The sequence below is a fragment of the Armatimonadota bacterium genome, from assembly GCA_029907255.1.
Lineage (GTDB): Bacteria > Armatimonadota > UBA5829 > DTJY01 > DTJY01 > JAIMAU01.
The window spans coordinates 288,358-346,028 of the sequence record JARYMF010000001.1 but is presented as its reverse complement, the minus strand read 5'-3'; the positions used below and the strand labels follow the sequence as shown (position 1 = coordinate 346,028).

Annotated in this window: 45 protein-coding genes (2 of these 45 only partly in view); 14 read left to right on the top strand and 31 right to left on the bottom strand. The window is 46.4% G+C overall.

The window, feature by feature from the left end:
* The 9 genes from QHH26_01345 to QHH26_01305 all read left to right on the top strand — a co-directional run.
* Positions 1-19 carry the 3' portion of an arylsulfatase gene (locus QHH26_01345; GenBank protein ID MDH7480604.1) on the top strand. Its footprint begins 1,490 nt before the window's first position, so only the last 19 of its 1,509 coding nucleotides appear in the window; the start codon falls outside the window, past its left edge; its stop codon occupies positions 17-19.
* Positions 20-43: 24 nt separating this feature from the next.
* Positions 44-1,501 (top strand): sulfatase-like hydrolase/transferase, encoded by a 1,458-nt coding sequence (locus tag QHH26_01340; GenBank protein ID MDH7480603.1) that lies wholly within the window; start codon positions 44-46, stop codon positions 1,499-1,501.
* A 62-nt stretch (positions 1,502-1,563) separates the two neighbouring features.
* Positions 1,564-2,958: a sulfatase-like hydrolase/transferase gene (locus tag QHH26_01335; GenBank protein MDH7480602.1), complete on the top strand. Its 1,395-nt coding sequence runs from the start codon at positions 1,564-1,566 to the stop codon at positions 2,956-2,958.
* A 75-nt stretch (positions 2,959-3,033) separates the two neighbouring features.
* Entirely contained in the window at positions 3,034-4,125 is a 1,092-nt protein-coding gene (locus tag QHH26_01330; GenBank protein ID MDH7480601.1) for a DUF2961 domain-containing protein, read from the top strand.
* Positions 4,126-4,212: 87 nt separating this feature from the next.
* Complete coding sequence (locus tag QHH26_01325; protein MDH7480600.1) at positions 4,213-5,619, top strand: sulfatase; 1,407 nt, start codon at positions 4,213-4,215, stop codon at positions 5,617-5,619.
* 55 nt (positions 5,620-5,674) lie between these two features.
* Complete coding sequence (locus QHH26_01320) at positions 5,675-7,129, top strand: sulfatase (protein MDH7480599.1); 1,455 nt, start codon at positions 5,675-5,677, stop codon at positions 7,127-7,129.
* Positions 7,130-7,671: 542 nt separating this feature from the next.
* Positions 7,672-9,741: a hypothetical protein gene (locus QHH26_01315; GenBank protein MDH7480598.1), complete on the top strand. Its 2,070-nt coding sequence runs from the start codon at positions 7,672-7,674 to the stop codon at positions 9,739-9,741.
* A 1-nt stretch (position 9,742) separates the two neighbouring features.
* The gene (locus QHH26_01310; GenBank protein ID MDH7480597.1) at positions 9,743-10,774 is read left to right on the top strand and encodes an alpha-L-fucosidase; all 1,032 of its coding nucleotides are present in this window, start codon (positions 9,743-9,745) and stop codon (positions 10,772-10,774) included.
* A gap of 33 nt (positions 10,775-10,807) precedes the next feature.
* Positions 10,808-12,838 (top strand): hypothetical protein, encoded by a 2,031-nt coding sequence (locus QHH26_01305; protein MDH7480596.1) that lies wholly within the window; start codon positions 10,808-10,810, stop codon positions 12,836-12,838.
* Positions 12,839-12,842: 4 nt separating this feature from the next.
* Here the strand turns inward: QHH26_01305 and QHH26_01300 are convergent, their stop codons facing one another.
* The 5 genes from QHH26_01300 to QHH26_01280 all read right to left on the bottom strand — a co-directional run bounded on the left by QHH26_01300 (position 12,843) and on the right by QHH26_01280 (position 19,467).
* The gene (locus QHH26_01300; protein ID MDH7480595.1) at positions 12,843-14,864 is read right to left on the bottom strand and encodes a hypothetical protein; all 2,022 of its coding nucleotides are present in this window, start codon (positions 14,862-14,864) and stop codon (positions 12,843-12,845) included.
* Positions 14,842-16,461 (bottom strand): sodium/solute symporter, encoded by a 1,620-nt coding sequence (locus QHH26_01295; GenBank protein ID MDH7480594.1) that lies wholly within the window; start codon positions 16,459-16,461, stop codon positions 14,842-14,844. The genes QHH26_01300 and QHH26_01295 overlap by 23 nt, the downstream gene beginning before the upstream one ends.
* Before the next feature lie 61 nt (positions 16,462-16,522).
* Positions 16,523-17,500, bottom strand: a complete 978-nt coding sequence (locus tag QHH26_01290) for a Gfo/Idh/MocA family oxidoreductase (GenBank protein MDH7480593.1) — start codon at positions 17,498-17,500, stop codon at positions 16,523-16,525.
* 50 nt (positions 17,501-17,550) lie between these two features.
* Complete coding sequence (locus QHH26_01285; protein ID MDH7480592.1) at positions 17,551-18,402, bottom strand: sugar phosphate isomerase/epimerase family protein; 852 nt, start codon at positions 18,400-18,402, stop codon at positions 17,551-17,553.
* A 42-nt stretch (positions 18,403-18,444) separates the two neighbouring features.
* Positions 18,445-19,467, bottom strand: a complete 1,023-nt coding sequence (locus QHH26_01280) for a Gfo/Idh/MocA family oxidoreductase (GenBank protein ID MDH7480591.1) — start codon at positions 19,465-19,467, stop codon at positions 18,445-18,447.
* 340 nt (positions 19,468-19,807) lie between these two features.
* On the opposite strand from QHH26_01280, the gene QHH26_01275 reads away from it, so the two are divergent.
* From QHH26_01275 to QHH26_01260, 4 genes are all read left to right on the top strand, one after another.
* A complete protein-coding gene (locus QHH26_01275; protein MDH7480590.1) occupies positions 19,808-20,887 on the top strand; it encodes a VCBS repeat-containing protein in 1,080 nt (359 codons plus the stop codon).
* Between the two features lie 40 nt (positions 20,888-20,927).
* Positions 20,928-22,328, top strand: a complete 1,401-nt coding sequence (locus QHH26_01270) for a hypothetical protein (protein MDH7480589.1) — start codon at positions 20,928-20,930, stop codon at positions 22,326-22,328.
* A 69-nt stretch (positions 22,329-22,397) separates the two neighbouring features.
* Entirely contained in the window at positions 22,398-23,816 is a 1,419-nt protein-coding gene (melA, locus tag QHH26_01265) for an alpha-galactosidase (GenBank protein MDH7480588.1), read from the top strand.
* A 68-nt stretch (positions 23,817-23,884) separates the two neighbouring features.
* Positions 23,885-24,937, top strand: a complete 1,053-nt coding sequence (locus tag QHH26_01260; GenBank protein MDH7480587.1) for a Gfo/Idh/MocA family oxidoreductase — start codon at positions 23,885-23,887, stop codon at positions 24,935-24,937.
* Positions 24,938-25,013: 76 nt separating this feature from the next.
* Here the strand turns inward: QHH26_01260 and QHH26_01255 are convergent, their stop codons facing one another.
* The 15 genes from QHH26_01255 to QHH26_01185 all read right to left on the bottom strand — a co-directional run bounded on the left by QHH26_01255 (position 25,014) and on the right by QHH26_01185 (position 41,817).
* Positions 25,014-26,792 carry an O-antigen ligase family protein gene (locus QHH26_01255; GenBank protein MDH7480586.1) on the bottom strand — a complete coding sequence of 593 codons (1,779 nt, stop codon included), beginning with the start codon at positions 26,790-26,792 and terminating at the stop codon, positions 25,014-25,016.
* Between the two features lie 96 nt (positions 26,793-26,888).
* Positions 26,889-27,524, bottom strand: coding sequence for a hydrogenase nickel incorporation protein HypB (gene hypB / locus QHH26_01250; GenBank protein ID MDH7480585.1), 636 nt, complete (start codon positions 27,522-27,524; stop codon positions 26,889-26,891).
* Positions 27,484-27,864, bottom strand: coding sequence for a hydrogenase maturation nickel metallochaperone HypA (gene hypA, locus QHH26_01245; GenBank protein MDH7480584.1), 381 nt, complete (start codon positions 27,862-27,864; stop codon positions 27,484-27,486). Before hypA ends, hypB begins: the two co-directional genes overlap by 41 nt.
* Positions 27,865-27,889: 25 nt before the next feature.
* Complete coding sequence (locus QHH26_01240) at positions 27,890-29,500, bottom strand: proton-conducting transporter membrane subunit (GenBank protein ID MDH7480583.1); 1,611 nt, start codon at positions 29,498-29,500, stop codon at positions 27,890-27,892.
* Positions 29,501-29,509: 9 nt separating this feature from the next.
* The gene (locus QHH26_01235) at positions 29,510-30,175 is read right to left on the bottom strand and encodes an NADH-quinone oxidoreductase subunit K (protein MDH7480582.1); all 666 of its coding nucleotides are present in this window, start codon (positions 30,173-30,175) and stop codon (positions 29,510-29,512) included.
* A 3-nt stretch (positions 30,176-30,178) separates the two neighbouring features.
* Entirely contained in the window at positions 30,179-31,081 is a 903-nt protein-coding gene (locus QHH26_01230; GenBank protein MDH7480581.1) for an NADH-quinone oxidoreductase subunit H, read from the bottom strand.
* 17 nt (positions 31,082-31,098) lie between these two features.
* Entirely contained in the window at positions 31,099-33,132 is a 2,034-nt protein-coding gene (locus tag QHH26_01225; protein MDH7480580.1) for a proton-conducting transporter membrane subunit, read from the bottom strand.
* 18 nt (positions 33,133-33,150) lie between these two features.
* Positions 33,151-34,647, bottom strand: a complete 1,497-nt coding sequence (locus tag QHH26_01220; GenBank protein ID MDH7480579.1) for a hydrogenase 4 subunit D — start codon at positions 34,645-34,647, stop codon at positions 33,151-33,153.
* A 27-nt stretch (positions 34,648-34,674) separates the two neighbouring features.
* Entirely contained in the window at positions 34,675-35,196 is a 522-nt protein-coding gene (locus QHH26_01215) for an NADH-quinone oxidoreductase subunit B family protein (protein MDH7480578.1), read from the bottom strand.
* Positions 35,193-35,723 carry a 4Fe-4S dicluster domain-containing protein gene (locus tag QHH26_01210; protein MDH7480577.1) on the bottom strand — a complete coding sequence of 177 codons (531 nt, stop codon included), beginning with the start codon at positions 35,721-35,723 and terminating at the stop codon, positions 35,193-35,195. Before QHH26_01210 ends, QHH26_01215 begins: the two co-directional genes overlap by 4 nt.
* Positions 35,724-35,729: 6 nt before the next feature.
* Positions 35,730-37,412: an NADH-quinone oxidoreductase subunit C gene (locus tag QHH26_01205; protein ID MDH7480576.1), complete on the bottom strand. Its 1,683-nt coding sequence runs from the start codon at positions 37,410-37,412 to the stop codon at positions 35,730-35,732.
* A 12-nt stretch (positions 37,413-37,424) separates the two neighbouring features.
* Positions 37,425-37,895, bottom strand: a complete 471-nt coding sequence (locus QHH26_01200; GenBank protein MDH7480575.1) for a hydrogenase maturation protease — start codon at positions 37,893-37,895, stop codon at positions 37,425-37,427.
* A 6-nt stretch (positions 37,896-37,901) separates the two neighbouring features.
* Entirely contained in the window at positions 37,902-38,786 is an 885-nt protein-coding gene (locus tag QHH26_01195; protein MDH7480574.1) for an FAD/NAD(P)-binding protein, read from the bottom strand.
* 2 nt (positions 38,787-38,788) lie between these two features.
* Complete coding sequence (locus tag QHH26_01190; protein MDH7480573.1) at positions 38,789-39,868, bottom strand: 4Fe-4S dicluster domain-containing protein; 1,080 nt, start codon at positions 39,866-39,868, stop codon at positions 38,789-38,791.
* Complete coding sequence (locus tag QHH26_01185) at positions 39,865-41,817, bottom strand: molybdopterin-dependent oxidoreductase (protein ID MDH7480572.1); 1,953 nt, start codon at positions 41,815-41,817, stop codon at positions 39,865-39,867. Before QHH26_01185 ends, QHH26_01190 begins: the two co-directional genes overlap by 4 nt.
* A 577-nt stretch (positions 41,818-42,394) precedes the next feature.
* Here QHH26_01185 and QHH26_01180 point away from each other — a divergent pair.
* The gene (locus QHH26_01180; GenBank protein MDH7480571.1) at positions 42,395-43,189 is read left to right on the top strand and encodes an AAC(3) family N-acetyltransferase; all 795 of its coding nucleotides are present in this window, start codon (positions 42,395-42,397) and stop codon (positions 43,187-43,189) included.
* A gap of 114 nt (positions 43,190-43,303) precedes the next feature.
* On the opposite strand, the gene QHH26_01175 is transcribed toward QHH26_01180, so the two are convergent.
* The 11 genes from QHH26_01175 to QHH26_01125 all read right to left on the bottom strand — a co-directional run.
* Positions 43,304-43,927, bottom strand: a complete 624-nt coding sequence (locus QHH26_01175; GenBank protein ID MDH7480570.1) for a DUF3786 domain-containing protein — start codon at positions 43,925-43,927, stop codon at positions 43,304-43,306.
* 3 nt (positions 43,928-43,930) lie between these two features.
* A complete protein-coding gene (locus tag QHH26_01170; GenBank protein ID MDH7480569.1) occupies positions 43,931-44,719 on the bottom strand; it encodes a dihydropteroate synthase in 789 nt (262 codons plus the stop codon).
* A 23-nt stretch (positions 44,720-44,742) separates the two neighbouring features.
* Positions 44,743-45,726 carry a CO dehydrogenase/acetyl-CoA synthase subunit delta gene (gene cdhD / locus QHH26_01165; GenBank protein MDH7480568.1) on the bottom strand — a complete coding sequence of 328 codons (984 nt, stop codon included), beginning with the start codon at positions 45,724-45,726 and terminating at the stop codon, positions 44,743-44,745.
* 44 nt (positions 45,727-45,770) lie between these two features.
* Complete coding sequence (locus QHH26_01160; GenBank protein ID MDH7480567.1) at positions 45,771-46,517, bottom strand: AAA family ATPase; 747 nt, start codon at positions 46,515-46,517, stop codon at positions 45,771-45,773.
* Between the two features lie 9 nt (positions 46,518-46,526).
* Positions 46,527-48,482 (bottom strand): ASKHA domain-containing protein, encoded by a 1,956-nt coding sequence (locus tag QHH26_01155; protein MDH7480566.1) that lies wholly within the window; start codon positions 48,480-48,482, stop codon positions 46,527-46,529.
* 59 nt (positions 48,483-48,541) lie between these two features.
* Entirely contained in the window at positions 48,542-49,882 is a 1,341-nt protein-coding gene (acsC, locus tag QHH26_01150) for an acetyl-CoA decarbonylase/synthase complex subunit gamma (protein ID MDH7480565.1), read from the bottom strand.
* 25 nt (positions 49,883-49,907) lie between these two features.
* Complete coding sequence (gene acsB, locus QHH26_01145; GenBank protein MDH7480564.1) at positions 49,908-52,085, bottom strand: acetyl-CoA decarbonylase/synthase complex subunit alpha/beta; 2,178 nt, start codon at positions 52,083-52,085, stop codon at positions 49,908-49,910.
* Between the two features lie 71 nt (positions 52,086-52,156).
* Positions 52,157-54,037 carry an anaerobic carbon-monoxide dehydrogenase catalytic subunit gene (gene cooS / locus QHH26_01140; protein ID MDH7480563.1) on the bottom strand — a complete coding sequence of 627 codons (1,881 nt, stop codon included), beginning with the start codon at positions 54,035-54,037 and terminating at the stop codon, positions 52,157-52,159.
* Positions 54,038-54,507: 470 nt separating this feature from the next.
* A complete protein-coding gene (locus tag QHH26_01135; protein MDH7480562.1) occupies positions 54,508-56,175 on the bottom strand; it encodes a formate--tetrahydrofolate ligase in 1,668 nt (555 codons plus the stop codon).
* A 90-nt stretch (positions 56,176-56,265) separates the two neighbouring features.
* Entirely contained in the window at positions 56,266-56,721 is a 456-nt protein-coding gene (locus tag QHH26_01130) for a methylenetetrahydrofolate reductase C-terminal domain-containing protein (protein MDH7480561.1), read from the bottom strand.
* A gap of 13 nt (positions 56,722-56,734) precedes the next feature.
* On the bottom strand, positions 56,735-57,671 hold the 3' portion of the coding sequence (locus QHH26_01125; GenBank protein ID MDH7480560.1) for a methylenetetrahydrofolate reductase. It continues 11 nt past the right edge of the window; 937 of the gene's 948 nt are visible here — the last part of the coding sequence; the start codon falls outside the window, past its right edge; its stop codon occupies positions 56,735-56,737.

Here is a 57,671-nt window from a genome sequence, read left to right as displayed (position 1 = left end):
CAAACCGCAAAATGAATAATCTTTGAAGCTGGACCTTTAAAAAATGGCAAAACAATCTAGAAAGCTTAATATCCTTATCCTTTGTCCAGACCAACTCCGTGCGGACTACCTGTCATGCTACGGACATCCAACGATTGGCACGGCGAACATTGACCGCCTAGCTATGGAAGGCGTCAGGCTAAATCGCGCTTACTGTGCCGCTCCTCTATGCGGGCCAAGTCGAATAAGCTTCGTAACATCAACCCGCATGTCCGAACACAACCATCGTAACTACGGTTCAACTATTGATTATGCTGTCCCAAACCTTGTTCGCTCACTTAAAGCCGCGGGTTACAAGACAGCAATGTTTGGCAAAAACCACTGCTTCAATGTTGAACAGCTCTCCGAGATTTGGGATGAGCTAGACCATGTGTGCGCAGGCAACTATGACGACCATCCCAAATACAAGCGTTCCTTCGATGCGTTCCCAATGGAAAATAATTACCATTTCAACCTAACCGCCCGACTTGGAAACGAAGCTGTCAACTTTATCAAGCAACAAAGGAACAGCGGTGAGCCTTATTTATTATGGGTCAACTGGCAGGACCCACACCCGGCGTACACCTGCCCAGAACCCTACTTTTCCATGTTCGACCGAAATTCCATTCCACTGCCGCCGAAGTACCGCGAAGGAGGTGGCTCAGGGAAGCCAAAGCGGCTCAAAAATTGGCAAATCAACTGCCAAGCCGCCGAAGCAAAAGATGACGAAATACGCAATGCACGCGCCGCCTATATGGGCCAGATAAGATACGTAGATGATTGGGTCGGCAATATACTCGACACCCTTGACGAAACAGGTCAGGCGAACAATACTCTCGTCATTTTCTTTTCAGACCATGGAGAGCTTCTCGGCAATCAAGGCGCATGGCATAAGATTGGCGTCTTCTATGAATGCTTGGTCCGCATTCCAGTAATTATTCGTCACCCGGAAGGTTTATATCATGGGGTATATGAGGGCTTAGTTGAAGAAGTTGACCTCGCTCCCACAATTCTAGATGCCTGCGGAATCCCCAAACCCCTCAGTTTCGTTGGAGATAGCATCCATGATCGACTCATTGAGGGAAAGCTTGGATTTGAATATGGAAGGCCTGATGCCCTAGTTGAAACAGGAATGCTCGCTCCTACATGGCCCGGACCGTTTGGCAAACCGCAAAAAGCGCCATTTTCTCCAAACCAATTTGGGCCCGGCGCCATGATTACCGATGGACGATTCAAGCTCTCCATATATTACGATGATACGCCTGAACTTTACAACCTTGAGAATGACCCCGAAGAATTGGAAAACCAATTTGAAAACCCAAAACTAAAGGAAGTTCGCGAACGTCTAACGCTCAACCTATGTCGGCGAATATTGGGAGCTGGTGTAAGAGATATTGGCGATATCCGCTGGCCCGAAGAATATGACGACCCGCGGGATTCACCGCTAGAAATTGCTTCGAAAAGGAAAAATCCTTCAAAATAAACAGTAGCTTAATTGAATGTGCTTCAATAAGACGCTAAATAAGTTGAGCTGGAGAAGAACTTATGCCAAATGATATTCTCGTACTAATGACAGACCAACACCGAGCGGATTGGATTGGTGCATTCGGCGGTAAACACGTCCGCACACCAAATCTAGATAGCCTTGCATCTGAAGGAGCAATACTCACACGGTGTCTAACAACTTCGCCAATCTGTATGCCTGCGCGGACCTCCTTTCTTACCGGCCAATACCCTCATAATTTCGGCATGTGGGACAATATAGGAAGGCTTCAAGATACATCTGAGAGCTGCCTCCATTCTCTAAAGAACGCCGGCTATCGAACATGCCACGTCGGAAAGAGTCATTTGTATCCCCATGGCGGCAAGGACCTCCGCGATGAAGAACCCTACATGCACGCACTTGGATGGGATGACGTCCTTGAGACCACAGGGCCTCTTTCAACTGTTACAACAAAGTCTATTTTGACAGACTGGATGGAGAAAAACGGTATATACCAGACTTTTCTCGATGACTATCGAAAGCGCCGTGAGGTTGGCAACAGCCGCGCACTTTGGCCCTCGCCGCTGCCCGATGGGATGCTTATGGACGATTTCATCGCCCAAACGGCTTTGGAGTATATCCAGCAGTCAGATACAAGCAAGCCCCTTTACCTTTTTGTTGGCTTAGGAGGACCCCACGACCCTTGGGACCCTCCGCAAAGCTGGGATACCTATCGCTTAGAAGATATGCCAATGCCTCTCGAACGCGATCCAACACCCAATTGGCTCACCGGCAAAGCTCTTGAATACCAAGAAAAACTCTTCAGCAGGAATAAAGACCTAAACCATGAGCATTGGGCAAGGATGCGAACCCTATATTCAGCGCGTGTCTCACATTTGGACTATTTAATTGGGAAAATCATTGATACTTGGCACAAAGTCAGAGGCAAAAACTCTTGGATAATCTTTTGGAGCGACCACGGCGAGATGTTGGGCGATAAAGGCAGAACAGGCAAATGCGTATTTTTCGGCCCTGTCGTGCGAGTTCCGGCGATAATTCGACCACCCAACGGGACTGCTGGTCCCGTCCAATGCAGCAAATTAGTTTCGCTTCCTGATTTAACAGCTACTATCCTTGATGTAGCAGGGTGTGAACCCGGTCGAAATGTTTTCGGAATGTCGCTAATCCCTGTGTTCGACGATTCCAACCAAGTGGGTCGCAACCTCGTTATCAGCGAACTTTTTGACCTAACTATGGTTTACGACGGCAGATGGAAGCTTGTATTAAATAGTCAAAACGAGGTAGTTCAACTATTTGACACCCTACAAGATCCTACTGAATCTCTCAATCTCGCGTGCCATGAGAAAAGCGCTGACATAATAAATCATCTTCGCCATGAACTCCTGCAATTTCTCCTTAGCACAAACGACCGCCAATATAGGGAGGTAAACGGCTAAAAGTTGCAGTAAAATTAAAATAAAGATAGCTTTTCCCTTTAGGCAATTGAAAAATTAATGAATGGAGGACGATTCATGAGTATAATTCCCTGCAACGCGCTCGCCTCGCTTACTCTTGCGAAGGATTTCCTTCCTGCAAGAATCAGCAGTTATGATACAAGCGGTGGCAACGCAGACTTCTGGGTTATACAACCTGGCGAAACAAAAACACTCGCCGACATCAAAGGTCCCGGCGTCATCAGCCACATTTGGTTCACTATCTCCTCGCCTGACCCGCTCTACCTCCGCAAACTCCTCCTCCGAATGTATTGGGATGAAGAAACCAATCCATCGGTAGACTCGCCGGTCGGCGACTTCTTCGGGCTTGGCCATGCTCGCGCCTACTCCTACCAGTGCGCCCCGTTCAACACAAGCAATTATGAGCGCGGCAAACTAGGCGGCGGCGTTGCTATGAATTGTTGGTTCCAAATGCCTTTCAATAAAAACGCACGCATCGAAATCGTAAACGAACAGCAGGAACCAGTTCATGCCTTCTACTTCTATATTGACTATCAGAAGCACCGCGCTCTCGGCGACGACGTCCTCTACTTCCACGCCAAATGGCGAAGAGAGAATCCTTGCGACGGTTGGACTGGGGACGGAAGCTGGTGGTTCTCCGAGGCATGGAAAAGGCGCCAAGCTGGTCCCGAAGGGAAAAACCTAACCGACGAAGGAAACTATCTCATCCTCGAAGCTGAAGGAAGGGGACACTATGTCGGCGTAAACTTCTCAATTGACCACCAAGCCAAGGGATGGTGGGGCGAAGGCGACGACATGATCTTTATTGACAGAGACGGTGAGCGCCTTTGGCCTCCTGATATGCACGGCACGGGAAGCGAAGACTACCTCGCTCACGCCTGGGGTATGCAGAACAACGCTCACCTCTACAATGGCCAAGCTTGGGCTGAGCTTGACCAAGGTTGGAATGAGTGGGGCAAAGTGTGCGTCTACCGCTACCACATCCTCGACCCCATTACGTTCACAAAAAATATTCGGGTCTCCATCGAACATGGGCATGCTAACGACCGAAGTGACGACTACAGTTCGGTTGCATATTGGTACCAAACCGAACCACATAAGGACTTTGCGCCAATGCTGCCTGTGGAATTGCGGCTGCCAAATCCGTAGAAACTCCGAAGAAAGCAGGCGGAGAAATTCCAAAAGTACTAGGCTTTTCATGACTTCTCCGCCAACAACAGAGCAAAGGAGATTCGTATGAATATCGTTCTCGTCGTTTTTGACTCGCTAAGGAAAGATTGTGTAGGCTGTTACGGCAAGCCTTTCTGGGGGGAGGTCCAAACTCCACACCTCAACAAACTCGCAGAGGAATCCCTCATAATGGACCGTGCATTCCCCGAATCGCTCCCCACCCTGCCTACCCGTCGTGCACTCTACACGGGCCAGCGTGTCTACCCATTCCACAACGGTGATTTCCGCCTAAAGGGAGATTTCGTTGGCGCGCCAGGCTGGGGTCCGATACCCGAAGACCAACCAACACTCGCCGAAATCTTAAGCGAGAATGGCTACAGAACGGCTCTCATCTCCGATGTCTATCATATGTTTAAGCCCTCCAAGAATTACTGGCGCGGCTTCGACCAATGGCTGTTCCTGCGCGGTCAAGAGCAAGACAAATACCGAAGCGGCCCCAAGCCATCAAAGGAAGACATTGACCACTGGCTGCCCAAAGAACTCCAAAACGAAAGAAAAATTGAGTTCATCACATACTGCCTCATGAACATGCATGACCGCGTTAAGGAAGAAGATTACTTCAATGCGCGCGTCATGATTGAATCTGCTCGATGGCTTGAACAAAATAGGGACGCCGATAAGTTCTTCCTAACCGTCGAAAGCTTCGACCCCCACGAGCCTTGGTTCGTGCCCGAACACTACCGAAGGATGTACGACCCGTCTGATGGACCAGAGCAGGTAATTTCAGGCTATGCGGATACCGATAAAATGAATCCCCAGCTTCTTCGCCGAACTCAGGCAAACTACAGCGGCCTTGTTACCATGTGCGACCGCTGGTTTGGCCACCTTTATGAGACTCTCCGCACCCTCAGCCTGCTCGACAACACTTTGCTCATCGTAACCGCCGACCATGGACACTCCATCGGCGACAAAAACTACATCGGTAAAAGAGGTTACCCCTCCGACAGGGCTGTTTACGATGTCCCGCTCATTATTCGCCACCCCGACGGCGTCGGTGCACGCAGGAGAAGCGACGTCCTCGTGAATCATACAGACATTTCTGCGTTCATCCTCGAAGCCGCCGGCGTCCCGGTGCCCGATGCATTCGACGGCATCTCCTTCTGGAAGGCGGCTCTCGGCGAGCAAGAGCCCGCCCGCAGCCATGTTACCGTCGCTTGGGGAACTGCTATCACTGTCATTGACGATAGGTGGTGGCTGAATATAAAGATAGATGGAACTGGCGGATTCCTTTATGATTTGAAAAACGACCAAAACCTTGAGAACAACGTCGCTGACCTTAACCACAGCGAAGTAAAGCGACTCTACCAGCTTGGCGTCAACGATGCGCGCGGCGGCTTCCCCGACTATCTCGTGGAGCTTTGCGCTAAACACGCTGATGCGCCGGGCTGCAGTTCCCTCGTCGCCAGGGAATAAGACCAACCTAAAACGTTTTAAATAAGCAAAAATACAATCGGCTTTGGAGGTAAAATTGAGAATTGTATACTTTGACCTAGATACTTTACGCCCAGATCATCTCGGATGCTACGGCTACCACAGAAATACATCGCCAAATATAGACAGCATCGCCGCCAGGGGCATCCGATTCGAGAACTACTACACTTCCGATGCCCCGTGCCTGCCTTCGAGGTCGGCTCTTTTTACGGGAAGATTCGGCATACATACCGGAGTAGTAGGCCACGGAGGAACAGCCGCCGACCCTTACATCGAAGGAGCAGAGCGCCGCTTCAAAAGCGCCGCCTCCGCAACGGCTTGGATGAGCATGCTAAGAAAAGCGGGCTTCCGAACAATCTCAATCAGCCCCTTTGCCGAACGCCACTCAGCTTGGTGGTTTTATACAGGCTTTTGTGAAATGATTAACACAGGCAAATCAGGCTTGGAGAGAGCCGATGAAATAACGCCGTTCGCATTGGATTGGATTAAGAGGAACGGAACAAAAGACAACTGGTTCCTCCAAATCAATTTCTGGGACCCACACACGCCGTACAGAACCCCACTGAACTACGGCAACCCTTTTGAAAACGAATCGCCACCCTCGTGGATGACCGAGGAGATTATACAAACACACCGCGCAAGCTATGGACCCCACAGCGCCTGCGAGCCAATTCACTTCGACGAGCCGCGAGACTACCCATTCCCGCGTGTGCCAACTTCCATACGCTCCCTTTCCGATTGGAAGCGCTGGATAGATGGCTACGACGTCGGCATAAAATATATGGACGACCATATAGGCCAAATCCTCGACTGTCTATCACACTTGGGAGTGCTTGACGAAACAATAGTAATCGTTAGCTCCGACCACGGAGAAAGTCTAGGAGAGTTGAACGTCTATGGCGATCATCAAACCGCTGATTTAACAACGTGCAGAATCCCGATGATTATCAAGTGGCCTGGCATGAAAGAAGGAGTTGTCGATCGCGAACTTCACTACAACCTAGACTTGCCGTCCACAATGATGGAAATACTTTCCGAGGACCCACCACCCATCTGGGATGGCCAAAGCTATGCGTCCACCCTCAAAACCGGAGCGCCCGCAGGCCGTCCATACCTCGTGTTAAGCCAATGCGCCTGGAGCTGCCAGCGCGCAGTAAGGTTCGGCCCATGGCTAATGATTCGCACATATCACGACGGAATGAAGAACTTTCCGCCAAGAATGTTGTTTAACGTTGAAAACGACCCGCACGAACTGCACAACTTGGCAGATAGGCGCCCCGAAATCGTAAACGAGGCACAAAAAATCTTAGACGAATGGCATGCGGAAATGATGACCTCGGCAACTCATCCCGTAGACCCTCTTTGGACTGTTATGAAAGAAGGCGGACCGTTCCACACGAGAGGAGAGCTTTCAAACTACTGTCGAAGACTTCGCGAGACCGGGAGGGAAATGCACGCGGAAAAGCTAGAAAAGCAGTATGGAAGCCAATAGCCTTAAGACAATCGGCGAACATATAACAGCAGTTAACGAGCGCAAAAAGCGAGCTTGCCAACTGCTTTGCAAGCATATACTTCAGAAGCCGAGGCACTGCCTAGCCAATTCGCTCTGCCAACAACCATGGTAGAAAATATACGATTGAGTTTCTTGATTCCATCAACAAGCAAGAAAGCCTTAACGAGGCCGTTGGAAGGCGGAACAAAAATGTTGCACGGTTGTGCAACAATGTTGTCCCGCGGTACAAAAGTTTTAGACCGAGGGACAAAAATGTTAGACCGCGGGACAAAAATGTTAGACCGAGGGACAAAAATGTTAGACCGAGGGACAAAAATGTTGTACCGAAGTACAAAAATGTTGTACGGCGGTACAAAAAGATTGCACAACTGTACAAAAGTTTTGTACCCAAGCCCAAAGATGTTTAAAAAATGCCAAAATGAATCAGCAAATCCTCGGAAAGCTTCCGCAAGCTGATATTGCGCGAAATCAGATTCGCATATAGAATGCAAACAACCACGAAGAAAGGAGACCCTTGGTAAATGTTTGAAAAGAAGTGGCTTACAACCATACTAACAATCGCTTTGGCATTAATTCTTTTCACTTCGATTGGTTACCCCGCTAAGACAACCCTACGCGTTACTGGAAGCGCCCTACACCTTGATAAGCACTTTCCTCAATTTGCGCATCTATGGCAAGAAGGATGGTCCCTCAAAGATGACAATGGGAACATTCTAATCTATGCCAAGCCAGACATGCCTCTCGGAGGGTATCTCTTCGTTTACTATCAGAACACTGGCGGCAAAGCTATCACGATAGAAGATCTTGCCATCGAGGGCGTCAAGCTCTCGGAGGGCATTGGAATAACGCATGCCACGAAAAATCCGGAGGAGAAATTTGGCGCAAGTATACTTTTGTCAAAGCTTCCGAAAGAAAAGCTGAACAGCCTTCAAGCCGCGGGCGCGCCTGTTTGGTGGAAGCCCGAACCTCGAGAAGTGCCCCCCGGAGGAATGGGTGAGATTGTCGTCCGTCTAAAGAAGAAGCCAACGATTCAACAAATCAAGGTTGACATCATAAGCGACGGGGGGAACGCAAGCACAATCGTTTCTACCGCCAAGGAATACCCCCGCTTCACGACAATCGCCTTCACTCCCGACCTTAGTAAGGTCTACCTTTATGTTAGACATCCCAAGGGAAACGTTAGACTTGGGAAGATATACCTTGACAAGGTTGACATAACCCCAAGGGCAAAAATCGCCCCGGGTCAAGCGGGGGAGATAACTCCAATCATTATTAACCTCGACAAACCACTTAAGTGGATGTCATATCACAACTTCACGGCAGTCTTCCAAGACGGCTCGGAAGCAATTGCTGGGATACGCGCATGGGGTCGTGAGATGGTGTACGGAATGTGGGGAGCGGGCTTCGTTGAAGGAGAACCCAAGGAAGCCGCTCGCAAGTTCTTGATGGATTGGAAAGAACACAACATCAACGTTCTAATGGGCCACATCTCAGGCAGTGCGGGCGACTACGTAAAAAGCGACGAAGGCTGGGAACTTGCGCAGTCCTTGGGCTTCGATAGAATGACTACTTGGGACACTGGTAAGTATAAGCCCGTTTTCTTCTTCCTGCAGGACGAACCTGATGCGCATGACGCGGCGAATGATGCGCTTAAACCAGCCGACCGCCTTGGGTCGCTGGGCCAATGGCTTGTCAAGTGGCAGGAGGTACTCAGGCGGCACGACCCTGATGTGCCGGTGCTTCTTAATATTGACAACACGTACAAGCCAGAGAACTGGTATATGTATCATCAGCTCTCCGACATCCCGTGCATAGACCCCTACTTCCCCGAACAGCAGGACTACTGCTTCAACAAACACCCTGGCGCATTTTTTGCCCACACTAAGCCAACTTATGTCTATGCCGTGAGCACCATTTCCCAGTCCTCCGCCCAACCAAAACCGCTCCACACGATTCTTTGCTCGACGAGGTACCGAGATGGAAAGGGCTATGAAGGACGTTTCCCCACGCCGGAGGAAAAGCGCATGGAAGTGTACTACACCATCTCGGCTGGCGCAAAAGGTATCTCTTATTGGTGGTTTAGTCCAGACGTGTACTGCATTGGTGTTGGAAAGGACGAACCGGCTGCACACGCCCTCTGGAAAGAAATAGGGCTTCTTGGCGCCGAAGTTCGGACTGCCGGCCCTGTTATAACGGTCAGCACGCCGGTTAGCCTGCCCACGAAATCTGATAGGTACCTTTGGGTTCGCTCGCTCCTATCGGGCATGAACACTGTAGCCGTCATAATCGTCAATGATGACGTTGCTTGCGACCGCCTCGGCACCGTGTTCAAGCCTGTCCAGAATGCGCACGTTTCCATCGAGCTCCCGAAATGGATTAAACCGACCGATGCATTCGAAGTTACTTATGAGGGAATCAAAGACATTGCGTGGAAGAAGGAAGGAAACAGGGTTGCCCTGGACCTAGGGACTGTGAACATCAGCCGATTCGTCATTATAACCGCGGATTCGACGTTGAAGGCGAACCTTAAGAAGCGCTACGAGACCATGTTTGCCGCCAACGTTGCTAAACTGCTTGCGCAGGAGAACTGACATGTCTTGCAGTGTGCCATCCTACCTAACAGGATACGAAGACCTTTACCGAAAAAACCCCAGGGAGGCGGCAATCCAGTGGTTTAGGGATGCAAAATATGGCTTATTCCTCCACTACGGATTGTACTCAATTCTCGGGCGGCACGAGTGGGTTCAATATTTTGAGAAGATTCCTGTCAGAGAATACGAGAAGCTGATTGAACGGTTCACGGCCGAGAGATTCGATGCGGAATATATAGCATCGTTCGCCGTAGATTGCGGGATGAAATACGTTAATATAACAACGCGGCATCATGAGTCATTTTGTCTTTGGGATACCAAGCAAACGTGGTTCAACAGCATGAATTCTCCGGCGCACCGTGATTTAATAGCGGAGTTAGCCGAAGCATGCAGGAAGGCAAGGCTGGGATTGTTTTTCTACTATTCACATGGCCGCGACTGGAGGCATCCACACGCGCCCAACAACGATCTATGGAAAGGAGCCCCAAGACCGCAGTATGATCCCCCTGAGCCAACATACGCCTACGGCGAACAACACAACTTGCAGATTTACATAGACTTTGTGGCGGCACAGATAACCGAGTTGTTAACGAATTACGGGCCGATTGCCGGCATATGGCTTGATGGCGTAGGCGTTCCATTATCTTACAACCGCGAAGCGTTCCGCTGTCAGGAGCTGTACGACATGATACACCGCCTACAACCGCAGGCGCTCGTGGCATACAAACAAGGTCTCCTTGGGACGGAAGACTTTCTCGCGCCTGAGTACAAGCCGGTAGAAAGCACGAAACCCGTAGAGATATGCGACACAATGATGCCCGACAAGGCTTGGGGTTATACAGCATCGCTTGAAGGAAAACACAAGACTGCGGACGAAGTTTGGGAGCTAATCCGAAACGCTAGAAAGCATGGATGCAACCTCCTCCTCAACACCGCTCCCTTGCCAGACGGGAGCATTGACCCTTATGACGATATGGTTCTTCGTAAGGTTGGGGAGCGCCTGCGCAGGGAAGGCTTTCCTGGCGAGCAGTGATTCTCAAACTTAGCTGGAGGGAAATTGAAAACAATGAGAAGAACAAACCACATTCTTGGGCTATTTTGCCTAATATTGCTTCTGGCTACCATTTTTGCTTGCAATGCTGCGCCCGAAATAATCGGAAGCTTTTATCGCGCTGACAAGCCGTTCCCGGAGTTTGCCTACTTCTGGAAAGAAAGTCCAAAGCCAGAAAACGAGACTGATTACCCTCCGCAAGCCCTTGGCGGCTCAATTCATGTATTTATTAGAAACGCTGAAAATGAAGCAATTGACATTAAAGATGTCATGCTCAACGACATCAGCCTAACTCGCGCAATTGCTTTTTCAGATAAGCGGAAGTTCAAAGGCGGCAAAATCTACGCCGCGCATGTATTCTTCTCCGACATCTCCGATGAGGAGCGCAAACAACTTGACAATGCTGGCGAACCGATATGGTGGCGGGCTGAGCCTCGTAGCGTCAAGCCGAGCGGAACCGCTGAGATTACGATTCGCCTTCGCAAGCCACCGCTGGCAAAGGAAGTCAAGGTTACTATTTTGACTAATAGCGACCAAATCCACACAGCGGTTTCTACCGAAAACAGCGTTCCAATGTTCGAAGGCATAGCGTTCTCGGATGACCTACGCAAAGCATATGCCTACGTTCGAAGCAATAACACACCGACAAAAATATTGTTGGACGGCAAAGACATCACAGCTTACTCGCAAATTGGGCAGGCGAACGCCTCAGGCATTATCCCGATTGTTTGCGCGTTCCATGCGCCCCTTGAGCGCGGCTCATTCCACACATTCCAAGCCATATTAGAAGACGGTTCAAAAGCCACCGCAGGAATTCGCGCTTGGGCGGACGAGTTTAGGTATGGCATTTGGGGCGGCAGACCTGGAAAGGAAACCGAACTAGAAATCGGCAAGGCGTGGGTTAATGAAATGGCCGCTCACAATATCAATCTCCAGATGGACATGATTGGCTCGGCCGCCGTTGCGCAGTTCATGAAAACCGATGAAGGCAAGCAATTGATGCAAACATTAGGGATAAAGCGAATTGTCGGCGATGTTGGAAAAGCGGTTTCGCCGGCGGCATATTATCTCGCCGATGAGCCCGACGCTGCTGACTCGAGGGTCCCCGATGTTCCAGCGGCGTTGAAAGTTGGAAGCCTCGCGCAAGGGTTAGTCAAGCTTGCCGAAGAAATACGTTCACTCGACCCAAACACTCCAAATATGGTGAACGTAGATATGACATTTAAGCCAAACAATTGGTATATCTACGGACAAATTGCCGACATATACGCAGCAGATCCATACTACCAAACACGTTTAGCGGAAGCATACTGGAAAAAACCCCACACAATCTGGATGTATAAGAAAGCTACGTTCGTCTATGCTGTCGGCGCTATTTGCCAATCTGCATGCGCCCCAAGACCTCTTCATTTGATACTAAACTGTACTCGCTTGCAGGAAGAAAATAGGAAGTTCAGATTCGGCACTCCACAAGAAAAACGAATTGAAGTATATTACGCCCTTGGAGCTGGCGCAAAAGCAATTTCTTATTGGTGGTTTCTTCCAATCGCCCCGAACGCAAAAGGCTCTTGTGGATGCGGCGCAGATGAACCCGAAGCAAAGGCACTTTGGCGAGAGATTGGCATCCTTGGCGCAGAAGTCCGAACTGCTGGACCTCTCATCGTTCGCAGTTGTCCTGCCAACCTACCGATAACATCCTCAAATAACATATGGTCGCGCTCGCTTCTTGTTGGGTTGGACACAGTCGTAATTCTCTGCGTGAACGATGACTACACAAACGATGACAAAGGAACGACTTACAAGCCAGTAGAAAATGTAGAACTTAATGTGACTTTACCTCCCTGGCTCAATCCCAAGATGGTATTTGAAATCAACTCAACGGGAACGGCGGAATTGAAGTGGGAACGGTCAGGTGGCAAACTTAACCTTCATCTTGGAACGGTGGACCTTACTCGGATGATAGTAGTAACGTCTGATGAGAGCCTTCGCAACCAACTTCAGCAACTCTATCAGACTAAATTCGCGGCGAACATAGAAAAATTGTAGCCTATCATGGCCAGGGGAACTCAGGCGTGGGAGCGCCGGTCAAGGCACCTATCAACGTCCACAATACAGCCATGCTAAACTCTCCCAGTACCATTCCAAGAAACCAAGGACGCGCGCGAACATAAAGCCGCATGCCTCCATATCTCAGCAAAAGAACCTTTATAATCCAGGCTACAAGCGCAGAGAACCAAAATACGCTTATAGTCCAAGAAACACACAACGCGTACCCTAACGGATGTAGAGGCCACCAATAGAACAATGATCTCATGTATGACAAGAATAAAGTAAAGATTACTCCCACACCAAAGAAAACTGGTGCCTGCCAATCCATGGGATTAGAACCAGCCATATGGCTTTCAAACTCGCGAAATGGTGCAAGATTTAGCCCTTGATAGACCGCTTGATAAAGCATGATGCCCCCACGTGAATATGGAATCACCATATGAAGAAATCCACCTACTATAAGCGCTGTGAGCGTACCAACTGCGAGCATGGGAAGTAGAGCTCTTCTTCTAATATAAACACCGTCAGACATTTTCAGGCTATCCAGAAACCCTGTGAAAAGCAATCCACGCTGGTCTCGAAGAAAAGCAACATCAAAAAAGGCAAGTAGCGTCATATTTGCCGCGCCAAGATTATGAACTGGAGCAAACATATGGTAAATGTCAACAGGCCTAAAGGACGTCTCGGTCATCAACATCCCAGCTTCTGCTGTACTTCTCGCCATGACAAGCGCAATGATAAAGAGAAAAACGCCAAATTCGAAAAATGCGACCCAGAGTGACATCCCGGCAAGCCATGACCAACCTGCAATTAGCGCAAAGCTGCCAAGCAATCCCCACACAGCTACACGATACGGCATCAACTCATTGCTATCATCCATCCGCTCTATACCCAAGGCAGTTCGAAATACGCGCTTAAGGTGGGGTAAAGAAACATAAATTAGGTATCCAACCAAAACAAAATATGCACCAGCTGTCTGATATGCCACAAAAAGATGCGTGCCATATACCGGCATGCGTTCCAGTTCCATTCCAAAGGATGCAGCTACTACGTCCTGGAAGCGCGCAAGAAGAGCAAAAAACCAAAGCGAAAAAATAAGTTCAGATGGCAGGAGGAAGAAGAACCCTATTGCCGCAAAAGAGACGTAAATCCACCAGCAGTAAATCTTGTCCCATGGCGGATTTACAAGATATGGATTGAGAAGTAGCTGGAGCGTTATTTCAGGAATGTTTGGAAACCAATTATGCAAGCCATTGAACGAAAATACAATAACAGGAAGCGCCATGCCGCCCCATAAGAGCTTATCCCTTAATATTGACCCGCCCTGCTCCTCTTTAACAAGTTCAAGCGGAGGCTGAACTAACGGAAATGATAGCTTCTCATTATCAACCCATTGACGTCGCAGGATAGTAGCCATGCATAGAAAAGCAAAAATTACTAATAGTACCAACACACCCCACGCTAAAAGAGGCACTGACCAGGCATGCCAAGGAATCGTTTCACCTGCCCGAAGTCCTTCAAAGAAACGGATTGCGGAAGATTGACTGGGGCCCGATTCTGGGTCGAAAGGCACAAGCCACTTTTTAATATGTGGGTAGAAAAGATCATGCCATCTGTTACTCGGATTGGCAAAGTAATTTGGTGTCACTAGCAAAGGAATAATCTTCTCAAGAATCCCGCGGGAGCAAACCATAGCGGCGACAATTATCATGCAGTAAATCATTATAAGCTCGGCTGCATTTAGGGCAAATCTAGCTGCTATCCTATGCAAGCATTTGTTCAATAAAACAACAAAGAAGAATATACCAATAGCAGCTGGGGGCATTTGGAGAAAACCAACTTGGATTCGCCCAATTACCAATTCAGCATATGATACGATGAAGCATACAACAACAACGAGAAAAATGCCTATAGAAAGCGCACGTACCGATATGCCTGACTTACCTTTTTCCAGCGCTGAAACCTTTAAACTTAGTTCTTTATCAGCTGATTTTTGAGAGCTAATTTGTGCTTTCCTGTTCATTACTTACAAATGGTGCTGGGAATAAAAGGCTAACAAGATAGGCAATCACAATTGCCCCAACTAGCGAGAAGGGTAAGATAAACATAAAAGATACCTTGACTTCGTTACCGGTCAAAGCCTTAGAAATTTCTCCATAGTACGAGACAACAGCGCCTATTACAAATCCTGAAAAGATGGCCGCCCACGCTCCCTGACGGTTTATTCTTTTAATAAAAAACGCCATGATAAATAGAGCTGCCATTGGAGCGATGAAGCAACCATTTATTTTTTGTGCAACCTCCATGAAATTCCCTTTTATAAAATGCTGCACAAAACTAACTAAGATAGCAATTGCTCCCACAATGATTCCTATTAACTTTGCCTTTCTCACCCGTTGGCGCTCGTCGTTTGAGCGAGAAAAGATTCTTGCAAAATCAACCATTATCACGGTCGTAATTGAGTTGACGCCAGATGATACGCTTGACATCGCAGCCGAGAAAAGTGCGGCAATCAAAACTCCCGAAAGGCCTGTTGGAAGCACATGCGCTATAAACCAAGGGAAGACATCATCAGCACCGCGTTTAAGCAGATAGAGCTTACCTTTAACTTCTCCCATCATCGCCATCTTATGAACAACTTCGTCGAGCACACCCGGCTTCGCATTCAACAAAAGTTCATTAGCAGCAGGTATGGTGCTAGGATTATGGATAAAGTAGCCCACTAAAGCTGCTCCACAAAAAGCCAGGACGCTAGCCACCATGGTATTTGCAAAAGCATTTGTGAGAAAACTTCTTCTTGCCATCCGGGCATCCCTAGTGCTTAGGTAACGTTGAATTGCAAGTTGGTCTGAGCTAGCTGTGCAAATCCACCAAACGATATACATGAAAATAATCCCTAAAACGGTAATTCGCTCTGTCAGGTCAAAGGAAAACAACTTTACGTTTGGCCATGATAGGCCGCCTGCAATTACAGGGTCATGAAAGTTTGGCCACCAACCGGTTAGACTTCCTGAACTGTATATAGCAAAAGCCACAACCGCCAGTGCACCACCAAAAAGAATGAACGCTTGAGTTACATCGGTAATGATAACAGCGCGTATTCCACCCATCGTCGTGTAAGAAATTGTAATTATACCCACAGCAAGAATAACGCTTTCGAGCGGCCATCTAGTCATCTGGGAAACAGCACGACTGCAAGTATAAACAACAAGGCCTGTCCACGTAATGCGAGTAAGAATGAACAAAACCGCTGCGGCTTGACGTATACCCATCCCAAATTGTTTCTCGAGAAGCTGATACCCTGAGGTTATCTTATGCTCCATTATCTTTGGAATAACAAGATACCCAATGAAGAAAAAGGAGATCCAAACTGAAAGTTGAGACCACAAAACGCCAAAGCCATTGGCAATTACTTCGCCTGGCATGGTCAAATAAGTAATAGTACTAATAAGCGTGGCCATTGTGGAAATGCCCACAATAAACCAATTCATGCTCCGACGGCCAAGGAAGTATTCATTTGTGTCGGTCTGCCGCGTGGAATAATATATCCCGATGCCCAGCATCCACAGCATGTAAATTGCGACAACCAGTGCATCCCAATAGCTCAGGCTCTTACTCATTAATAAAGCTCCAAGTCCTTAATAATAAAAATCAATTAAGACCAAAGTCTGTGGACATATTTTATGCTATATCAAGCTTTGCCATTAGGTTAAGACAAAGCTGCAAGGTGTGCGCCGCCTCAGCAAAGCTAGTTCGCATTGGCGCACCACCGTCAATTGCCGCCAGAAACGCCGTTGCCTGTCTTCTGAGCGCATCCGCATAGTCAGCTTGCTCGACTTGCAAATCTTCCCAGTTTTTGCGAAAAATTTTGCACGTGAATTCCGGCTCAACTACACGCAAAAATCCCTCTGCGCCTGCAAAATCAAGCATATTCTCATTAACTGGCTGGAATTGGTTGATATGCACCGTTCCCAGAGCGTCGTTTTCCTTAAACTTACAAGAAAGAGCTACTGTATCTTCAACCTCCACTCCCTCAAGCGCCAGATGTTTGACATACCCACACATTTCTTCAATTGGTCCCATATACCATTGGACAAGATCGAGAAAATGGGTTGCGCAGTCTAGCAGACAGCCTCCCCCTTGGTCACGCCGCGCATAGTATATCTCTCGGTAGTCGGGCCTGTATGTTGTGAAAGGCTGACCACCGTTGATGCGAGCGATAAGAACTTTTCCAAGCGCACCAGACTTTACCAGCTCACGTGCCCTCTCATGAGCCGGATGGTACCTGCGAACGTAAGCTACACCCGATGGGGGCGCTCCCGGTTTTTCTGCGAGCTTAAGAAGTTCCTCAACGCCAGCATAAGTATGAGAAAGAGGCTTTTCGGAAAGCACCGGCACTCCTTCAGTCAAACAACGAATCGAATAAGGGACGTGCGTAGGTGCAGGTGAACATATTACCACGCCGTCGAACTGTTTAATGTCAATCGAATCCCAATCATCATTGGAAATTTCTACATCAAACTCAGCGCGTGCCCGGGCCTTTGCCTCCTCTCGAGGGTCAATAACCGTTAAATGTGGTTTGGGGTTTTGGGTACTGAAAGCCCGCAATTGCTTCAAGCCAATGCTACCTGCTCCGACAATCAGTATGCGCTTCGCCAAATTTATTCTCCTCCTCAAATTTGAGAGTTTGACTGCCAACTTTTCGGCGCCTAGCGTCTCAAAATGGCATCCATTGCACGCGATGTATTTTCGATAAGAACTTCTGGGTAGTGTGCATACGGAGGAATCATCTCAGCCGTAAGCGGTCCATTATATCCAACTTCTTTCAGCGCCTTAATTACCGCTGGCCAATCCACATCACCGGAAAGAAGGTCTACAAACCCAGCAGCTGTTCCTACGCTTCTTCGGAAATCTTTAAGATGCACGCGTCTAATTCGCTTCCCGAGGATAAGAATCCAATCTTGAGGGTAGCCGATATAAACACAGTTGCCAACGTCAAAATAGACAGCTACCCAGGGATTTCTGAACTGGTCCACAAAGTTTGCCATTTCCATCGGACTAAGCAAGAACTTATTCCATACATTTTCGACACAGATAGTCACGCCTGCCGCTTCAGCATCGCCAATGAGCTTGCCTATCTCCTCTGAGGCACGTTTGTACGCATCTCCATATTTGACAACAGGTATGGAAGGGTCCCAAGGAACATCAACCGCACCAGGAACGACAAGCAAAGCATCCGTCCCAAGAGCATTGGCAGCAGCAATCGCTTTTTTATGAATCTCAACCGCTTTAGCCCGAATGGAAGTATCATCCGACGTGAAAGGCCATTGGAAACCAAGTGCACAGGCGAGACTGGCAATCTCAATTCCAGTATCTGCGATTGCCTCTTTTAATTGCCTAAGGTCATCCAATTTCGAATCGAGTGAAATTTCGCCGGTTACTGAGAAAGCTAGTTCTATAGCATCAAACCCAGCGACTTTTGCCTCTTTGCACGCTTGAACAACAGGTTTTGATGCCTCTAAGCCGCCCGGAAACGCCCAGTAACTTATGCTCTTAATCATAGCTTTACTCCTTCTCCTAAAATCTTGTTTGTTAAACTAAGGCTATACGCTAACTGCTTGCCCAGTCTCTGCTGATTGCCGCGCAGCAAGACAAAGGCGTACAGCATAAGCTGCTTCTTCTGGTGTAATTATCTGTGGCATTAGACCTTTCTCGATGCAATCAAGGAAGTACACAATTTCGTTATAGTATCCTCCGAGTGAGGAAACGTTGCCGCCTGCGTCAGCCGACCCTGCGGTTGGTTGAGGTACCTCAGGATACTCCGCAGGCTCACCTTCAGGCTGAAGAATTAGCGATGGAGAAGCAGTTGCATCGAAGAAAATGACACCTTTCTCACAAACAACCCTTATCTGGCTAGTAAATGGAAACCCTTCTGGCATTGCCAAACACCCAACTGCTTGGCTAGACATACCATTTTCGTGGCCTATTAGCATGGTAAGCGCCGTATCATAGGCGCCTCTAGCAGTTTTTATTCCATATGCAACAACCTGTTTTGGCCTTCCAAGAATCCAAGCAAGGAAGTCAAGGTCATGAATGTGAAGATCGAGTATTGCACCACCGCTTCTAACTGGATCGGCAAGCCATCCCTGCCATGCCCAAGTAGCTGGAGCACTCAACCTTTGAGCTGTAGCCCATAAAGGCCTCCCTAACCTGCTAGAATCAATTATTGACTTTAGCACTTGACACTCTGGCCAAAATCTTACTACATGACCTATCATTAATTTACTTCCGGCCGCTTCCGCTGCAGATACCATTCTTTCACAAGAACCCATACTCAAGGAAAGCGGCTTCTCGCAAAAAACGTCTTTTCCAGCATTTAGCGCTTTTAGAACATGTTCTTCATGCATATATGTGGGTGTACATACATCAATTGCATCTACATCCGACCCCTGAAGAAGTTCATCAATACTTTCAAATGCTTTACAATTAAGCTTGCTTGAAGCTTCAGCACGGCGATCTTCTTCAATGTCAGCAACAGCAACTACCTCAGCCTTTCCGCTAGCCTTATAGCATTCAGCGTGCATTTTGCCCATAAACCCATAGCCTATTAGACCTATTTTTACCATTGAAACCACCTCTTAAGAAGTGAACTTTCAGTCTTACTAGCTTATTTCGTTTTTTCGCCTCAGCCATCCTTCGTAGCAAATAAGATAAGAATTCACTAATTCGCAGAAGGTAGAAACCTCTGAGAGCTCGAAAATCATTGTGAATACAATTAACTGGAGGGCTAGGTCCGTGGGACTAAAACAAAGTCTAGCAGTTTGTTTTGCGCTGGTCTTTTTTCTTTTTTTTCAAGCAAATTTAAACGCAGAAGAAGGACAAAAAACAAACATTGATAAAGGAGTTAATAAGAAAAGCTCAGCCTCTGTGACTGGGCTACAAAAGAACCGAAAGGACGCGTTACAAGTGAGACGCCTTGAATGGGAAAAGATTAAAATTGACGATGGAGCTTATGAATCTGCTTGCGCGTTCGATGTAAACAATGACGGCAAGCTCGACATTGTATGTGGCGGCTTCTGGTATGAGGCGCCGAATTGGACAAAACATAAGATTCGCGATGTCATGTCCGCTGGTGAGTATTTCGATGATTTTTCGACCATTCCAATGGATGTGAATGGCGATGGGTTCATGGATTTCATCACCGGCGGATGGTGGGGCAAAACCCTCTCATGGATTGAAAATCCCAAGGGACAGACAGTTGAATGGAAAAAACACGACATAGCAGAAGTTGGCTCAATTGAAACTACGCGCGCCTGGGATGTTGATGGCGATGGACAACCTGAAATTGTGCCAAATACTCCTGGCAATCCTCTGAGGGTTTTCAAGCTGGAAAATGGCATATTCAAAGAATATGTTATAAGCAAGGAACCACAAGGGCATGGCTTGGGATTTGGAGACCTACTTGGCAATGGAAAAGGCTGCTTCATTACCCCAAATGGATGGCTTGAACCCATGGGTGACCCCCTCACCGGCGAATATGTTTTCCATCAGGAGTTCCAGCTTGGCAGCGCTAGTGTACCAATTATTGTAGCAGATGTTAACAGGGACGGCACGAATGAGTTGATTGTTGGTCAAGCACACGGTTATGGGCTCGATTACTACACACAAAAGATTGAAAATGGCAAACGTATATGGACCAAGCATCCCATTGACCCATGGTTCTCGCAGTATCACGAGATGCAATGGGTGGATATTGACGGTGATGGAGAATGCGAACTTGTAACTGGCAACCGTTTCCGCGCTCATTGCGGCAATGAGGCAGGTGAGACGGATATTGTCGGCATTTGGTACTTCAAATGGAATGGAGAATCGTTCACAAAATGCGTGATTGACTATGGAAAAAAAGGCGACCATTCTGGCACTGGCATCTTTATGTGGATAGGTGATATTGATGGCGATGGCAGACTCGACATAGTCGCACCCGGAAAAGAAGGATTGTTCCTCTTCAGAAACCTAGGGCCAGAAACTGCAGGAAGTCAAAAATGATTGGCAATTGGATTTTGTCCAACATAAAGGAATCTGGAAAATGAAAGGGCTCCTGTGTCTAATTGGGCTTCTAGCCATGATTACAAGAGCAGAAGCAGCCGATGGCTTAGCAATTCAAATATCGGAATCTGGGAAGCGCTATTTGGTTTACAATGGCAAGCCCCTTCTAGCCTTTGGACCCGGCGACGAAAAAATGCTAATTTCAATCAACAACCCCTCAGAAGTTCGCCGGTGGGCAAAATGGCAAAAAGATAATGGCATGTGTCTAATTCGAACCTACCCAACTTGTGTTCCCACGCCTGGCTGCCTTCACCCATTCAAATCAAAAAATGGCAAATGGGATATAGACGCCTGGAACGACGAATACTTCAAGAATATGGAGCGCTTTTTTTCCATTCTAGAGGAATATGGCATTGTGGTTCATTTACAGCTTTGGCAAATTGTGTGGTTCAAAGAGGATAAACCCGATAGATGGGCGATGAATTATATTAACCCTGCCAACAATATCAACGAGTGGACTCGCGCTTATCCGCGCGGCGCCGACTACATGAACGCCCCACCAGACAGCCCTGCTGGAAGACACCGCAAAGAATGGGTAATGCGAATCCTTAACACAGTTAAGGGTCACAAGAATGTTTGGATTGACGTAATTAATGAACTTGGCAACGGCGGAATTGGGGATATGAAATGGGCACACGACGTGGTATCTTGGATTCGCGAATGGGAAAGAACTAACGGCCAAAAGCTACTCGTCGGCGTAGATATGTGCAACTTCAATGCCAGTGCTTTTGAACCTTTTGAGAAAAACTATGACCTGCTAATATTCAATGAGCTCCACAGGGATGAGGCTCTCCAAGCAGCAAAGCGATATAACAAACCAATGGTAAGTGTACGCTCAAGCGATGGAAGCAACAATCGCGAAGACTACCTTTTCATTGATGCCGAAAGCACCAGTCCTGAGCACCAAACTCGATATCGAACGCTATGTTATAGAAGTATATTCTCTGGTCTGCAATCCATTGGTGCATATTGGAAGTCTGAAATTCAGGGAGTAAACTACACCGACATGAAAGATTGGGCACAATATGCCCGTGCGTTGAGAAGATTTTGGGGAAAGATTAGCCATGCCTGGCCAAATCTAAAAGTGGACGATTCAATTGTTTCCAAAGCAATAACTCCATTCGCTTACGGTATGAAATCCAATCAATTATATGCTGTATATCTCGAATGTGGTCCGCATACAGCAGGCAATCATTATCAATCCTCGCTTCTCGAAATTAAGTGCCCCTTTGTGAATTATCATGTTGAGCTGTTTGACACTAAGAAAGGTGTATCACAGCATGCGAGCAGCTCACGCAGTAAAGACAAAATTATAATCCAGCTTCCAGAATTCGTTGACGATATAGTGGTCCTGATATGGCAAACCAGAAGCAAAGGATAAAGATTAATAAATTGGGGCTGTTGTGTTTAAGATAATACACTTTTTAAACGCTGATAGGAGGTCTTTCAAATGCCAAAAATTGCAATGATTGGCGCGGGAAGCGTCATTTTCACAAAAACACTCATGAACGACATAATGGCAACGCCCTCACTTCAAGAAAGTGAGTTTGCGTTGATGAGTCCAACAGAGACCAAACTTCGCAAGATGGAGGCCTTTGCAAAGGATGTAATTCGAGAAAACAACCTTCCAACTAAAGTTTGGGCAACCACCGACCGAAGGAAAGCCTTGGATGGAGCCGACTATGTTGTCATTACAATCCAAATCGGCGGCATGGATGCCTTCCAAGCTGATTATGAGATTCCACTGAAATACGGAGTAGACCAATGTATCGGAGATTCACTTGGGCCAGGTGGTATTTTCCGAGCCCTAAGAACCATACCAGTGCTAATAGACATTGCCAATGATATGAAGGAACTTTGTCCCAATGCCCTCATGCTTAATTATGCTAACCCAATGGCAGCTAATTGCTGGGCTCTCGGTACTGTTCCCGGATTAAATTTCGTCGGCCTCTGCCATGGCGTCCAAACAACCATGGATCTAATTGCCGGATATGTTGGAATACCAAAGGAACGCATTGACTTCCTAGCCGCTGGAATTAATCATATGGCGTGGTTCCTCAAACTCGAAGTAGACGGCAAAGACATTTATCCAATCTTAAGAGAAAAATTCGAGAAGCCTGAATATTACATAAATGAAAAGGTTCGCGGCGAGGTATTCAGACATTTCGGATATTTTATGACGGAAAGCACAGGGCATCTTTCAGAATACGTACCATGGTTCCGCAAGAACAAAAAAGCGCTCGAACTTTACTGTGACCAGCCCGACTTTGGCGGCGCTTCTGGAGCATATTACAAATACGGACGTATGCTGGAAGAAAAATTCCGTACAACCGATCCACTCAGCATTGAAAGCAAAAAACTTGAGCCGCGAAGCGCAGAATACTGCTCGTACATAATTGAAGCAAAAGAAACGGGAAATATCTTCCGATTAAATGGAAATGTGAGAAATGATGGATATATAACCAATCTACCCAACGGATGCTGTGTTGAGGTACCAATCTACGTTGACAAAATGGGTTTGCATCCAACAGTTGTAGGAGAGCTTCCGCCACAGTTGGCGGCCCTGAATCTCACTAACATAATAGTGCAAGGCTTGACAGTTCAAGCGGCGCTTAAAGGTGACCCAGAGCTTGCGGCGCAGGCAGTGGCATTAGACCCACTCACCTCAGCCGTTTGCACTCTTCACGAAGCCCGCGAGATGACGCGTGAGATGTTTGCGGCAGAGGCAAAATGGTTGCCTCAGTTCGCTGGGAAGGAGCTTAAGCCGCTTCCAATAATTGAAATACCGCCCGATATTGTTCCGGCAGATGTCCCGCTAGACCCAGCATTGGCGATAGCAAATAGGTTTGGCAAGCTAGCGAGTGCATAATTAACAGCGAATAGGAACGCTTTTCACCAGGTGATATTTTCTAAAATTCATAGTATGGAGATGAATTTATGGAAAAAGTTCGCATAGGCTTTGTTGGTGTTGGCGGCATGGGGCAATGTGCACACCTGCGAAATTTTGTCACCGTGCCCGACTGCGAAGTTGTTGCAATAGCAGAAGTTAAAGAAAAACTCGGGAAGCTTGTGGGCGAGCGATATGGTATTCCCAAAGTGTATAGAAACCATGAAGATATGCTCGCATCAGAAAAGCTCGATGGTATTGTCGCATCACAACCGTTTAACCGTCATGGCACCCTAATCCCAGAACTAGCCAAGGCAGGTATCCCAATTTTTACTGAGAAACCTTTAGCTGGGTCAATTGAAAATGGAGAGAAAATAATCCAGGCTCTTGAAAAAGCAAAGACTTGGCAAATGGTGGGATACCACAAAAGAAGTGACCCTGCAACAATGTACGCCAAAGCTGAAATTGACCGGCTCAAAAATACCGAGGAATTAGGCAAGTTGAGGTATGTACGAATCCTCATGCCTGCAGGTGATTGGGTTGCAAATGGCTTTGTAGGCTTAATTACCTCTGACGACCCACCTCCAGCACTTGAATGGGATCCTCCTGCTAGCGACATGGACGAGGAAACTTTCAAAGAATATACAGCCTTCGTAAACTATTACATTCACCAAGTAAATCTCATGCGCCATCTTTTGGGTGAACCGTACAAAATAATTTTCGCTGACCCATCAGGTGTTGTCCTTGTAACCCAAAGTGAGAGCGGCGTTGCCGGCACAATTGAAATGTCGCCCTACCGAACAACAATTGACTGGCAGGAGTCAGCACTTATTGCATTTGAGAAGGGCTGGATAAAGCTGGAACTGCCTGCTCCAATGGCAACCCACCGTCCCGGCAAAGTAGAAATAATGCGCGATCCTGGAGGTGATGTTACACCAACGACAATGTGCCCTACCCTTCCATGGATTGGCGCCATGAGACAACAGGCGATGAACTTTGTGGCGGCAATTAAAGGTGAGATGAAGCCATTGTGCGAGGCACACGAGGCGCTGGAAGATTTAAAGGTTGCCAGAGAATACATTCGTTTACTAAGAGGCAAGTAAATAACAGTCATGTTATTAGTAATGACGCTCAAAGACAGCTAGGCTGGCATAGGTTTTCCATTTGGATGGAGTATACTTATGGATTTGTCATCTTGTTGGCTGCCTGGACTGCATTTCTAGCAGCTTCGGCTGCTTTGGATTCCTCACCAAGGGCATAGTAAACGCGAGAAAGGTACTCCCATGTATCAGGCAAGCCGTCAATTTTTGCGGCACGTTCTAATTCCTTTTTCGCAAGGGATAAATTGCCCATTGTTGCATAAATCGTTCCCTTGTTAAAATGAATCCTTCCAATATCCGGCCAAAGCTTTTCCAAACGGGCGTAAGTTGACAGAGCAGAATTATATTCCTTTACTGCAGTATAGCAGATTGCCAAATTATACATAGCACTTACATTGGTGGGGTTAATGAAAAGGACCTTGCGGTAGATAGGTATTGCCTCCTCCATTAGGTTCTGACCAAAGAGGCTATCCGCCCTTTTTTGTTCAATGGAACCAATAAATGAATAAACTGCACGTACCGAACTGCAAATAAAAAGCAAAAATACAAGTGCAAAGCACAAAATTAAAAACAGACGTATACCATTCCCTGTTCGAAAGTCTTTTGTGTGCGTTTTCCAACTTCCCAGTCCACTTAACAAGCCAAGAAATACCCAAAAGTAAACACCGCCAACGGAATAACGCATCGCGACACCAACGAGATTGCACACAAGAAAACCTAATATTGCACCAATCAGTACACCCGATGTATGCGTCTTTTCAAAAGACTTTCGAAGTGCAAAAACAACTGTCATCCCCAGCATCAACAAGAAAATTCCCAATCCTATGATGCCTGTTTCTGCTGCAACCTCTATAAATTCGTTATGCGCGTGTTCCGAAGCAGTCGCAATTCCGGTGTAAAAGAATGACGGCGTCAACTTTTCCGGCATATAAACTTTCAGCGCACCTGGGCCAACGCCAATTATTGGATGTTCAAGAAACACACGGTATCCCGCCCGCCATTGAAGAACCCTTTGAATGTTCGAAAGATCTTTTGTATCAAGCGAAGTCTTTGCTCGCTCGAAAATCCCACCATTAATTGATACTAACACTGTTATTCCAAGGAGGACTGCTACCCCAACCCCAACCTTCTTTGCATCTTTAAACGTGAAACCGCGCGTCCCAAGCAGTATTGGCAAGCCGAATCCGATCGCCAAAGCAAGCAGTAAACCAAACCATGGACCACGCGAGTAAGTCCATAAAAGACATGCGAGCTGCATTCCTGCCAAAACAAGGAGCCCCCATCTGCGCAAGGCGTTTTCTTCATCCAAATAAAGCAAAAGCGTAATCGGAATAACAAGCACAAGATATGCAGCGAAGTAGGTTGGGTTGCCAAAGCTAGCCAAAACACGCTCATATGATGGGTAAGCCCACATGATGGGGTCAAGGCCAAAGCGCTGGATGATTGCATAGATGCAAGGAATTACCGATGAAAGCGCAAGTATTGAAAATGTATTGCGGATTTTATCGGATTCTCCAAGATAACGCGAACATAGAAAATAAACGAATACATGTGAAAATATTCGAATTGCTTCGGGCCTAGTCGCCCACTGGTATTCAGCGTTGAGGGCAGAAACTATATTCCATACAAGAAAGGCAAGAATTACGAAGTCAAGCGGCGTCCACTTAATCTTCAAACTCTTCTTGCTAATTAATCCAACAAGGATAACCACAGCGATTGCAAGAAGACCTAAATTCAGTATAACGTTCTTAATCTCGGTAGGATCAGCAGTTATCGTTGTGAAAGCGGAAGGGAGAATTAAAAGCAGAATATATAGGATAAATCTAACGGCGTTCGATATCGGTTCACGCTTTTTCATTTTCAGCGATCCCGTTTCTAATTTTTGCGAACTCTAGCTTTACAGTCTTCTTAGTCGAAACATCAACCTCCCAGGTAAGCATTAAAATTTGTTATTTTATACTTGCCGTGCCCTCAGCCATTCCATCCAATTATCTAAACCATCGCCTGTGTTACAAGATACCTTTATTAATCTTCGGCCGATGTTTGCAATACTCTCCTCAAACTTGGCAAGGTCAAAAGGCACATAGGGAAGAAGGTCAATCTTGTTTAGAACCACTATCGAAGCTGAACTGAAGATCGCTGGATACTTGAGTACCTTATCATCGCCTTCAGGAATACTGCACACTACCACTCGTGCTGTTTCCCCTAGGTCGAAGCTTACAGGACAAACGAGATTACCTACGTTCTCAATTATCAAAACATCAAGCGAAGTAACATCAATTCTGTCCAATGCCTTTCGCACCATGCTTGCATCAAGGTGACACGCTCCTCCGGTGTTAATTTGCACAACTTGCGCACCGTGCCTTGCAATTCGTTCAGCATCGAGAGAAGTCGCAAGGTCTCCCTCAACGACGCCAATTTTCAAGTCTCCTGCCCGAGATAGGGTTTGCTCTATCAAACTTGTCTTTCCGGCGCCCGGTGAGCCCATTATGTTAACAACAAAAAGCCCAAATTTTTCGAATTCGGCGCGCATTTCACCAGCGAGCAGATCATTTGCAGCCAGAACTTTTTGCACTACCGGAATCTGCATTTTCTACCTCAATTGAATCAACAAACAATTCCCTTCCGGTGATTAGCTTTCCTTTGTTGCTGGAACAGCGAGGGCATGCGAACGCGCTTACAAGAGGAATATACTCATGACCACAATTTTCGCAAGCATATGCTACTGGCACTTGTTCAACGGCAACTTCTGCACCTTCCGCCAGCGTACCTTTTGCCAAAATTCCGAAGTAAAACTTCAAGCAGTCAGGCTCGACAGTTGACCATTCGCCTACCTTCAGGGAAACCTTAGTTACCCGAGATGCACCCGCTTTCGTAGCTTCTTTCAGCACAATGGAAAGTACGTTTTGGGTGATTCCTAATTCATGCATTAATAATATACTACCGCATAGGGGTTCAAAACTCAATCTTTAATATTTTTTTTGAACTTCTGTCATTTGGTTTCCCGACTTTCGGGTTTTCAGCAACCGCCACTTTTTTATTTGATGTGTTGATTGTTTGGACATAAGATGCGGCTTCTTTAATCGGCGGATAGACTGCCTTTGGGTAAAGCCCAACTCCCAAGCAAAGGATAGCAAGAATCAACATTGAAATCACAACAGTCAGAGGTGCTTCTCGGACAGATGTATTGGCGACTGCTTCGCTTTCTTTACCCCAGAATATGTTTTTAGCAGCTTTCAAAAGCACCACAAGCGTTACCAAGCTAGCAGCTATACCAAATCCAACAGCCCACCAGTTACCCGCATCTGCGCCAGCTACGAACAGCGCAAGTTTGCTATGAAAACCATTAAGAGGAGGCATACCCGAAACCGCCAGCGCTCCTATAAAGAAGCAAAAACTTGTAATAGGCATTTTCTTTGCGAGGCCACCTAGCTGGGAAATATTTCGCACTCCAGTAGAGTAGATTACCGCACCCGCAGCAAGGAAAAGCAGAGCCTTTGCAATAGCGTGATTTACCATGTGAAAGAGTCCGGCGTATATACCCAACTGCGTACCTATTCCAAATCCCATAAGTATATAGCCTATTTGGCTGACGGATGAATATGCAAGCATCCGTTTTAAGTCATCCTGTGCTAGAGCCATGAGATCTCCGATTACGAGCGTGAATACGCCAAGTCCAAGGGCAAACATCGCAACAGGCGAGAAAGTAGGGTAGAAAATTGTAACTGTTCTCACAAGAGCGTACATCGCCACCTTAATCATTACGCCCGAAAGAAGCGCCGAAACTGGTGTTGGCGCTTCTGCGTGAGCATCTGGCAACCATGGATGAAATGGCGCAACCCCGGCTTTCGTCCCGAACCCAATAATCAGAAAGGCCGAGGCAAGAATTATTGTTGTTATGGGAAAGCTACTAGCATGTAGCTTTAGCTCAGATATCAGCAATCCCTTAGCTCCCCCTACACCGGGCAGGTTTGAGCCAGTGGCATATAAAAGCACGCAACCAAAAAGCGAGAAAGTTATGCCTACGGTAAGCAGCATTAGATACTTGTAACCAGCTTCCAGCGCTCGCTTGTCCCAATAAAATGCAACAAGGAGGCCACTTGCAATAGTGCTTGCTTCAACTGCCACATACAGCATAATTATATTGTTAGAGAGGCATGCCCAGATCATGGTAGAAATAAAAAGCATTAGCCAGCCATAGAAAGCTGTTAACCTACCACTAGTGGTCGTATGCGGAAGCCCACCTTCTTTTACCTGATGCCACATGTATTTAAGGGAATAAACAACTGCAACAAAGCTGACAAGCGAGACCATATTTATTAGCAAAGCGCTCAAAGAATCAGCATATAGCTGTGTTTCAAATGAGGTTAAAATCTCGCCATGTAGTGTTTTATATCCGATTATTACAGACAATATCAAAGCGCAGGTAACACCTACAAAAGCCAGGGCCTCCCGCAGCCACGAAACAAATCTTCCGAAAGCAAATATTAGGACCGCCGTTGCAGTTGGAACAAAAATTACTAACGCTGGCAATACCGAAGCCGTTTCTACAGCCGAATGATTCATACCGCACCTCTACCAGTGTAACTCTGAGAGTTTGAATGTATCTGTCGTGCCGAATTTCGACCGGATTCCGCCGATGATGTAAAGCAATAAGTAGACTGTCACTACTACTTCGGTGGCGATACCGGCAAGCGCCGTTTCGCGAATCGTTGGCGCAAGGCTAACCAAGCTCAGATGCACGCCATTCTCCAAAAGACAAAGGCCAATAACCGTCTTTATGGCATCACGCCTGGTCAGGATGGCATATAATCCCAGCACAAATACAGTGAATGCTACAGCAAGGTTGGTGTTGGCAATCTCCGCCAATTCCTGGGTCTGCGCTACGAACAAACCTGCATGCATATGGGTGAGTTTGTACATGATGGCGAGCAGCGCAATCAGTATAACCGCTGAAGGGCCAAAGCCAATGAGTGGTTTTGTTTCCTGCTCATGACCGGCTGTTGCATTCCAAAGAAACCATGGCACTAGTACCGCCTTTGTGATAAGCGCAGTAACCGCCCAGTAAAGCAATGCTGAGTTCTGGGTAGAATATGCAAAAAGTAGTCCGCATATCAGCAATGCCTGTGCTAGATATGCAACGGTAGAATGGCGTAAATTCCTCGCTTCAACAGCCGCAAAGCTTGTTAGAATCATTAGCAAGCTTAGCGTATGAATTAATTCGGGACTAATGTGTGTCATTGTCTACACTCCAATTACTGCAAATGCTAGTGCTGCAAAAGCCACAAACAATACCCTAGCCATATAGTTCATTGATTGGTCAATCCTCAATCTAGGATTTACCACATCAATTACAGCAACCAGAATCAGAAGTATGAGGACTTTTACCAAGCCAATTAAGAAAGCAATGATATTTGACCCAACGACAGGCCAAGGGACAAACACTGATACAAAAAGAAACGAAAAAACAAGTTGTCGAACGTAAAAAACTAATTTATATAAAGCAAGTCTTGGACCGCTATATTCCATAAACGGACCTTCTACGATTTCCTGTTCGGCTTCAACTATGTCAAACGGTAATCTTCCAAGATTTGCCTGCAATGCTAGAAAGAAAGCAATTCCCGCAAATATAAGAGAAACAGTGGGACCATTTATCAAGTTCCATCCCACCATGTCAGATATTACAAGACTTTTGGCTTTGAAAGCTGCTGTTAGGAGCGATGCAATCACGATTGGCTCAACGGTAAGAAGCATCATCATTTCTCGGCTAGCGCCTTCATAGGAAAAAGGATTACCAGAGGCAAATGCTCCCAACATAATCGCTACGGCAGCTAGCGAGACTATATATACCCATACGATCATGTCACCCGCAACGCCGAGTGGGGGACCAAATCCCATGGGTGTTAAAGCTGCAACCGTAAGAAAAGCGCCTAGAGCTACCACGGGGGCAATGCGAAATAGCAATCCATCGTTAGGTCTTAAATCTTCCTTCCCCAATAGCTTAAAAATATCAATGTATGGCTGAGTAATTGGGGGTCCTTTTCTTGAGTGAACTACCGCCTTTAGTTTCCTCATTACCCCTTCAAACAAAGGCGCCAACAAAAGAACCAAAATAACATTAACTAAAACTCCACCGACAACTGTCATTCCTTACCTCCAGTGGGTTAGCTTCTTATTAGTATGAATAGTATTGCGAAAGCTACGACTGCCCCTATTAGCTGCCATATCATGTATACATGGGGCACTCCGCTGTGTGTCCGGCTGACACGTTCAGTAAAGCGTGCACCTACTTTCAGAATCGGACTGTAGAGCCAGCTATCAAGGTCAAGCACTTTTCTGAAACCCTGCAGCGCTGGGATTTTGGGTATGCGAATGCTTGGATATACTTTTGAAAATGCTGTTTTAAATGGTAAGCAAAAACCATGCGCCCGGAACCTAACTTCTTCAGGCTCGTGTTCCTCTCCACCATACCAATTTACTATCGAACGGGATTTGGCACCCCCCAAACGTAGAATAACCAATGATGCCAGGGAACAAAATATCAAGGCAATTAATGCGTAAACGGGGTTCCACAAACCCGCAACTCCCTTGCCAAAATTCAACGCAACTCCAGAAACATTCGTACCAAAAAGGGTGGCGAACACCGGTACGTAATTATTCCCCAAGATGTCCTGCGCAGCTCGGTACAGCACAATCAGCGGTAGTATTGGAGCTATACCCAAGATAACGCAAACCGCCGCTAAAGCAACTTGAGGGATTCGCATGGCAACTGGCACCTCTCCTTGGGCGCGGCGTGTGCATTCCGCAGGCTGGCCCAGGAAAATTGCGCCCAGCAACTTCATAAACGAAGCTAAAGTTGCAATTGAGATAAACATAGCAATAAGCCCAAGAGCAAGGAATAATGGCATGCGAATTCCGCCTTGGAAAGCAGACTGGTAAATTAACCATTTACTTGCAAAACCACTGAAAGGAGGAATTCCAGCTATCGAAAGCGAGGCAACGATAGCGGCCCCCATTGTTATAGGCATAATTGTGCCCAAACCACCCATTTTGTTTAAATCTCGCATTCCTGTGGCATATTCCGCCGCACCTACGTTCAAAAACAGAAGCGACTTATAGCATGCATGGTTTACAACGTGGTACAACCCAGCTATCAGGGCAAGAACAGCCAAAATTGATTTTGTTTGGATAAAATAGAAGCCTGTACCTATTCCAAGCAACATATAGCCAATTTGACCAATTATATGGAAAGAAAGAATTCTCTTTGAATCATCCTCCCTCAATGCTGTAAGCGTTCCAACAAATATAGAGATTGCCCCAAATATAGCAATCACTCCACCCCAAACTGTTAGCAATCCAGAGGTGTTAAAGAATTCTAGAGAAGCTCTAACTATGCCGTAAATTCCTATTTTGGTCATACTGCCAGCAAACGCCGCCGATGCAGGACTTGGCGCAGCAGGATAAGCCTGCGGCAACCAACCGCCTAGCGGGAACATGCCTGCTTTTGTTGCAAACCCAAGCATGAAAAGTACAATAAGGACATGTACCAAGGTTCGGTTATTTTCAGCCATTACCCCAATTGCTCTACTTATGTCTTCGAAAGCAAACGAACCAGACTCTCTGTAGATGACCAACATTGCAACCAAAATACACGCAGCCGCAACGTGTGTAACAACAAAGTACGTCCAGGCAGCTTTGACCTTTTCTTCATTCTCCCGTTCAAACCACACCAGAGCCCAGGAAGCCAGGGTCATTATTTCCCAGAAGATAAAGAAGAAAAAGAGATCAGAGATTGTTACTACTCCAACAATCGCCAGAGCCAACAATAGCGCAAAAGGATAGTATCTAGCAGGGCTTCGCTCGCTGTAAACTTTTGCCATAAACTCTACTGCGTATAGCAATGTTAGCAAACCAACAAATGGAACCACCAACAGAAACACCGCACTAAGACTATCAATGTGGAAGGACAGCGAAGCACCAATAAGGTTGAGGCTCAAAATAGGTTGAATATCCTTTTGCCCAGATGCAAGGCAACGCAATGCCAAAACCCAAAGTGCTAGCGTCGCCACGCTCATAAAAAACACTGCCATGTAGCCCGACTTACGCCAATTTCCGCGATAAGCAATCAAAACAAGGAATCCAATAAAAAGCGAGCCACTGGCTATAAACAAAAGATTTCTTGACACCAAATCCATCATTAACTCTGACCTCCGGTGCTATTTCGGCATAATGCCCTGAACCAATGGGATGCCTACAATCGGTGCAGCAATACAAGCAAGAATTAATAAAATGAGAACCAAAGACATTGTATATGGCAAATTAACGTTACTCGCTGAAACCACTTGAACATTTTCAGGCTCGTGTTCGGTTTCTGATTTCAACCTAACACCTAGCCGCATCGGCTTTCCAAAGAAGATTTTTTGCCCAACCCATAAGAACCAAGCGAATGTTACTAAGCTTTCCGCAAGAACTAAAATCAATACAATTGGCCCAAAGACTCCTTGTACTTGCAAAGCACCTGCAAGAACATAAAATTTACTCCAAAAGCATGCAAGCGGTGGGAAGCCTGTTAAAGCTAGAGCGCCCACAAAAAATGCAACCGCAACCAACGGCATTGCTTGAGATAACCCCGACAACCTAGCTAGGCTTCGAGTTCCAACAGCATAGGCTATTGCGCCTACCGTTAAAAACAAGGTCGTCTTCGCTACTGAGTGCATTAGGATATGAAGCGCTGCCCCTTGGAATGCAATAGTTGCACCTAACGAACCAAGGCCCAGACCAAGCAAAATATAACCTAATTGGGCTATTGTCGAATATGCGAGGAGTCGCTTTAGGTCATCTTGGAAGAAATACATATACAAAGCCGCAAACATTGTCACAAGTGCAGCTATCGAAACAAGGAGCCCCATACCCACCGGCAGCCCCCAGCCTGCAGAAAGAAGTCTAGCGATTAGGAAAACCCCCGCCTTAACCATCGCGGCTGCATGCAAATATGCGCTAATCGGTGTTGGGGCTGCCATTGCGTCAGGTAGCCACGTATGAAACGGTAACTGTGCGCTTTTTGCCCATGCTGCTATCAAGAAAAATGCAAACACTCCGGCACGCACACCTATAGGCATTTCTCCTAAGGCAGAGAATTTCATTGACCCTGTTGCGCTGAAGACCCAAACCAACCCTGTAATAAAAAAGAGGCCGCCGATTGATGTCATTACCAGCGCCTTCATTCCTGCTTTTAAGCTTTCAGTATTGTCATAAAATGATATCAAAGCCCATGAGGTAAGAGTCGTCATTTCCCAAAAAATTAGTAATTGAAGTAGCGTAGGCGAAACGGCAATCCCTACCATTGAGCCAACGAATACCAGTAGCCAAAAATAATACCTAGCATACCCGCCACCTAAGGGATGATCTGCATTTACTGGTGACAAATATCCCGCAGAATAAATTGCTATAATTGCCCCAATTATCGTCGAGGCTAACAACATAATTAATGCCAGCGGGTCAAACTGGTAGCCAAAAAGCCCCTTTGCCGACTCTCCAAGCCAGGGCATGCTACCAAATTGATATGTTTCATTCGGCATATATACCGCTACCAAAACCGCAGCAATAGCCGTGAGCGCGGTCGCTAAGATTGCAGTTGGTTTGGATGCCCGGTCCCTTACAGCAAGACATGCTACCGCGCCTAAAAATGGAATTGCGACTACCGCAACTGCCAAGGGTTGCATCTCCAGTCCTCACTTCCTCTACTTGCGGGTTATGACAGGTGTATCCTTCCAAGCTTCAAGATACTCGTCTAGGTTAAATCCTGGCGGAAGATGGCTCTCATGCTGTGCACTCACTTTCTTGGGCACAAGACCCAAAGCCAACGCTGCGCCATAAACTATTGCTTCTGGCCTTGGAGGACATCCTGGGATGTACATGTGCACTGGCACAACCTTGTCCGCCCCACCGAGAACGTTATATGTATCAAACCAAATGTTTCCTCCCACAGCGCATGAGCCAACGGCTATTATGACCTTTGGATCTGGTGTTGCGTCATAGAGGCGGCGCAGTGCAGGTGCTACTTGCCTGCTAACCGAACCCGAAATCACCAAAGCATCTGCATGACGAGGGCTTCCAACTAACTTCATACCAAAACGTTCAACGTCATAGTATGGCGTTAGGACATCAATGACCTCAATATCGCAGCCGTTGCATGCACCACAGTTGGTATGGAACAACCAGAGTGATTTGGGAAACATCTTCTTGCAAAGTCCTGCGATCATATTTTTTCCTCGCTTTCACGCACAAGCGACATCCGCTGGACGAACTCAATCGGCGGTTTGACAGGAAAGATGCCGTGCTTGTTTTCCTCACCGGGGCCTCTTCCTCGCCATCGCTTGCTTGGAAACTTATCAATTGCGTTCTCGGTCTCAAAGCACCGCCCACACCGCTGACAGGTTGACATCCATATTGTCATATCAGACCTCAGGTCGCTTTTATCCGGTGTAGCTGTTTCAAATTCGCCAGTTGGCCAAATTGCTTTTTCGGGACAAACCTCATAACATCTTGCGCATTGAATGCACCTGTCGAGATAGAACGTAATCTTTGCAATCTCTCCTATATCCTCTATAACAATGCATCTTGGCGGACAAACATTTGCACATCCGCCACATCCAATGCATTTTCGCGCATCAAATTCGATCTTCCCGCGGAACTTTGGCGGTACTTTTACCGGCTCAAAAGGATATTTAAGCGTGACCCGGCCTGCCCCAAAGCATATCACAGCTTCCTTTAGTTTGGCTTTGAACATTTGCCGTTACTCCTTTTCCCAGGTCTTTCGCTTGCACATTTCCTCAAGCTCTTCCCTGGTGTAAATGCGAATTTCTTTTGTATTTACATCAAGGGTCTCTACGCGCTCAGTGCACGAGAAACAAGGGTCATAGCTTCCAATGCTTATTGGCACATCCGCCAACTCTAAGCCCATGATCATAACACCAACTGCCTGTAGATTCGGATATGTAGGCGCCCTCACTCGCCACCTATAGGGTCTGTTTTCATCACCTGTAAGAACATAGTGATGAGATTCGCCTCTTGCAGCCTCAACCGAGCAAAGCCCTATTCGTCCAGACGGAAGCTCATGGTCAACTTTTGCCATCACCGGACCGCCTGGCATATCGTCTAAAATCTTGCGCACCAGGCGGATTGATTCGAAGAGCTCAAGGACCCTTACCATGGTTCTTGCCCACGAATCGCATCCATCCTGAACTTGTATCTGCACGTCTAAGTACTCATATGCCGCATAAGGATGGTCGACCCTACAATCTATAGGAACGTTTGATCCCCTAGCTACTGGGCCTACTACCCCAATGGCACGAGCATCTTCTTCGGTGAGTATCCCAACGCCTTTGAGACGAGCCATCAGGGTTGTATCGATTGAAATTGCGTCAACAACGGCTTTTAATTCTTGCTCAACTTTATCCATAACTCGTCTGATGTCCTCAGCCGCTGTCTCATCAATGTCAAAGCGCACACCGCCAATCAAATTAGATGAGTAATGCTTGCGATTACCAGTTACGCGCTCCATCAGCCACATAACAGGCTCACGGATTCGCCAAGCCTGCATTAATATCGTATCGAAGCCAATAATATGACCAGCAAGCCCAACCCACAGCAAATGACTATGTATGCGCTCTAGTTCTAGAAGAAGCGAGCGTATATATTTCGCCCTTATCGGAGTTTCAATCCCGCATGCATCCTCAACCGCCTGGGCATATGCACACGAATGGACTTGCCCACAGATACCGCATATTTGCTGCGCAACAAATGGGATTTGATTGTAATTGAGCTCACTATCACCTAGCTTCTCTACCGCCCGGTGGTTGTAGAAACCACGATAATCAGACCCAACTACACGCTCGCCATCAAGAAATAGCCTGAAGTATGCTGGCTCTTCCAATGTTGGGTAGAACGGGCCAAGGGGCACAACGGTTGTTCCTTCAGGTGCCGGCTTCCTTGGCGGCATATTTGGCTCTTGAGGGAAAATCTCATTATATGCAAATTCTCGCCTTAATGGATGAACTCCCTGTGGGAAGTCGTCAGGTAGAATAAGCCTTCGCGGATCGGGATGCCCAACAGGCACTATGCCCATTACATCAAATGCTTCGCGTTCAGCCCAGCCTGCTGCAGGAATATCAGGGGTTACGGAAGTTATCTTCATGTCATCGGGAGGAACAGCCGACTGGAGCACAAGAAATTTCTTTTGCTTATCAAAAGCAAGAATGTAGGATATCCGGTAATCTCCGGTCTTTTGCCGCATATCAGTCGCAACAGTAATAACAAACCTAGCGCCAAGTTGCTTGACAGCATGTTTCACTACCGCTGGCAAAACTTCGCGAGGAATCGTTGCCACATATTGATTCCTGACATGCTCTTGAAGATCTTGAAGCATGTCAGGAAAATGTGTCCATAGTTCCATTAGAAATTCTTGCTCTTTTACCATCGTTCTCTCCCGTCAGCACTTGCATGCCAATATGCACTGAGAAAGCATATTGAAAATATTAATTGCAGAGCGTTTCACATCTTCGCTCATTGGTGCTCCATATCGAACGCTAAGGGGTTGGATTGCGAGCAGACGGCATTTACAACCCAGCTCACTTTCTAAATATTCCATTGTGAGTTTCAACGGCGCCCGATGAGTATCTAATCCTGAAGCATTCAGCTCAGAAGATTGCAAAAGCGCAATCTCACCAGGAGAACCGTTGAAATCAACCGCGTCAATAAATAGCACATAATCAGGCGCCATCTCGCGGATACGCCACGTATCGAGTTCCGGCGCATTGCCACTTTCTATAACTTGCACAATGCCGCTTTCAGCAAGCATTCTTGCAACTAATATGCCTGCGCCGTCATCACCATGACCTAATTGTCCAACGCCTACTACAACAGCTTTTCCAGATAATCCCGCCGCCAGCTCTTCAATCATTTTTGCTTATAATTTGAGCTCAAATAGTTCTTTCATCTGAGCATAAGTAAAAACAGGGCCCTCGGTGCAGAGATAAACATGGTTTATACAACAGTGACCGCACTTCCCAACTCCGCACTTCATATAGCGCTCTTGACTGGTAACAATTCTGTCTGCCGAGAATCCCATTTTTAGAAGCTCTAAAGTCACAAACTTAATCATTATAGGTGGGCCGCAGGTCAAGGCAACGGTATTTTCGCCATCAACTTTCACTTTATCAAAAAGGGTTGTAACAACGCCCACATTGCCCTTCCAGCTTTCATCTCCTACGTCCACCGTCTCAAGGACTTGCATATCATCCCTTTTCGCCCATGCATCCAGGTCATATTTATAATTTCTATCTGCCGGGGTCCGAGCGCCGTATAGCAACAAGAAATTGCCGTATTCTTTCCTATTAGCTAGTATTTGCAAAATTGCAGGTCGAAGTGGTGCAAGACCACAGCCACCACTAACAATCAGGACATTCTTTCCTTTCATATCCTCAAGTGGCCAGCAATTGCCAAATGGCCCACGAATTCCAACTTTGTCGCCTTTCTTAAGAGCATGCATTGCCCTAGTGACTTTTCCGCGCTCGACCACTGTAATTTCGAAAAATGACCTCTCGTTAGGGTCGGAAGCAAATCCAATTGGGGCTTCGCCTGCACCAAAAACAGTTACTTCGACAAATTGGCCTGGCTCCCACTCAAAAGATTTGGCATATTCTTTATCTTCAAAAGCTAGGCGAAAAGTTTTTGTGTCGGGCGTCTCATCAATGATTTCTTGTACTATTGCAATCATTGGCACATATAGATTGGCGCTTGGTTGATCTGTTACGCCCCACATTCTCCTAGGCCTTGCTGGAGTTAGAACCATTTTTACACCTCGGCAGCCTTTTCTTTGGGCGGCAAGAATTCATGCATTTCTCGCCTGATGCGCTTCACTACATCCGGCAATCCAAGCTTCGTCAAGCATGCGGTTATACAACGGCCGCAACCAACACAACCATGCCGTCCATCGCGAATTATATATTGGTATGACGTCTTATGGTAAAACCTTCGAGCCACTCGACTTCCAAATGTTGGCCTGGGATTGTGTCCACTTGCTTCTCTAGTAAAACCAGCGTACTGGCAGGAATCCCAAGACCGACACCTAGTAAAGGTCCCGTCGGATTCTTCGCGGTCATCCACTGTAAAGCAAGTACACACGGGACAAAGGTTCGTACAAGCACCACACCTAAAACAAGTTGAACCCAAATCCTCCCAGATTTTTGCCGGCACCTCATCAGCAGAAATGAAGTTTATTGCCTTTGCAACATAAGACACTGTTTGGAAGCGAGAGTCGGCTTGAAGTTCAATTTGACGCCGTGCTTCGATATCAGCGGGCGTTGCCGGCAAAAGCATATATGCCCTTGGCTCCGTTGCCTTTTCTCCTTTGTCGGATCCTACCTCATAAAGAAAACGATCACCAAGGTCAGTCAATTGGACATCAAAACCTGATTCGAGCCATGGACCGGAATCACAACATATACAGAAGCATTCCTTTTTAGGCGGCGTATTGCACACAAGATTGAAGAGGACTGTGTTATTCAGATGTTCCTTATAGTATGGGTCCACTATCGGATAGGAAAAAAAGTTCTCTTGAAACCTAATTGCGGCTACATCGCATGACCTGATTCCTACGATTGCCTGGGGCTGTGGATTACATGTAGGCTCAATTTTAATCTCCTGGTCACAAGTATAGCGGAACATGTCCTCAAAGTGTGGCAGTAAAAAGCGCTTTGGAGGATAAACTACATGGCCATAGTCCCAATAAATGTCCTTATGTGATTGGATGACGTCGAAAGTTACATCACCTGAAAATAACTGCTTGGGACCAATGAGCTGCATTTCATTAGCCAAGCTTGCAAAAAAAGCTGGCACGTCAGATTTTTTTAAAATCGAGTAATCCTTTTTCATCTCACCGCCTCAATCTTCACGGCATAAGCTTTGTATATCGGAACGCCCGAAACTGGATCGGTTTCATAAGAAGCCAACGCATTCGGCGAATTGCCTCCAAAAAAGTGAGGCACATGGACACAACCCTTGGGCACCGATTCACTTACCGACAATACCCTTGTTAGGCTGTTCGTTTCGGAAATGATTCTAATCGAACTTCCAGGTCTGATTCCAAGCCGTTCTGCATCAGCCTCGTTCATTTCGGCAAATGTCTCAGGGTATTCACGCGCCAGAACACTACTCTTTGCTGTCATTGTGCCGGTCTGCTGATGGAAGTTGATTCGGCTGGCAATTAAATAGAATGGATATTCTCCCTCCGAATCCTTAGTAACAGCTTCTATTGGCGCCAACTTTGCTTCGCTTCCCACAGGAACCCACGGCTGTCCCCATTCTTCATCTAGCTGGCGGAATGATTGCCCTTTGTAGATAGGAGCAGATGAAGAAATTTCGGTCATTACTTTCTCTGGGTCCGCTGACATTTTTGCACCAAACGCGGCACCCAACATGGCGATTATTTCAAGGTCAGACTTTGATTCTCCTATTGGCTCAAGAACCTTACGAACACGTTGGAGGCGGCGCTCAATGTTTGTAAACGTGCCATCTTTCTCCAAGAACGAGCATGCAGGGAATACCACATCAGCAATTTTCGCCGTTTCTGTTAAGTAAAGATCGGAAACAGCAAGAAACCCTACCTTATCTAACGCTGAGAGTGTCGCCTGCGTGTTCGGCGCCGAGAGTGCAACGTTTTCGCCAAAGATCAACAATGCCTTCAGTGTACCTGACTCGCACGCTTTTAGCATCTCCACGGCCGTCATCCCAGGTTCTGCAGGTAGCTGGCAATTCCACACTAGTTCCCATACTTTTCTTGCAACAGGATCAGCTAGCTTCAGATAGCCCGGAAGTAAATCATTCGTTAAGCCAACATCACATGCCCCTTGGGCGTTGTTTTGGCCTCGGAGAGTCATAACTGACCCTCCCAAGAGTATGGCTATATTTGCAAGCCCTTTCACAATTTCCGTAGAGTGAGGTTGCTGTAATGCACCAAGTCCAAACATTACGATAGTGGGAGGATTGCTTGCGATAAGTTCAACGGCCTTGTGTACCTCTGCCGGCTCAAGCCAGCACGAATATTTAAGCTGGCTTATTTCTATGCCTTCAAGAGAAGCACGGAGCTCTTCAAAGCCCGGCATCTCTGGAGCATTCTTCGTATAAAGCCTTTCGGCAATAATAATCTTTAAAAATGCTCTAATCCAAGCAAGATCAGACCCTGGCTTTGGATGGAGCCATAAACTAGTGTGTGGGGCAAGTCTGGTTTCCCTTGGGTCTATTGCCACTACCTTGCACCCGTTGTCGGCTGCATCCTCAATCCGCGAACCGACATGTGCAAGTTGTTCCATAACGTTTGACCCGACGATTAGAATGGAGCCAGCCTTTGGAATGGCACTTAACTCTACTTGTGAACCAGGCGTTCCAGTCGTTTCAAGGAGTGCTGGTATTAAGGAGGCATCATAAAAACGACATGCACCATCAATATTAGGGGTTCCTATTACACTTCGGGCAAACTTAACCAGCGAATAGCATTCCTCATTTGTGGTCTTCGCTGAGCCTATAATCCCAATGCTTTTAGGTCCGGACTCAAAGATAATTTTCTTTAACGCTGAAGCGGCGTAATTAATAGCATCGTCCCATGAAGTAGCCTCAAGATGTTCACCGCGGCGAACCAAGGGTTTTCTTAGGCGATCAGCCCCTAGGATTGCGGGAGTTGCATTCCACCCTTTTATGCAAAGCCTGCCATTGCTAACAGGGTGATTCTCGCTAGGAAAAAGTCCGGTAACTTTTCCATTTTCTTGTTGCACATACATCGCACAGCCGCAACTGCAAAACCCGCATGTTGTGAGAACATAGCTCATGAGGCGACCTCCTTAATCCTCATTTCTGCAACCCAAACACCGTTCTCAAGAAAACACTTAACATAACATTAAGATTGCTTAAATATTTCCAAGAACCAAAAATACCTCTTAGTTGGCGAAATTCCTACGCTCTTCTAGAGCAAAATGTGCTATTCAGTCAATAATTCACTTCACCTAGAAACGTTACCAGGCATAGTCTAATGAAAGCAGTTTAAGAGCAGGCTAAATAGTGGTTAAATGGCTGTTAATTTTGCCTTAACTTTTCTTGAACTTTTCAATTATTTTTAAACAAGACGTAAGGAAGGCTTTAAAAAGCAACAGTTTCAAGGAAAACAAAGCATTATAAATCAAACACTAATTCAAATCACCTAATTCACGGCGCAATCATTGTTAACCTTTGTTATGTTAATATTAAGCGATTATAGAATGTTAACTTACATACCATATTGGCAATTTCTCAGCACGCGATGGCACTTAATTTCGGATATATATTTGCAGGATTTTGGCTTGCCAGAAAACACCTTGAGTATTAAAATTATGAATACAGCATTTAAACAAATTAGGATGCGGAGATCCCATGGCTCTAACAAAGAAAGAAATCGTCGAATCTCTCAGGGAAGCTGGACTATCACCAGGCGATAGTCTGATTGTACACAGCTCGTTTCGAAGCTTAGGTCCTGTTGAAGGAGGACCGGAAACTGTTATTGATGCGTTGATTGAAGCTATAAGTCCCGGTGGAAATCTGATGCTTCCTACGTTCAACTATACCGGAAACATTGCTCAACCATATTTCAACCCAGCGGAGACTCCGTGTTTGACCGGCATAATTCCCGAGTTAGGACGAAAAAGGCCAAACGCTATTCGGAGTCTTCACCCAACTCATTCTGTTGCAGTAATTGGACCCGATGCAGTTGAATTAACCAAAGATCATTTATCTTACCGTGCTGTTGGAATAGGCAGCCCAATAGATCGGCTTGCCAAAATGGGTGGGAAGGTGCTACTTCTTGGCGTTTCAAACACAAGCAATACAACAGTTCACCTAGGTGAGGAATACGCCGGTGTCCCAAAGGTGGGTTGGACTGAAAACCTACCCTATGCCAAAGTACTTATGCCAGACGGTTCGATATACGAACACCAAATTGATACCTCAACGTCATGCAGTAATGCCTTTGATGCGGTGGAATATATGCTTAGACGGTATGGAGAAATACGCGATTATCGTATAGGCCCGTCCCGCATTAAGCTGATGTTTGGGAGAGATGTGGTAAAACGTGTGCAAGAGATGATCTCAGAAAAGCCAGATATTTTGCTCTGTACAAATCCCACATGCCGACCATGCACAGGAGCAAGAGCAAATCTCGGAATCCTATAAAAACTTAACAGCTTTCATTCAGACAATTGTGTAATATCTATAGCGACGCCACAAAGAAACATAACAACATTTTGGACTGAGCTGTGTCGGCACTTTTGTTCCATGAAGGTTATTTTAGCTTGGCTCCATCATATCTACACCCGAAAGTGCATCTAATAAGAGTTCTGCACTTACTACCCTATCTTCAGCTGGCAAAAGATGCTCGACATCTGCTTGGTAAATAACATTTGCACCTGGGCCAATTTCCTCATCGCCCTCATATCTAACTAGGATAACCGGCACACGGGGTAAAATAAAAAATCTATAACGAACCCCTGGCTCAGGAAGGCGCTCCCCACCTAGCTCCTCGCTCAACTTGATAAACTGTTCAGCCGTTCTTCCCGAAGTCGCTAAAAAACGCCCAATAATTCGCTTTTGGTAAACAATCCCATAGCTTTGAGCATCTAAAAATCTATTGAATGTCATTTCCCTTGAGTCGACAGATACATCCTTTGAGGCAAGGTAATGAACACACAGGACAGCCCATTTGCGTTTTGCCTTCCCATTGCCCTCTACAAATACATCTCGGCGCAGTAAATCAACAAGCAATACCCTATTCAGCGCCGGGACAAAGATTACGTTATCTTTTCTACGCGCGCCAAGTGCCTCAAGTGTTGCCTTTGACGGTGGGCTTTCGACTAACGCATCCAGTCCTATCTGCAATGCCAAGTCGTATGGTTTTTGACCAGGAGGCAACATCCTTTACCTCTGCCGATACGCTTTTAGGAAGGAATCGCTGTATATTGTTCGATTCATTAACATCTCTGCGGTAATTAGAGTATCCATTAGTTCAGTGTCTAGGGGATCCAAAATTGCTGTGTCGAGCCCCATTCCAATAGCCATTGCTAAAAATACTCGATTAATCAACTTCCGCTCAACAGCACCTTGGGAAAGGTTACTTAATCCAATAACAATGTGCGGCGCTGGCTCCGAAAGCATTGTGAACTGCTTGATAGACTCAAGCACCTTCCCAGGACCTGTCTGGTCGGCCTTTACAGGTAGAACAATAGGATCTATGTAAAGCTTATCAATAGGAACGTCAAACTCCATAGCCTTTGCTATCACGCGCATGGCAATTTCCACGCGCCCGTCAACGTCAACCGGCACACCCTTCTCATCCATGCACAAAGCCACAATGGATGCATCGTACTCTTTGGCGAGGCTAAGGAAATTATTGAGCACCTCATCCTGGCCCGTAGTCGAGTTAATCATTTTTGGCCCTGAGCAAGCCTCCAATCCAGCTTTTACTGTTGCTAGATTGGGACTGTCAATCGAAAGAGGAACTTCAGTTACTTCACGAACCGTCTGAACAAGCCACCGCATGGTTCCAACTGGGTCCTCCGTGGCCGTTCCCACATTTATGTCAAGCATGTCTGCCCCTTCTGCCACCTGCTTTAATGCAAGATCCTGGATTGTAGCTTTATCTCTTTCTTGAATTGCCGCATTTACAGCCTTAAACATTCCATTGATGCGCTCGCCGATTATAATCACGTGAAAAATCTCCTTTCAATAAATTATTTTTCAGTAGCTTGTTGTTTACCCATAAGCATATCAATAATCTGCTTGACCATCGCTACAGCTTTTGGATGGCGCATGATAAGCAGGTCACTACCAGCCTGCAACAGCATAACAGCTGTCATAGCTTCCCACATTATGCCTCTATCTTCGGCTGGTCCCCAATGAGGTGCCTCCTCAGTGGTTGCCTTTGCCTCTTTTGCATTCCACGCTTCCTGCCCTATCTGGCAAACGACGGGAGGTGACATCATCTTATCACCCATTAGTGCCGCAAGCCGTCCCCGTTCTTGGATTGAGTAAGCATATTCGATGCCATAGCCAAGCCCGCCCGTAGTTGGATACATTACAACTCGATTGAGGGGGAAGCCCATTTCGGAAATCAACACATTAAGCTGTTTGGCGATATTAATGTCAAGCGGAGACTCCGCGATTAGTGCATGTCCATCTGCCATACATGACGCGACAAGTGTCTTGTAGTTGTCTTCCTTAGCTGTGCCAATCAAGCATCTCTCACCTGCCGCCGCCTGACTGCACGCAGGGAGAACAACGTTGTCTTTTTCATCAACATCACAACCCCAAATCACCAATGGAACATCTACCGCTTTTAACACTTCCTCAACAACCTTTACCGCTTCATCTGGGCTCTTGTCTTCTGAATCAGGATGAATGCCTTCAAGCTTGAGGCATATCATCTCAGCGCCATATTGGCTTACGCACTTCGCTGCCCACTCACCTGGTTTACCTATAACGTCAGCAAACGGCTTGATCAAAGTTTCGGGCCAATCGGAAGGCATGCAATCAAGCACTTCCATCGCAATTACGGGTTTATTTGGCGTTATACCCTCAAACGTTAAAAATGGAAGAGTTGTAGCACCACCAATGTCTATTTTTCTACAGCGAGTTCCACCCTCTGAAGCTGTGGCGCCTATGGTAACCGTAGCAACTCCAGATGACCACTTTTCTATAGGATCCTCAAAAGTCATACTTTTTGTTCTCCTTTTGGTATCTCCAAATTATCAATGAAGAATCACATTCCAATGCGCTCGAATGCTTGAGCCAATGCTGTCACCGCCTTTGAATCATTCGGCAGGTCCAGAATTGACTTGCACTCAAGCTCATATTTCTGAATTAGGGAATCTTCAGGAATGCAACCAAGTAGTTCTAGCCCCACGTATTCCCTCGCAGAACGTTCGACTTCCCCACAATTGGTAACACGATTGAGCAACAGCCACATTTGCCCACGAACTACCTCCAGTTCACAAGCAAGCTCTGCAATTCGCTTTGCGGACCGCATGCACGTAGGAGTTTGGTCGCTTACAATGAGCATGAGATCAACCTTGTCATTCGTGCGCCGGCTGAGGTGCTCCATCCCAGCCTCATTGTCAATTACAACATGTTTATATCTTGAAGACAATCCTTGTAGGAAGGTTCGAAGCATGTTGTTCACCGAGCAATAGCACCCAGGGCCTTCTCCACGCCCCATAACCATCAGGTCAAAACCTTTTCCCTCAGCAACAGCGTCTTGAACACCATACTCGATTAAGTTTTGCTTTGGTATCCCCGCAGGACCAGCATATTTAGATTTGAGTACATCTTCCCTCAAACTGCCTATTGTTATATCAGCCATGAGTCCTAGCTTATCGCCGAAGTTGCTGTTTGGGTCAGCATCGACCGCAAGAATAGGCTTTTCATTTTTCCCTAACAGATGCCTAACAATAAGTGCCGCCAGCGTTGACTTGCCAGCTCCACCTTTTCCTGATACAGCAATAACCACGATTTACCTCTAACCTAATCTGAACTTTTGGTTGTTTTGTCCAATCTCTGCAACCACGGACGGAAATTTTTCTATGTCAGTATGTGGCAGAAAAAGCGCTGCCGTGTAATCATTCATGAACCTAGCGTCGGTACTCAGCTCTATATATGTCATCCTAGATGCAACAGCCTTGGCTTCTTCAAACGCCTGCCTTGACAATAGAACGGTTTTCGCTCCCTGAACTGATCCATTTCCGATGAAGCAGAACCGATTCTCCTGGATGTCGGGTAGCAACCCTATCGTTATTGCCTCCCTCACATTTAAGTAGTTCCCAAAACCCCCTGAAATGTAGAAACACTCAATATCTTGGAAAGACATACCGACTCGCTCGAGCAAGCACTCTGCCGCATGATAAATAGCACCCTTCGAGCGAATAAAGTTTTCCACATCAGCTTGGGTTATGACTATGTCTCTACCAGTGGCAGTTTCATCGCCATCTACGAGAACAAATTCCAAACCTTCCTCGCCCTCACGTATTCGCTTTGAATTTTTGTTGGCAACAAAAGCACCACTACGGTCAAGGCAACCACAGCGAAGCATTTCGGCAATTGCGTCTATCATTCCAGAACCGCAAATTCCCAGTGGCCTTCCACCACCAATCACGTTATAAGAAACTGTTTCGCGATTTTCCATTGAAATTCTATCAATCGCCCCGATGGTTGCCCGCATTCCACAAGAGATACCACCACCTTCAAAAGCCGGCCCTGCCGAAGCCGAGCAACAAGCCAACCATTCCTTGTTGCCAACAACAATCTCTCCATTAGTACCTAAATCAATTAACATTGAAGGTGACTCAGACTGGAGCATTCCGGACACCAAAACGGCGGCGACAATATCACCTCCAACATAAGAGGCAACTGACGGCAGACAACCCAGCAATCCGCATGGATTAATATTTATTCCTACTTCAGCCGCTAAAAACACCGGAGGTGCAACTGCTACCGGGACATACGGGTCTACACGAATATTGCTTGGTTCGAGACCCAACAAAAAGTGAATCATTGTCGTATTACCAGCGCACATTACAAAGTTCACATCATGTGGAGCAATGCCAGCGGTTTTAGCCAACCTCTGAATCAGGTTGTTTATGTCGGCTACAACACAAGCAGACAATTGATTGCGCTTTTCTTCTGTATTTGCGAACATTATTCGAGAAATTACGTCCTCGCCATATTGTATCTGAGAGTTATATTTCGAATCGCCTGCAATAGTCTTGCATGTATTCAATTCTACGAGGTAAGCTACAATAGTAGTAGTGCCAACATCCACCGCCACACCGTAATTGCTGCCAGACGTATCGCCACTCTGTATTTGAACTATGTCAGCCGCACTGCCGCACTGACTCAACATAGCTGTTACTTTCCAGTCTTGTTCCCGCAATAGCTTTGGCAATTGCCTCAACTGCTCTAAATCAATCTGAAATTGCGTTAAACCGCATTCTTTCCTAAGTTCCCTAAACAAACGCTCCATGTCGCTGAGGCTATCTTGCAATGTTGGCGGTGGCATTTTAATATAAACTTTTTTTACCAGCGGATCATGAGGGTAAAGCTTGCCTACTCCTACCAGCGCTGGCCTAGAATCGGACTCGAAATCATCACTCCCTCTTGGGTAAAGCATATCATCAAATCGCGCCTTGGCTGGCACCTCAACAACCATATCTCCAACCACATGGCACTTGCATGCAAGAACATATCCTTGCTTGATTTCCTCGCTCGTTAGATTAAACGTTGGCTCAGCATCTACTTCTCCAGACTTGACAATGACCTTGCATTGCCCGCACACTCCTTTGCCACCACAGTTCGCGTTGATTGGGATACCTGCTAGTATGCTGGCTTCTAAAATGCTCTTCCCGCAGTCAACCAAGACCGTTTTTTCGTCTGGCAAAAACGTAACTGTTAACTTGTTTTTCGATGCAGGCTTATCCATTGGTGTTGCCTTTGAGTAAAAAGAAACTGGCAGGAAAACTCAATAGCCGAAAGATTATCCTAATCTGCTTTCCACATCGTTTTGAGGTATTTCGGAATGCCTGAAGACTCCCGCGGGCCAACCAATACCTTCCATCCTGATTCGTCCTCAAGCTTGCCGCTCATAACTGATACATAACCTGGGATTATTACTTTTCTATGTGAAACCTTACTCTGAACTTCTTGGGAATTTAAGAGTCTAGCTACTTTGTCGACTGTCAACTTCTCGGATGCCCAAGCAGTTAGCACCGATGTACCCTCGGTATCCACTACTGCTATATATGCCGGGACACGACTTGCCTCCACGTCGCTCTCGACAGTGTAGTATGTTAGCGAGAAGTTGGTTGTAACCAATAGCGGGGACTTATCATTAACTGCCCCAACTTCATATACCTTTGGCTCGACCTGCACAGGCTTCCTTGGGTCTGTGAAGATATTTTGCCGCACGGTTAGTATCGGTAAGATTCTCCACGGCTCTTTCGAATCAACAATCGTGATAGCTGCATACTTAGTTACATAGGTAGCAGCCTCGAGTGCCGCTAGGTCGGGATCTAAACTGCTTGGAATTGCCATGCAAGGGTAACCAAGCGGACGGAAACCTTTTCGTAGTGCTAGACGGCGAACTTTTGTTAGAGCTGACAACGTCTCAGCTAATCCATTCGCTGTAACGTCAAGCACAATGTCGTGCACCCCAACCTTGTTCAGCTTTGGCGTCAAATCAGCCGCTTCAGCAAGGTTTGACGCATCCAAAACAATAGGAACCCCGTATTTCAGCGCAAGCTCTGCCATCTGTTCCCAATTTCCAGCATCAGCCTTGTATAGCAATGGTCGCCTTGCTCCACAAACGTCCAGAGCCGCTGCCAGAGTGTCAATATCTTTAGACATCAAAATTAGTGCAAGACCGGTTTCCCCAACTGCCTCAACTACTTCCACAAAGTTCGCCTTGCTACCCGAAGTGTTATGCACAGCAACCATGTCTACGGCAATTCTCTGTCCTACCCTTTCGAACGAAAGAGCTTTTACTGCCTTAATCTCAGCTTCAAGTTTTCCGTCTTTCTCGTCGTCAGAAATCCTTACAGCAATTCCGGTTGGATGATAAAACGTTTCGTCATGACGAAACAGGACAGTTTCATTGCCAATTTGGATTGCTTTATCACCTACACCGATAGTTACAAGGCGAATTGGGGGAGACGAAGCACCCTCAAGAGCGGCGCGTGCTTCCTCGGTAACTTCCGGGCAGTCTGCGAGGTTCGCTTTTTTTGCCGCCATTTGCATAGAAAATGCAAGGCATGTAGGATAGCCACACTTACCACAGTTTGTTTTTGGTAAATATTTATAGATATCAAGAGCCTTCAAAGCCATTTTTATTTCTCCTAAATTGAACGAATTAGAACAGCGGAGGCATTTCCAAAGCTGGATGACCCACCTCTTGCATGAATGACAAAAGCTCCTCAGCAGTAGTAGCTACCGTCTCATCTGCAATCTTATCAATCATATCTGGAATACCAATCTCTTTACCACGCTCGATTAGCCTATCATGCAGAAAATCCTTGAGCTCTTTTGGCATCCATACAAGCCGCTTTAGTCCACCATCAGCGGAGACAAATTTGCGACTGACAACATAAAGACGTCCTACTCCTAAAAAGCCGGGCGTTACATTACCTCCGCCAACCGAACCCGCCAGGGTTGAGAACGACATACCTGAGGGAGTCATCCCTGAGTATTCGCGATTCACAATCATAAAACCATTTGCCTCTGGCACGATTGCCAAAATGCATTCAAAGCAGCCGCACGAAGTCATTGGATCAACCATTACAGAATATAGGCTCACAGCAGAAACAGCCTGCTTGCTGTGTTCGTAGACAAACTGATTTATTTCTTCCCACTGTCCAAGAATAGGGTCAATACAACGGCTTTTACTAATTGGCTGGTTACAACCTGCAGGGTTCATTTCGTATGCAGCCTTTGCGTCCAGCCAGTTATATGCGCCACAGAGACCCAACCTCTCAGGAGTGATGATGCAAACATGATTCGGCGCGTACGACTGACACAATGTGCAAGAGTAGAATGTGTCTACACTTTCGTCTGTCATGCCGGCAACACGCTCGTCGCGCTCATTGTATGCCGCTATCGCTTCAGGAAGTATCCTCTGGATTTCTTGCTCATCGGTATAGATGGTTACCGCTACCTTATCAATGATTTTGCCATAGTTTTTGTGCATCTGTGCGTACAAAATAGTGCCGAAATGCTTGAGCCGAAATCCCTTCTCATATGCCTCTTTACTAATTCGCACCCAAATAATGTTTCGCTGCCCCATGTGGAAGATGCCCATCGCTTCGTTAAGAAACATATGAATTTGGCGTTCCATAATCGGCTCGAAGTCTTTCTGCATCTTTCGTCCGCCAACATCAACTACTATTCCAAGGGGCATAGCCGAACCAGGTTCGACTGAATCAATATCTGCGCCAACTAACTCAATCTTGCCATCGTCAATATCACTAGGATCTCTTGCCCTTAGATATTCGAAGGCGGTTGAGTATTTGCTTCCAAATTCAACATGCATGTCCTCGCGTCTTACTCTCTCACCTTCAAAAGCTGGCGAATATGACACTGGTATGTCAATCTCAGAGATTGTAACTTTTACGCCGCGTACCTCGACGCACTTTTGCACAATCTTCCCGTGGTCCGGCTCGCTTACCAATGCCTCATAGGTGCATATTCCGCTTTGCAAAATTTGAGGAACAACCGTGTCAGCTATTATTGGAAAACCCATGCTAATTGCCCCGGCGCCAGTCGCGCACTTAATCTCGTCCACTTCACCTAGCACTAATCCAAAGGCAAATACATGATTTTTACAATAATCTAATGCCTTTTTAGCCTCTCCAGGCTTAACCCCACCATATGTTAATGCACTGCGAATTGCCCAATGTAGGGGATAGATAGCAGTTATTGTGTCACGGCCATAGGGAACCACATATGTGTCCCATCCCATCTCCACGTTGCCCTCTTTTAATTGGTCAATAATGCTAACACCATTGACGTTGGAGCCCACGAAAGTCAAGATGCTTCTTTTCTGGAGTTCGCGAACAATCATAACCGCGGTATCTACGTCTGGAGCCGCACCAATGATTGCAGCAAAGCCGGGCATTCTGCCGTCTACAAGTTGCAACCCCAGCGTTCTAATCATTGTATCCGAAAAGAACCCATTGCAATCAGGCTGGGGTTCTTCGCCTTCCAAATAGCGTAGTGCAACAATAACTTCCTCAGCTAGTAATGATGCAACACCGGCATCCAGCATGTCTCCTAAGTATGGTAGCCAGCATTCCTCGGCAGGCACGCTAGATATCAGTTGCCTTGCATGATTTAACACTGGCTTCATTTCGCCAACCGTCTTGACTTCTACGCCAAGCAGTGCATTTGCCATTGGGAGGTAGAACGCCGTTTCGGGAAACTCAACCTTTGCGCTCTCACCTCTAGACTCACGCAACTCTTCCCAACGTTTCTCGGCTTCCGAAACAATTTTATTTGCTCCATTTATGGCAATGCTTGCAATTATTTTGGACACTTTTCACCTCTCGTTTACCTAAACTTTTGGTTCCGGCTTTAAGCTTTGGCTTCATACAAAACAGGCTGCAACTAAAGACTCTTCCTCTTCATGTTAATATGGTCAATCATCAAGTGAGCTGTTTTAATTGGATCAACCTCAAAAGCAAATCTGCCGCCAAAATCTTCTTCAATGCCACTGCATAAATAGCTATTCAGGTTTTGACTATCCGAAGTTTGAAACGGCATCCCAAAAACCGATAATATCCCAGAAGCAACCATGTAAAAGCTGACCGTGATTAAACTTCCACTTGTCCACTCAGGTATCGCGAGCGCAATAGGAATATCGCTCAAGTCCTCACCAACGTTACCCTCCGAAAGCATGTTGCAGAAAAACACCAGCGCCCGACTGCAATCCATACACGACCCGAAATGCAGAACCGGAGGAATTCCCACCACCTCACAGAACTCACGCAAACCCAATCCAGCATATTGTGCGCCTTCTGGGGCTAACAACCCAGCTCTCGCACATTCAATTGCTGCACAACCGCCTTGGATTACCAGTATGTCATTTTTGATAAGCTCTTTTGTTATTTCGACGCAGTTATTCCTTTCGCCGATTTTTGGATTACTGCAGCCAATTACTGCCGCAATCCCTCGGATACGGCCTTCTATGATAGCATTGTTCAATGGACCACAAGTCCCACGATAGGTACCGCCAAGAACTCGATACAAGTTCTCGGGAGTGAATCCAGCAATGAATCTATATCCAACCGCCGAGTCGGGAAGCTTCATTTGGGATTTATTTCTGTTTGCATAGCTCTCAACCGCCTCTCGAATAATCTGCTTTGCTGTTTCTAATGGAGAGCCTAGGTCAAACGGAATATGCATTCCACCTTGAAACCGGCACTTGGAAGAAGTTGTGATAAGCTTTGTATGATAACGTCGTACTAGCTCATCCAAGGCAGGCATTGCACAATGGGTATCAACAACTATCGCGTCCACCAAGCCAGTTAAAATGGCTGATTCCTGTGCTAGGAAATCGCCTATGACAGGAAAGCCGTGCTGCATTAGAATCTCATTCCCAGCGGAACACATGCCAGCAATTCTTATATTTTTTGCACCCTTTTCCATTGCCAATTGGGTAAGTTCTGGGTCATCTGCAGCCGTGGCAATCATCTCAGCAAGCGCAAGCGCATCTCCACAAAAAACGATATTCACAGAGTCCTCGCAAAGTGCACCAATGTTCACTTGAGATCGAATTGGCTTGGGCGGACCAAACAAGATATCGCTTAATTTGGCTGCAATCATTGAGCTACCCCAACCATCAGCAAGGGCAGTCCTAATCCCACGGCAGATTACGTTCCTAAAATCGTTGCCAGCACCCAAGCTTATAACATTTATCAGCTGCACAATTTCACTGTTTATGCCGCTAGGAATTACATTAAGTCCCTCCCATATCTCCTGCCGCTTTTGAGGCACACGTTTCGACAGCCTAAGATATCCATCCTGACGACCTATTTCCGATAAAATAACTTCCGCAACATCTGCTGCTACTTGGTTGACATCACGTCCGTTGGTTGAAATTCCTAATTCGCTAGCTAGTTCAAAAAGTTCCTGAGCATCCTTAATTTTGAAACCACCCGCTTGGTTGTTAGCTGATTTTAATAAAAGATTTGCCATGTCGCGACAATACTCAGAGCGAACAGCAGCGCCAGCTGCAATCATGCGTGCCAAGTTCCAAGCACCAATCGTATCAGCATTGGCACCACAGACTCCTATATCCGGGCCATTTTCTTGAGGGTTGATTTTACAAGGTCCCATATTGCAAATCTGACAGCAAGTTTCTTGCATGCCAAGGCTACATTGAGATCTCATTGCTTCATATCGGTCCCGATATTTATTCACTCCTGATTCCGTGTCAAGCATCTGCTCGTCAAACTTGTCATCCGTTCGCTCTTTCCGTTCAGCCATCCTTATAGTCTCCTCGTTTTTTTTGCTAAAGCTGATTACTACGTTATGGGGTAGTCAAATGGCCTGGGCTGACTTCCTTAAAAACCAACTTAGTGAGCACAAATAACTACAACATTATAATCGGTTAGCAACATACTCTTGATAAGATTTTGCTTATTAAAAGGCCATTGCTCATCCTAAAGTATAAAAAGTTTTGCTATCCTCCACTTCGTCAGAAAATTGACTTACATTCTTTAATTACGTAAGTCGCTGCTAAAATGCGCCGCCGTATTTCAAACTTTTAAGCAAAGTCTGTTAAACACAGAAACCCGGGCAAAGAGAAGCTACTAAAGGTAGACATATTTTGCTATCTAACATTAGCTATCTGAATATGAATACTCAATAGTGCCCTGGAATACTATTTGGTGTTGGGAAAACTCTAGAAATAGCTAATCGATAATGGCAAGCCTTTGAAGACTGCCTGAAGCCTGCTAGAAAAGCCCATATATTTCGCCATCGGGCTTTATCCCAATTTTAACTGCGGCGGGAATCTTAGGCAGACCGGGCATTGTCATAATATTTCCAGCATAGATTACGACAAACCCCGCCCCTGCGCTTACCTTTGCCTCTCGAACTGTAATCTTGAAGTTCCTGGGGCGTCCCCATACCTTTGGGTTATCTGACAAGGAGTTCTGCGTTTTGGCTACGCAAATCGGCAGGTTGCCAAACCCAAGCGACTCAATCTTTTCAATTTGGGACTCTGCTGTGGGAAGAAAGTCTGCCCCATCTGCTCCATAAAACTTCTGTGCAATAATGTTTACCTTATCTTTGATTGGCAATTCAAGGGGATATGTAAATTGGAAATTTTGCTCATTTTCACAAGCTGCAAGAACATGCTCAGCCAGCTCAATTCCACCTTCGCTTCCTTTTGCCCAAACGTCGGACAAAGCCCATTTTAAATCTGTGCTTTCACAGTAATCCGATAGTACTTTAATCTCCTCGTCGGTATCTGTAGGGAACTTGTTAATTGCAATGATTGGCTGGATACCAACATTAAGCACATTTTCACAATGCTTGTCCAAATTCTCAACACCTTTTGCAACCGCTTTAGGATTGCTAGTTTTAAGGTCATCGAGTGCAACACCCCCGTGCATCTTTAAGGCACGAATAGACGCGACAATGACGGTAGTCGCAGGCTTCAAATTAGCAACCCGACATTTTATGTTGTAGAACTTCTCTGCACCTAAATCGCTTCCGAAACCAGCTTCGGTAACGAGATAATCCGCCAACTTTAGCCCCATGCGAGTAGCGAGAACAGAATTGCATCCATGTGCTATATTTGCAAACGGTCCCCCATGAACAAATGCCGGTGTGCCTTCAAGCGTCTGCACAAGATTTGGCATTATCGCATCCTTCAACACCACAGCCATTGCATTGCTTGCCTGGAGGTCTTCTGCAGTTACCGGCTTACCATCTTTATTAAAACCGACAATTATTCGAGAAAGGCGAGCCTGGAGGTCTGCCCGGCCATTAGAAAGACACAGCAAAGCCATGACTTCGGAAGCCGTGGTTATATCAAAGCCAGATTCTCGAGGCACTCCATTCCCCTTGCCTCCAAGTCCTATCATTATAAACCTGAGAGCGCGTTCATTCATGTCCATGACGCGCTTCCAAGTGATTGAACCAATGTCAATGCCCAATTCGTTTCCTTGATAAATATGATTATCAAGCATTGCCGCGAGGAGGTTGTGAGCCGTTGTAACTGCATGCAAGTCGCCAGTGAAATGAAGGTTGATATCAGCCATTGGCACAACCTGCGCATAGCCACCACCGGTAGCGCCGCCCTTAATTCCAAAACAAGGGCCGAGTGAAGGTTCTCTAAGCGCAAGGCATGTGGACTTCCCCAATCGTCGGATTGCGTCAGCAAGGCCAATGGCGGTTGTCGTCTTGCCCTCTCCCGCCGGTGTAGGCGTTATTGCCGTCACCAAGATTAGTTTCCCATCCGGCTTAGATGTGTGACTTTCAAGCACATCCAGTTTAACTTTTGCCTTATCCCTGCCATAAAATATCAGGTCTTCTTCGGTAAGGCCTAACTCAGCAGCGACATCTTTGATATGCTTTATTTTGGCTTTTTGGGCTATTTCGACGTCTGATAACATTTTCTGATTCTCCTCGCAACAACTACTTAAATCATCAGCAAGTAAATCCTCAAGCAAAAAAGGAGTGTTTATTGGCAAAATTGCGGAATTTTATTCCTCTGATTTCTGCAAAGCTTTACGCTTTGGAGGATATTCCTCACCAGGCTTAAGCTTGGAACCAAGGCTCAAGGGCTCAATTTTTCCTGCGAACATATTCAACCATGCACTAGTATGCTCGAAACGTCGGTCAACAGGAATATGGTATTTTCTTAACTTGTCCACCCTGCGTAGTTTCTTTGCGCGCTGATATATCAGCCACCAGATGCACAAGCGCTCTGGATATACCTCGCAGTGTCCATCATCGCGTGTACCTCCACAAGGTCCGTTGCGCATTTGTTTCGGACACCTCATACAGCAGGTAAACGCATTATAGCTCAGAACACATTGACCGCAGTCCTGACATTTGAATATAGGTTTCTTTATGAGGTTTTCAGCTATCCAAACGCTTTTTTGTAACACCGGGTGCTTTTCACAGAAGCTAGCTATTTTCTCGGACAATCGGCTCATTATTTATCCCGTTTCAATTTAAAGAACTTGTTTCAATATTTGGCTTTGGTCGAGGTAACAAACCTGCCTCTTCTACAAGCCTTGGGGTTACTGATTCCCACATTACCGGCATGATGTGAATGCCCCGAACACCAGGCACTTGCATTAGGTATTTCATAATTTCAACGCACATTGCAATGCCTTCTTCCTTGGGGTCGCTTGCAGATTCCATACGTTTAATGTATTCATCAGCTATTCGCATGCCGGGTACCTCATCCCTCATGTAAAGCAGGGCTTTTGCCGAGCGAACAGGCATCACACCAGCCAAAATAAAAACTTGCTTGTCATAACCTTCATCCCTAACAGCAGACATCCATTTTTCGAACCTAGGTATATCGAAAACCGGCTGGGTTTGAATAAAGTGTACACCAGCTCGAATTTTCTTGCCTAACCTTATGATGCGCATTTCAAGCGGCTCAGCAAATGGGTTCGCCGCTCCGCCTATAAACATTCTAGGCGGCGATTTCATTTCATCACCAGACATGAACCGCCCAGCGTTCATCTCAGCAACCGCATTTATTAATTGAACCGAATCTAAATCGAACACACCTTTTGCATCAGGATGATTACCGAATTTCATGTGGTCGCCCGTAAGACACAATACATTCCTAACGCCTGCCGCATAAGCACCCAGTATATCAGACTGCTGAGCAAGACGATTTCTATCACGACATGTTATTTGCATGACAGGCTCACAGCCACCTGCAAGCGCAAATACACTAGACATCACCGAGCTCATCCGAACAATGGCAGTCTGATTATCCGTAAGATTAACGGCATCCACAACGTTTCTAAAATACTCGCACTTCCTCAGGATAGTTTCTTTATCTGCGCCCTGAGGAGGACTCATTTCTCCACATACAACAAAATGACCTTCTCTAAGGAGACGCTCAAGATTGCTGCCAGATACA

What these genes read in the sequence shown, in the direction of transcription:
- QHH26_01340 (MDH7480603.1), top strand. Translation starts at nt 44, where the DNA reads ATGGCAAAACAATCTAGAAAGCTTAATATCCTTATCCTTTGTCCAGAC.
- QHH26_01335 (MDH7480602.1), top strand. Translation starts at nt 1,564, where the DNA reads ATGCCAAATGATATTCTCGTACTAATGACAGACCAACACCGAGCGGAT.
- QHH26_01330 (MDH7480601.1), top strand. Translation starts at nt 3,034, where the DNA reads ATGAGTATAATTCCCTGCAACGCGCTCGCCTCGCTTACTCTTGCGAAG.
- QHH26_01325 (MDH7480600.1), top strand. Translation starts at nt 4,213, where the DNA reads ATGAATATCGTTCTCGTCGTTTTTGACTCGCTAAGGAAAGATTGTGTA.
- QHH26_01315 (MDH7480598.1), top strand. Translation starts at nt 7,672, where the DNA reads ATGTTTGAAAAGAAGTGGCTTACAACCATACTAACAATCGCTTTGGCA.
- QHH26_01310 (MDH7480597.1), top strand. Translation starts at nt 9,743, where the DNA reads ATGTCTTGCAGTGTGCCATCCTACCTAACAGGATACGAAGACCTTTAC.
- QHH26_01305 (MDH7480596.1), top strand. Translation starts at nt 10,808, where the DNA reads ATGAGAAGAACAAACCACATTCTTGGGCTATTTTGCCTAATATTGCTT.
- QHH26_01300 (MDH7480595.1), bottom strand. Translation starts at nt 14,864, where the DNA reads ATGAACAGGAAAGCACAAATTAGCTCTCAAAAATCAGCTGATAAAGAA.
- QHH26_01295 (MDH7480594.1), bottom strand. Translation starts at nt 16,461, where the DNA reads ATGAGTAAGAGCCTGAGCTATTGGGATGCACTGGTTGTCGCAATTTAC.
- QHH26_01285 (MDH7480592.1), bottom strand. Translation starts at nt 18,402, where the DNA reads ATGATTAAGAGCATAAGTTACTGGGCGTTTCCGGGCGGCTTAGAGGCA.
- QHH26_01280 (MDH7480591.1), bottom strand. Translation starts at nt 19,467, where the DNA reads ATGGTAAAAATAGGTCTAATAGGCTATGGGTTTATGGGCAAAATGCAC.
- QHH26_01270 (MDH7480589.1), top strand. Translation starts at nt 20,928, where the DNA reads ATGAAAGGGCTCCTGTGTCTAATTGGGCTTCTAGCCATGATTACAAGA.
- melA (MDH7480588.1), top strand. Translation starts at nt 22,398, where the DNA reads ATGCCAAAAATTGCAATGATTGGCGCGGGAAGCGTCATTTTCACAAAA.
- QHH26_01260 (MDH7480587.1), top strand. Translation starts at nt 23,885, where the DNA reads ATGGAAAAAGTTCGCATAGGCTTTGTTGGTGTTGGCGGCATGGGGCAA.
- QHH26_01255 (MDH7480586.1), bottom strand. Translation starts at nt 26,792, where the DNA reads ATGAAAAAGCGTGAACCGATATCGAACGCCGTTAGATTTATCCTATAT.
- hypB (MDH7480585.1), bottom strand. Translation starts at nt 27,524, where the DNA reads ATGCAGATTCCGGTAGTGCAAAAAGTTCTGGCTGCAAATGATCTGCTC.
- hypA (MDH7480584.1), bottom strand. Translation starts at nt 27,864, where the DNA reads ATGCATGAATTAGGAATCACCCAAAACGTACTTTCCATTGTGCTGAAA.
- QHH26_01240 (MDH7480583.1), bottom strand. Translation starts at nt 29,500, where the DNA reads ATGAATCATTCGGCTGTAGAAACGGCTTCGGTATTGCCAGCGTTAGTA.
- QHH26_01235 (MDH7480582.1), bottom strand. Translation starts at nt 30,175, where the DNA reads ATGACACACATTAGTCCCGAATTAATTCATACGCTAAGCTTGCTAATG.
- QHH26_01230 (MDH7480581.1), bottom strand. Translation starts at nt 31,081, where the DNA reads ATGACAGTTGTCGGTGGAGTTTTAGTTAATGTTATTTTGGTTCTTTTG.
- QHH26_01225 (MDH7480580.1), bottom strand. Translation starts at nt 33,132, where the DNA reads ATGATGGATTTGGTGTCAAGAAATCTTTTGTTTATAGCCAGTGGCTCG.
- QHH26_01215 (MDH7480578.1), bottom strand. Translation starts at nt 35,196, where the DNA reads ATGATCGCAGGACTTTGCAAGAAGATGTTTCCCAAATCACTCTGGTTG.
- QHH26_01210 (MDH7480577.1), bottom strand. Translation starts at nt 35,723, where the DNA reads ATGTTCAAAGCCAAACTAAAGGAAGCTGTGATATGCTTTGGGGCAGGC.
- QHH26_01205 (MDH7480576.1), bottom strand. Translation starts at nt 37,412, where the DNA reads ATGGTAAAAGAGCAAGAATTTCTAATGGAACTATGGACACATTTTCCT.
- QHH26_01200 (MDH7480575.1), bottom strand. Translation starts at nt 37,895, where the DNA reads ATGATTGAAGAGCTGGCGGCGGGATTATCTGGAAAAGCTGTTGTAGTA.
- QHH26_01195 (MDH7480574.1), bottom strand. Translation starts at nt 38,786, where the DNA reads ATGGTTCTAACTCCAGCAAGGCCTAGGAGAATGTGGGGCGTAACAGAT.
- QHH26_01190 (MDH7480573.1), bottom strand. Translation starts at nt 39,868, where the DNA reads ATGAAAAAGGATTACTCGATTTTAAAAAAATCTGACGTGCCAGCTTTT.
- QHH26_01185 (MDH7480572.1), bottom strand. Translation starts at nt 41,817, where the DNA reads ATGAGCTATGTTCTCACAACATGCGGGTTTTGCAGTTGCGGCTGTGCG.
- QHH26_01180 (MDH7480571.1), top strand. Translation starts at nt 42,395, where the DNA reads ATGGCTCTAACAAAGAAAGAAATCGTCGAATCTCTCAGGGAAGCTGGA.
- QHH26_01175 (MDH7480570.1), bottom strand. Translation starts at nt 43,927, where the DNA reads ATGTTGCCTCCTGGTCAAAAACCATACGACTTGGCATTGCAGATAGGA.
- cdhD (MDH7480568.1), bottom strand. Translation starts at nt 45,726, where the DNA reads ATGACTTTTGAGGATCCTATAGAAAAGTGGTCATCTGGAGTTGCTACG.
- QHH26_01155 (MDH7480566.1), bottom strand. Translation starts at nt 48,482, where the DNA reads ATGGATAAGCCTGCATCGAAAAACAAGTTAACAGTTACGTTTTTGCCA.
- acsC (MDH7480565.1), bottom strand. Translation starts at nt 49,882, where the DNA reads ATGGCTTTGAAGGCTCTTGATATCTATAAATATTTACCAAAAACAAAC.
- cooS (MDH7480563.1), bottom strand. Translation starts at nt 54,037, where the DNA reads ATGGCTGAACGGAAAGAGCGAACGGATGACAAGTTTGACGAGCAGATG.
- QHH26_01135 (MDH7480562.1), bottom strand. Translation starts at nt 56,175, where the DNA reads ATGTTATCAGACGTCGAAATAGCCCAAAAAGCCAAAATAAAGCATATC.
- QHH26_01130 (MDH7480561.1), bottom strand. Translation starts at nt 56,721, where the DNA reads ATGAGCCGATTGTCCGAGAAAATAGCTAGCTTCTGTGAAAAGCACCCG.